The sequence below is a fragment of the Achromobacter sp. CSND-B12 genome, assembly GCF_052906545.1.
In genome coordinates, this window is the sequence record NZ_JBREGJ010000001.1 from 2709267 (window position 1) to 2763690 (window position 54424).

Genomic DNA, 54424 nt, shown 5'->3' on the forward strand with positions numbered 1-54424 from the left:
CCTGCGCTGGCTGAACCGGGTCTGCGGCTCGCTGATGATCGGGCTGGCCGGCACCCTGGCGCTGTACCGCCGCAGCGGCGCCTGACGCCCGGCGTCGCCCTGCTCCGATATTAGGGACGCACACCAGCCGGGAATCGCCCTCGGCGACCCGCTAAAATAACGGCCCCCCGCCCTGCCGCGCTAGAATTGCGCAGTATTTGATCACTGGCGCCGGCTCGCGCCCACCGAGGTATTCCATGTCTTCCCCCAAAGTCGGCTTCGTCAGCCTGGGCTGTCCCAAAGCCCTGGTCGACTCCGAACGCATCCTGACCCAACTGCGCACCGAAGGGTATCAAGTCACGCCCGAATACAACGACGCCGACGTCGTGGTGGTCAACACCTGTGGTTTCATCGACAGCGCCAAGGCCGAGTCGCTGGAAGCCATCGGCGAAGCGCTGGCCGAGAACGGCAAGGTCATCGTCACCGGCTGCATGGGCGTCGAGGAATCGGTGATCCGCAACGTGCACCCCAGCGTGCTGGCCGTGACCGGCCCGCAGCAGTACGAGGAAGTGGTGCGCGCCGTGCATGACGCCGCGCCGCCCAAGAAGGACCACAACCCCTACCTGGACCTGGTGCCGCCGCAGGGCGTCAAGCTGACCCCGCGCCACTACGCCTACCTGAAGATTTCGGAAGGCTGCAACCACCGCTGCAGCTTCTGCATCATCCCGTCGATGCGCGGCGACCTGGTCAGCCGCCCGGTGGGCGACGTGCTCAGCGAAGCCGAGCGCCTGGTCAAGGCCGGCGTCAAGGAACTGCTGGTGATCTCGCAGGACACCAGCGCCTATGGCGTCGACGTCAAGTACCGCAGCGGCTTCTGGAACGGCCGCCCGGTGCGCACCCGCATGACCGAGCTCTGTACGGCCTTGTCCGAAATGGGCGTCTGGACGCGCCTGCACTACGTCTACCCCTACCCGCACGTGGACGAAGTGATTCCGCTGATGGCCGAAGGCAAGATCCTGCCCTATCTGGACATCCCGTTCCAGCACGCCAGCCCGCGCATCCTCAAGGCCATGAAACGCCCGGCGTTCGAGGACAAGACGCTGGCGCGCATCAAGCAGTGGCGCGAGACCTGCCCCGACCTGACCATCCGTTCGACCTTCATCGTCGGCTTCCCCGGCGAGACCGAGGAAGACTTCCAATACCTGCTGGACTGGATGCAGGAAGCCCAGCTCGACCGCGTCGGCTGCTTCCAGTATTCGCCGGTCGAAGGTGCGCCCGCCAACCTGCTCGACAACCCGGTGCCTGACGAGGTCAAGCAGGAACGCTGGGAACGTTTCATGGAAATGCAGCAGTCGATTTCGACCGCCCGTCTGGCGCGCAAGGTCGGCCGCGAGATCGAGGTGCTGATCGACGAGGTGGACGAAGACGGCGCCGTGGGCCGCAGCGCCGGCGACGCGCCGGAAATCGACGGCTGCGTCTACGTCAGTTCCGACCGCAAGCTCAAAGCCGGCGACCTGGTGCGCGCCCGCGTCACCGACTCCGACGAATACGACCTCTGGGCCGACACGGTCTGAGCGCCATGTTGCCGGCGGCGCCCGCCGCCGGCAGGAAACCCCAGTCCGCTGCGGCTAGGCCTCCAGCAGCTTCAGGCCCGCCACGCCGCCCACGATCAGGGCGATGCACGCCAGGCGCGCGACGGACGGCGAATCGCCGAACAACACGATCCCCAGCACCGTGATGCCCACGGAACCGATGCCGGTCCACACCGCATAGGCGGTGCCGGCGGGCAGGTGCCGCATCGCCAGGGTCAACAGGAAGATGCTGCCCAAGGCCGCGGCGATGCCGATGGCGCTGGGCCAGAACCGCGTCCAGCCGTCTGCGTACTTCAACGCCAGCGCCATCACGATTTCCACCGCGCTCGCGGCCAACAGGATCCACCAGGCCATCGCGGCCTCCCTTCGATATTGGAATGCGGCAAGCTTAGGGCCTATAGTTACCCAGGCACAAGTACGCACCTTTTGGTAACCATGAAAGGCTCACCATGGCTGTCTCTTCCTCTTCATCGGCGGACGTCTTCGACGCCGCCTGTCCGTCGCGCCGCGCGCTCGAACTGATTTCCGGCAAGTGGGTGCCGCTGGTGCTTCCGGCCCTGGCGCGCGGCCCGCTGCGCAACAACGAACTGCTGCGCAAACTGGGCGGCATCTCGCAGAAGATGATGACGCAGACGCTGCGCGACCTGGAACGCCACGGGCTGGTGCGGCGCGAGGACATGCGCACCGTGCCGCCGCACGTGCGCTATCACCTGACCGAGCTGGGGAAATCGCTGAATGTGGCGCTGGTGGCGCTGGATCGCTGGGCCGAAAGGCACCATGCGCAACTGGACGCGGCGGCGCGCCGCCATGACGCTGCGGCCGCGCGCGCCGGCTGATCACAGCCAGCCGGCACGTCCCGGGCGGACGGCCCGCCCTCGGCCGGCGTCGGCCTTAATGCTTGGCCAGAAAATCAGACATGTCGTCGGCGTGCTCTTCCTCGACCGCCAGGATTTCCTCCAGCAGGCGACGCGTGGTCGAATCCTGCTCGCCGATGTACTCGATCATCTGGCGGTAGCTGTCAATGGCAATACGCTCGGCGATCAGGTTTTCCTTGATCATTTCTTCGAGCGTGCTGCCCTCGACGTACTCGGAATGGCTGCGTTCGAGCAGGCCCTTGGGCGACAGGTTGGGCTCGCCGCCCAGCTGCACGATGCGTTCGGCCAGCTTGTCGGCGTGCTCCTGTTCCTGGGTGGCGTGCTCGGCGAATTCCGCCGCCACCGGCTCGGCGTTCAGGCCGCGGGCCATGAAGAAGTGGCGCTTGTAGCGCAGCACACAGACGATTTCCGTGGCCAGCGCTTCGTTCAACAGCTTGAGCACGGTCTCGCGGTCGGCGCGGTAGGTGTCGGTGACGGCGCCGGACTCGATGTCCTGGCGCGCCTTGGCGCGGATCGCCTTCACATCCATGTCGAAGGGGCGGCTTGCCTGTTCGCGGTTACGGGTCGTGTTTTCCATATCGTTAGCTCCTTTTGGGTTAGCAATACGACGCTGGATTTCCAGTCGTTCCGAACAACCCAGTCTACCGGCCATGCAAAAAGATGCTGTGTCCAAACATTGCCCATGGCCCCGGATCGGCCTTTCACGCGCCGCGCAAAAACGCGTCCGGCGCTTCTCGTAAACTATCGGCTTCCCGGACGGCCCGTGACGCAATCTGTAACGGGCCCGGCAATAAGTAGCTTCATATGACCCTGAAGAACATCTGCGTGTATTGCGGCTCCAATCCCGGCGCGCGCCCCGACTATCTGGAACAGGCCCGCGTGCTGGCCCGAGAACTGGTCAAGCGCGACCTGGGCCTGGTCTACGGCGGCTCGATCGTCGGCATCATGGGCGTGATCGCCAACGAGGTGCTGGCGGGCGGAGGCCGGGTGATCGGCGTGATCCCTGAACTGCTGCAAAAGAAGGAACAGGCCCATCGCGGCCTGACCGAATTGCACCTGGTGCAAAGCATGCACGAGCGCAAGGCCATGATGATGGAGAAGGCCGATGGCTTCATCGCGCTGCCCGGCGGCGCCGGCACGCTGGAGGAATTCTTCGAGGTCTGGACCTGGGCCCAGCTCAGCATGCACCAGAAGCCCTGCGGCCTGCTCAACATCGCCGGCTACTACGACGCGCTGATGCAGTTCGTCGACCACGCCGTCGACGAAGCCTTCATGCGCCCCCAGCACCGCGACATGCTGGTGGTGGAAAGCGATCCCGCCACGCTGCTGGACCGCTACGCCATCTACGAGCCGCCCAACGTCTCCAAGTGGTTCGAGCCGGTCAAGCCCGAGCATCGCGCCCCCTAACCCGCCCCAAGGAAAGCCCGCAATGTCCAACGGTTCGTCGTTCCCCGCCAGCACCGAGTCCGTATTGCGCGATTACTTCCACGCCAAGGACGAAAACCGTCCGCACTACATGGCCCGCGCGTTCGCGCCGCAGGCCGTGCTGAAGATGGCGCTGCGCACGCAGGCCATCGCGTTTCCGCCCGAATCCCACGGCCTGGCCGCGATTACCGACACACTGGTGCGCAAGTTCGGCCAGACCTACGACAACGTCTACACCTTCTACCTGGCGCGGCCCGACGCCGATGCGCGTCTGTCCGACTATTCCTGTGACTGGATCGTCGGCATGACCGAAAAAGCCACGGGCAACGTGCGCGTGGGTTGCGGTCGCTACGACTGGACGTTCCAGCCCGAACCCTACCGCGCTTCGCGCCTGACCATCACTATCGAGACCATGGTGACCCTGCCACCCGGCGACGCCGACGCCGTCTTCGGCTGGCTGCTGGCGCTGGACTACCCCTGGACCAACGCGCAGCGCGTGGTCGCCGGCGCCCCGCCGCTTGAAGACCTGGCGCCAGTGGTGCAGTATCTGCTTCACCCCATGTAGCTCGGCATCGGATTGTTTACTTGAAATACGACATCGCAGCCTTCGACTTCGACGGAACCCTGGCCGATACCATGCCCTGGTTCAATTCCATCCTGAACACGGTCGCGGACAAGTACGGTTTTCGCAAGATCGACGCCGCCGAACGCGACCAGCTGCGTCACCGCGACGCCGCCGAGATCCTCAAATTCCTCGGCATCCCGCTGTGGAAGCTGCCCGCCATCATGGCGCACGTGCGCACACTGATGCAGGAGATCGATCCCAGCGTGCACATGTTCGACGGCATTCCCGACGCGCTGGCCCGCCTGAAGGCCGCCGGGGTGCGGCTGGCGGTGGTCAGCTCCAATTCGCTGGAAAACGTGCGGCGCGTGCTGGGGCCCGACACCGCGGCCCTGTTCGACGACTACGAATGTGGCACCGACCTGTTCGGCAAGGCGGCCAAGATCGACCGGCTGCTCAAGCGCCACGACACCGCGCCGGAACGTTTCTTGCTGGTCGGAGACGAAATGCGCGACATCGACGCCGCGCGCAAGGCGGGGGTCAGGGTCGGTTCCGTGGCCTGGGGCTACAACCACGTGGACGCGTTGCGCGAGCGCGGCCCCGACGAATTGATCATGCAGGTCGCCGATCTGCCCGCCGTGCTCGCTTGACGCGGCTTTCGCCCCGGAGGCACCCATGGCACGCAACATCGAGATCAAGGCGCGGGTGGCCAGCCTGGCCGCCGTCGAATCCCTGGCGGCGGCGCTGTCCGGCAAGGAGCCGGTCGCCATCGCGCAGGACGACACCTTCTTCGCCTGTCCCGATGGCCGTCTCAAGCTGCGCGCTTTCAGCGACGGCACGGGTGAACTGATCTTCTACCGCCGCGCCGACGACACCGGGCCCAAGGAAAGCTTCTACGTCATCTCGCCGACGTCGTCGCCGGACACGCTGCGCGATGCGCTGGGGCTGGCCTACGGCGTCATCGGCCGCGTGCGCAAGCAGCGCCTGCTGTTCATGGCTGGCCGCACCCGCATCCATCTGGACCGGGTCGAGGGACTGGGGGAATTCCTGGAACTCGAAGTGGTGCTGCGCGACGGGGAAAGCGCCGCGGCCGGCATGGCCGAAGCGCGGGAACTGCTGGCCAGCCTGCGGATCGCCCCGGAACAGCTGGTGTCCGGCGCCTATCTGGATCTGCTGGCCCAACGGGGCTGAACCCGGCGCCAAGGGCGGCGGCACGGCCGGGATAGCACCGGCCGGCGTCAGTCCGGCTGCCAGCCTCGCACGAACACGTCCACCGGCTGGCGCTTGCCACCCGCCTTCTGCAGTTCCAGCAAGCGCAGCACGCCATCGCCGGTGGCGATGTCGATGCCGTCGGCAGCGGTGCGCAACACGCTTGCCGGCGCGGCCGTCACGGCCTGCGCCACGGCCTCGGCGCGCCACACCTTCACGGGATCGGCCAGGCCGGGCAGGCGGATGCTGGCGCCGGGCACCGGATTGAATGCGCGCACGCGGCGCGCCAGCAGCGCCGCGGGCTGGCTGCAGTCGAGCGCCGCCTCGGCCTTGTCGAGCTTGGCGGCGTAGGTCACGCCTTCCTCGGGCTGCTTGCGCGGCGCCAGGCCGCCCTGCGCCAGCGCGGCCAGGGCCGCCACGATCGCCTCGCCGCCGGCCAGCGCCAACGCGTCGTGCAACTGCGCGGCATTGGTGTCGGCGCCGATCGGCACGATACGTTCGAGCAGCATGTCGCCGGTGTCCAGGCCCGCGTCCATCTGCATGATGGTGACGCCGGTGCGGTCATCGCCGGCCTCGATGGCGCGCTGGATCGGCGCCGCGCCGCGCCAGCGCGGCAGCAGGCTGGCGTGGATGTTCAGGCAGCCCAGGCGCGGCAAGTCCAGCACCCACTGCGGCAGGATCAGGCCGTAGGCCGCGACCACCATGACGTCGGGCGCCACGCGTTCGAGCAGGGCACGCGCCTCGGCGGCTTCATCGGGATAGCGGCCATCCAGCCGCAGGCTGCGCGGCTGGGCCACCTCGATACCGGCGTCGAGCGCGGCCTGCTTGACAGGACTGGGCGTCAGCTTGAGTCCGCGCCCGGCCGGACGGTCGGGCTGGGTCATGACCAGGGGAATGTCGTGCCCTGCCGCCCGCAGGGCGTCGAAGGCGATACGGGCGAATTCCGGCGTGCCGGCAAAAACGAGGCGCATGAGGGTCGGACCAGGAAGGATGGGACGGGCGTCAGGCGCGCAGCGCTTCGCGCTCGGCCTTTTTCAGCTTGGTCTTGATGCGGTTCTGCTTCAGGTTGGACAGGTATTCGACGAACACCTTGCCTTCCAGGTGGTCAAGCTCGTGCTGCACGCAAACGGCCAGCAGGCCGTCGGCGTCGAACTCGAACGGCTTGCCGTCGATGTCCAGCGCCTTGCAACGGATGCGCGAGGCGCGCTCGACTTCGTCGTAGATGCCCGGAACCGACAGGCAGCCTTCCTCGTAGATCTTGTAATCGTCGCTGCGCCAGGTGATCTCGGGGTTGATCAGCACCAGCAGCTGGTTGCTTTCTTCGGAGACGTCGATGACGACCACGCGCTCGTGCACGTCCACCTGGGTCGCGGCCAGGCCCACCCCCGGCGCGTCGTACATGGTCTCGGCCATGTCGCGCACCAGTTGGCGGATGCGGTCATCGACCTCGGCGACCGGCTTGGCCTTCTTGTGCAAGCGCGGATCCGGGTAGCGAAGAATGGGAAGTAAAGCCATTGAATAGGGATCGTTGGTAATTGGTGTCTGACCAACAGTTTAATTCATTAGAGTCTTGATTTCTAATAGTTTTCGGCTAAATCCAGGATTGTCGAAGCGCTGTCCGGCACCGTTTTGCCCGATGGCGGCCGGGACGATTCGGTCCGCCCCGCCCGCCCCCGGCCCCACCGTCATGAGACACTCTCGGACGTCCGGCGCGCCGCGCGCGCCCCGCCTCCGCGCCTTTCCCGCGCCGGCCCATCCCGCGCTCTTCGCCCATGCCGCTCACCCATACCGCCGCTGAATTGTCCGCCTGGCTGCGCCTGTCCCTGGAACCGGGCATAGGTTCCGCCACCGCCTGCACGCTGCTGGGCGCCCTGGGGCTGCCGGAACAGATCTACGCCCAGCGCGCCACCGCCCTGGCGCGCCAGCTGCCCGACGCGCTGGCCCGCCAGCTGGCCGCGCCCATGCCCGCCGACATGGCGGCCCAGGTCGACAGCGCCCTGCAGTGGGTCGACGCGCCCGGCCATCACATCCTGACGCTGTCAGATCCGGGTTATCCACAAAGCCTGCTCACCATCGCCGATCCCCCCATCCTGCTCTACGTGAATGGCGATCCGGCCTATCTGCAAGGCCCCGCGCTGGCGGTGGTGGGCGCGCGCAACGCCACGCCCGGCGGCCAGGAAAACGCCCGCGCCTTCGCCCGCCACCTGGCCGGCAGCGGCTGGCGCGTGGTCAGCGGCCTGGCGCTGGGCATCGACGCCGCGGCCCACGAAGGCGCGCTGGACGCCGGCCCGGGCGGCGCCGGCACGGTCGCCGTGATGGGCACCGGCATCGACCGCATCTACCCGGCGCGCCACCGCGACCTGGCGCACCGCATTGCCGCGCAGGGCGCGCTGGTATCCGAGTTGCCGCTGGGAACCGGCGCCTTGCCGCAGCATTTCCCCAAGCGCAACCGCATCGTGGCAGGCCTGGCGCGGGGCGTGCTGGTGGTGGAAGCGGCCCGGCAGAGCGGCTCGCTGATCACCGCGCGCCTGGCGGGTGAGAGCGGACGCGAAGTGTTCGCCATCCCCGGCTCGATCCATTCGCCACTGTCGCGCGGCTGCCATGCGCTGATCCGCCAGGGCGCCAAGCTGGTGGAGACCGCGGCCGACATTACCGACGAACTTGGCGGCGGCCCGCAACCGGGCACGCGCCGACCGCCCGAGCCGGCCGACGGTCCGGGCGACGCCGACAACCCGACCCATCCGGTGCTCGAAGCCCTGGGCTTCGACCCCTTGCACCTGGATGCGCTGCAGGCACGCTGCGGGCTGGACACCGCCACGCTGCAAGCGCAATTGCTCGAACTCGAACTGGCCGCGCGTGTCGCGCGCCTGGACGATGGCCGCTTCCAGCGCCTGAAATAGGCTGCGGCCCCCTGCCGTCCGACGCGCCGGCCAGGGCATGGACAGGGCTGGGACCGGCCACGGACGGGGCCGGATGCGATGGCGCTAATATTGTCCCTGGCACCGGGCCGCCATCGCGGCCGCCCCCGATACCGATACAGGAAGAGACATGGCATTGCCCACACGCGTCAAGATCGTCGAGGTTTCGCCCCGCGACGGCCTGCAGAATGAAAAGGAATTCGTGCCCACCGACATCAAGGTGGAACTGATCGACCGCCTTGCGGCCGCCGGCTTCCCCAACGTCGAGGCGGCCTCGTTCGTGTCGCCCAAGTGGGTGCCGCAAATGGCCGACGGCGCCGACGTGATGGCGCGGATCCAGCGCCGCCCCGGCACCATCTATTCCGTGCTTACGCCCAACATGAAGGGCTTCGAGGGCGCGCTGGCCGCCGGCGCGGACGAGATCGTCATCTTCGGCGCGGCCAGCGAGGCCTTTTCGCAAAAGAACATCAACTGCTCCATCGCCGAGTCCATCGCGCGCTTCGAGCCCGTGGTGCAGGCCGCCCGCGAAGCCGGCATCCGCGTGCGCGGCAGCATCAGCTGCGCGCTGGGCTGTCCCTACCAGGGCGAGGTGCCCATCGAATCCGTGGTCGACGTGGCGCAGCGCTACCTGGCCATGCAGCTCAACGAGATCGACGTGGCCGACACCATCGGCGTGGGCACGCCGCAGCGCGTGCGCGACGTGATGGCCGCGGTCACCCGCGTGGTGGACCCGGCGCGCGTCTCCGGCCACTTCCACGACACCTACGGCCAGGCGCTGGCCAACATCCTGGCGTCGCTGGAAACCGGCATCTCGATCTTCCACGCCTCGGTGGCCGGCCTGGGCGGCTGCCCCTACGCCAAGGGCGCGACCGGCAACGTCGCCACCGAAGACGTGCTGTACATGCTGCGCGGCCTGGACATCGACACCGGCGTGGACTTCGACGCGGTGGTCGACATCGGCCAATGGATGTCGGCCAACCTGAATCGCAAGGGTTCCAGCCGCGCCGGCAACGCCATTGCCGCCAAGCGGGCCGCCTGACGCGAAAAACTCGTAGAATGGCTGCGCGCGTTTCGCGTGAGCGCCGGGGCCACCCGGCGCACGTCTTCTCGCAACGCTACCGGAACTCCGCAGCCGCATGACGTCCCCCGCCCCCTCCCCCTCGCCCGAGGATCACGCCGCCCTGCTGCGCGCCATCGGCCCGCTGCCCCTGTCGGGGCAGGCCTGGCCCGATTGGGTGCGCATCCTGACCTGGGTCATCCTGGCCGTGCTGGGCGTCCAGGTCGTCACCACCGCCATCCGCGCCCCGGGCCAGTCGCTGGACGGCATGATGGCCGTCGTGGTGGGCCTGTGCTTCATCGGCCTGCTGTTCGTGTCATGGCACATGCAGACCTCCATCACCACCATCGACGAACACGGCCTGCGCCAGACCTGGTTCTCGCGGCGCGAAGTCGCCTGGGAGGACGTGCGCGAAGTCCGCTTCGTGCCGATGATCTTTTCCAAGCGGCTGGTGGTGTTCACGCATCGCGGGCGGCCCGTGATCTTCCAGGGCGGCACGCGCGAACTGCGCGCGGCGTTCACCCGGATTGCCGAGGTGTACCGGCGCCGCTGACGATCCGGACCAGGCGCCACCGCCGCCACCGCCGCCACCAACGGCCCCAAAAAAAACCGATGCCGCGGCATCGGTTTTTCATTGGCGGGCCCGAACGGCGCCGCCCGGGCCCAGGCCGCGCTCAGCGGATCGGCAGCGCGTACATCAGGCCGCCCTGCGTCCACTGCGCATTCAGGCCGCGCTTGATCTTCAGCGGACTGCCCTGGCCGACGTTGCGCTCGAAGCTCTCGCCGTAATTGCCGACCTGCTTGACGATGTTGTAGGCCCACTTCTCGTCCAGCCCCAGGTTGGCGCCGCCGCCGGGCGTCACGCCCAGGATGCGCTTGATGTTGGGATTGCTGCTCTTGGCCTGTTCGTCGACGTTCCTGGAGGTGACGCCATATTCCTCGGCCTCGATCATGGCCGACAGCGACCAGCGCACGATGTTCAGCCAGGCGTCGTCGCCCTGGCGCACGAACGGACCCAGCGGTTCCTTCGAGATGATCTCGGGCAGCACCACGTAGTCGTCGGGGTTCTGCAGCTTGGAGATGCGGATCGATGCCAGGCCCGAGGCGTCAGTGGAGAACACGTCGCAGCGGCCCGCGGCAAACGCATTGACCACTTCGTTGAAGGTCTCGATCACCACCGGCTTGTAGGTGACGTTGTTGGCGCGCGCCCAGTCGGCCAGCGTGTTCTCGTTGGAGGTGCCGGTCTGCAGGCAGATCGTGGCGCCGTTGATTTCCTTGGCGCTCTTGACGCCCAGCGACTTGGGCACCAGGAAACCCTGGCCGTCATAGAAATTGATGCCGGCGTGGATGATGCCCAGCGCCGTGTCGCGCTGCTGCGTCACGGTGGTGTTGCGGGTCAGCACGTCGACTTCGCCCGATTGCAGCGCGGTGAAGCGCTGCTGCGAATTGAGCGGCACCACCTTGATCTTGTTGGCATCGCCGAACACGGCCGCGGCGATCGCGCGGCACAGGTCCACGTCCAGCCCCTGCCACTTGCCCTGCGCGTCCGGCGCGGAAAAGCCCGCGAAACCCGTGGTGGTGCCACAAGCCACCGCCCCACGCTGGCGCACGACGTCCAACGTCGCCGCCTGCGCGCCTTGTGCCACGGCCAGCAACAACGCCGCGCCCACCAACCCTTTTGCAATGTTCATGACTGTTTTCCTGTTGTACCGGGACGCGCGAGCGCGCCACGGCGAGAAGCTTATAGACATGAAGCGCCCGCGCAAAATAACCAGCGCTTATTTGGGTATATCACGCCGCCAGCGAGATCGACACCGGCTGGTTGGCCTCGCACGCGTCCAGGGCGCGGCTGAGCCGCTGCATGCCCTGGGCGATCTGGGCTTCGTTCATGGTGGCGAACGACATGCGCATGGCATGCAGGTCGGCCTGCGCCGGGTCGGCGTAGAACGCCTTGCCCGGCACGTAGACCACTTCGTGCTCGATGGCGTAGGGCAGCAAGCGGGTGGCGTCGACCTCGCCCGTCAGGCGCGCCCAGAAGAACATGCCGCCCTCGGGCTTGCTGAACGCAATGCGTCCGTTCAGCTCGCGCGTCAACGATTCGGCCATGGCGTCGCAGCGCAGGCCATAGGCCGCGCGGATGCGCGGCACGTGCTCTTCGTAGCGGCCATTGGCCAGGTATTGCGCCACGACTTCCTGGATCCACGTGGACGAAGCCATGTCGTCGGCCGCCTTGGCGCCGACGCAGCGGCGGCGGATTTCGGCCGGCGCCACCAGCCAGCCGATGCGCAAGGCGGGCGCCATGGTCTTGGACATGCTTGCCAGGTACACGGCCCAGTTGCGGGCCTCGCCCTCGGCCAGCGCCATGATGGGTGGCACCGCCTCGCCGGCGAAGCGCAATTCGCTGTACGGATCGTCCTCGACGATGAGGAAGCGATGCTTGACCGCCAGCTCCAGCAGGCGCAGGCGGCGCTGGCGCGAAATGGTGGCGCCACAGGGATTGGAGAACGACGCCACCACGCACACGACCTTGGGCTTGACGCGCGCGGCAAGCTCATCGAGCGCGTCGATGTCGACGCCGTCCGGGCCGGACGGCACGGTATGCACCGTGGCGCCGGTGTAGCGCAACGCCTGCACGGAATTCGGAAAGGCCGGCGATTCGATGACGGCATGGTCACCGGGCTGGAGCATCACACGGGTCAGCAGCGCCATGGCTTGCTGCGACCCGCCGGTGACGGCCAGTTCCGTGTCCGCGTTGCAGTGCAGGCCGCGCGCCGCCGACAACCGCGCCAATTCGTTGCGCAGACTGGCCTGTCCGTCGATGTTCGAGTATTGCAGGCAGGCGCCAAGCCGCGACAGCACCTGGGTGGAGGCGATCGTCAGGCCGTCCACGTCGAACAGTTCCTGCGCCGGATAGCCGCCCGCCAGCGAAATGGTGCCCGGCCGCATCGCGTAGGGCATCAGCGAACGGATCGGGGAGGCTGGGGGATTCAGGAAAGGCGTGGCAAAAGCGTACTCGGGCGCGGCGCTGGACATGGCGGAGGGGACGGCGAGGAGAAAGGGAGGACCCGCGCCGTCGTGCGGACGGCGCCGGAGGCTTAGAACATTGAAATCTAAACAAATATCGCCAAATTCTAAGCCTGCCGCTCCGGCAGGGTCAACGAAGATGCGGCGCGGCGCGGACCGGTGTGGCGAAACGGTGCGCGCGCGTCCTACACTATGGGACATTCCGTACCGAAGAGACCCGCATGACCGAAGTAGACACCATGGCCATCCGCCTGGCCGCGATCCGGCAACGCATCGCCCAGGCTTGCGAACGCGCCGGCCGGGCACCGGACAGCGTGACGCTGCTGCCCGTCAGCAAAACGTTCGAGGTCGACGCCATCCGCGAGGCCATGGCGCTGGGCCTGGCCCGGTTCGGCGAGAACAAGACCCAGGAATTGCGGCAGAAAGCCGCGGCGCTGGCGGGACAGGGACTGCAATGGGTGTTGATCGGCCACCTGCAGACCAACAAGGCCAAGGACGCGGCGCGTGACGCCGCCGAGTTGCAATCGCTGGACCGGATCGACCTGGCCGAGGCCCTGCACCGCCGCCTCGTTCTCGAGGGCCGGACGCTAGACGTGCTGGTGCAGGTCAAGACCTCCAGTGAACCCAGCAAATACGGCATGGCGCCGGGTGAGGTGTCGGCCTTCCTGCGGCGCATCGTGGCCGAGTTCCCGACCTTGCGCGTGCGCGGCCTGATGACGATGGCGGTCAACTCGCCGGATCCGGGCGAAGTGCGCGCCTGCTTCCGCAGTTTGCGTGAACTGCGCGACCAGCTGCGCCAGGAAGCGATCGAAGGGGTGTCGCTGGAACGCCTGTCGATGGGCATGAGCGGAGATTTCGAACTGGCGATCGAGGAGGGCTCGACCGAAGTGCGCATCGGCACCGCCATCTTCGGCGCCCGCAGCTACCCGGATCCGCAATAAGCCGCTGAATCCGGGCCGGGAAACAGGCGCATATTGCCGCGTTGCCGGGGCATAATAGCGTCGCAAAAAAAATGAGGAGACTCCCCATGCACAAGCACGCCCGGCGCCTGTTGGCGCTTGCCGCCCTGTCGCTGGCCGCCACCGCGGCCGCCGCCCAATCCTGGCCCACCCAACCCATCCGCTGGATCGTGCCCTACCCGGCCGGTGGCGGCGCCGACGTGGTCGCGCGCACCGTCGCCAGCGGCATCGAGAAACCGCTGGGCCAGACCATCGTGGTCGAGAACCGCCCCGGCGCCGCCACCATCATCGGCGCCACCGCGATCTCGCAGGCCGAACCCACCGGCTACGTCGTCGGCACCGCCGACTCCGGCACCCTGGCCTACAACCCGACGCTGTACGCCAAGCTGGCCTACGATCCGTCCAAGTTCACCTACATCGGCGGCATCGCCAAGTTCCCGCTGCTGCTGGCGGTGAACGTCAATTCACCCTACAAGACGGTCGCCGACGTGATCCAGGCCGCCAAGAAGGAACCCGGCAAGCTGACCGCCGCCTCGGCCGGCGCCGGCTCGCCGCACCACCTGGCGCTGGAGCTGTTCAAGCAGCGCACGGGCGCCAACCTGCTGCACGTGCCCTACAAGGGCGCGGCGCCCGCCATCCAGGACCTGCTGGGTGGACAGGTGGACGTGATGTTCATCGACCTGGCCGCCGGCCTGCCCAACGTCAAGGCCGGCAAGCTGCGCGTGCTGGGCGCGGCCACGCCCGAGCGCGTTGCCGTGCTGCCGGACGCGCCCACCATGGCCGAACAAGGCGTGCCCGACTTCACCGCCTACGCCTGGCAAGGCCTGGTCGCCCCCGGCGGTCTGCCGGAAGCCGTGGTCAAGAAGCTGTCCGCCGAACTCGACGCCACGCTGAAGTCGCCTGCCGTGTCGCAGAAGATGCTGGACATGGGCGTCATCCCGATGCCCATGTCGGCGCAGGACTTCAAGGCCTATGCCGACAAGGAGCGCGCCACCTGGGCCGACGTGATCAAGAAGGCCAACATCAAGCTCGAATGAGCGCGTCTTGCCAATGAAAAACGCGGCCCCGGGGCCGCGTTTTTCATTGGTGACCGCGCCACTGGCGAAGGACAGGCGGCCGGTCACTTGCCCGGCAGCGTCACCGCCAGGCGCAGGGATTCCACGCACTGCCGGCCCTTGTCGATGGCCTGGCCGAAGCCATCCGACACGATGTCCGCATGGCTGAACCAGCTGACCTTGCGGACGCTGCGATAGCGGTACTGGTAACCCGAGGCGGCGGGCTTGCCGTCCAGGTCCACATCGATCCAGGGTGAGCGCACCTGGCAATGCAGCGCCGGCGCGTCGACCTGGCCGCCCGTCAGCGTCACGTCGTACGACGCGGTCTCCGGCGTGCCCAGATAGATATCCGCCAGCTGGCCGGTCTGGCGGTAGCGGGCGAAGGCCTCCCAGTCATCGCCCAGGTGCGATTGCGTGTGCACATACTGCCGGCCGACGCGTTCCAGCGCCCGCAGGTCCACCAGCGTGGCGTCGATGCGATAGGTGGCGGGCACCACGAAATCGCTGGCGGCGCGCTGCAGCCGGCAATCGCGATTCTTGGCGGCGAAACTGCGGCACAGCGCCTGGTCCATCGCCGTCACGCCGTTCTGCAGATCACCCACGCTGACTTCGGCCGCCACCATGCGCCCCACCTCGACCGATGCGCGCACCTGCGCCTGCCCGTCCTCGCCAAACCGCTCGTTGCGCGTCACCACGACGCCGACGCCCGGTGCCTCCAGCGCGATGTCCTCGCGCCGCATATTGCTCCGGCTGTCCATGACGAACGCCCAGCGCTGCTGGATATCGGGCATGGTGAAGCCCGGCACGAACACCGGGTTGGTGGGATCCAGCCACCAGGTCGCGCCCTGCACGCGGGCGCGCACGATGGCATGGTTGGGCGCGGCCAGGCCGGGCAGCAATACCTCGGGCGCCATGGTGCCGCGCGCCACCAGGGCGGGTTCGGCCGCGATGCCGGCCGCGCGCAGCATGGCCACCAGCAGCACCGCCAGGTCCTTGCAGTCGCCGTAGCCGCGGCGCTCGATCTCGTCGAGCGCAAACGGAATCTGGCCACGCTCGCTGCTGCGCCAGTCGCCCAGGTAGCGGTAGTGTTCGTGCAGATGGCGCATCAGGCCGGCCACGGCCTGGGGCGCGGGCTTGTCGCGCTGCGCCGCGACCACCGCGGCGGCGTTCGGCGGCAGCGGGGCCGCCAGGATCTCGTTGTAGCGCTTGGCGAACGGGCCGAAATAATCCTGCAGCGCGTCGGCACTGCCGATCTCCAGGCGCGGCGACTGCCGCAGATAACCCTGGTCCGACTCATTGACGTAGGCGTAGTAGTAAGGCGTGGCCTTCAGCTCCACGGTGATGTGCCTGGCATCGGCCGCCGCCTCGACGCGGTAGGCATCCATGGCCTGGCCGCGCCAGATCATCGGGCGATCGGCGCTGAACTCGGCGCGGAAGCGCTCCTGGCGCACGGCGCGTGGTTGCAGATCCAGCACGTAATGAAACTGCGTGGCCGAAGGGATGCCGGCAAAGTGTTCACGCAAGGTGTAGACGATGGTGCTGCCCACGCGCAGATTGGGAAAGGCCAGCGAAGTCTGCTTCTGGCGCAGGAAGCCCTGGTCCGGATTGGGCGCCATGCGGGTGTCGATCTGGGCGGCGGCCAGCGGCACCGGCTTTTCGCCCGGCTGGATCAGTTCGGCGCGCTCGACCTTGAGGCTGTCGTTCTCGGCGTAGCTGCGGTCGATGCGCGATACCAGGTCGCGCCCGGCCAGGGTCAGGATGGTGTAGCGATAGGTGCTGACGCACTCGGTGCTGTTGTCCTTGCCAAAGCGGCAGTGGAACTCGGTTTCGCCAGACAGTGGCGCTTCGGCGACCGGCTGGCGCGCGGCATGGGCCGGCAGGCTGGCCGCGGCCGCCAGGACGACGGCCAGCAGGGGGGAGCGGGAAGAAACAGGCATGGGGAAAGCGACGCCTCATATTACAACTGAGACGCAATGTTATTTGCAATAAAATTGCAACTCAAGCTTTCTGTTGGCCCAACCGGTGCGCCGGTCCGCCAAAAAGCGAAACGCCCAGCGTCACCGCCGGGCGTTCCTCGCGCCATACCAGCCGCGCCGGTCGCTACACCAGCACGCGCTCAATGCCGCCGGCATTGGCGCGGCGCACGTAGTCTTCCATCCAGCCTTCGCCGAGGATGTGGCGCGCCATCTCGACCACGATGTAGTCGGCGTCCATGCCGGTATCACCCTGGTAGCGCGACAGGCCCTGCAGGCACGACGGGCACGAAGTCAGCACCTTGACGTCGCCCGTGAAGCCATCGCTGCGCAAGGCCGCATCGCCCTTGAGCAACTCTTCCTGCTTGCGAAAGCGCACCTGGGTCGAGATGTCCGGCCGGCTGACCGCCAGCGTGCCCGACTCGCCGCAGCAGCGGTCGCTCTTGACGGCGCCGTCGCCCACCAGCGACCGCACCGTCTTCATCGGATCCTGCAGCTTCATCGGCGTGTGGCAGGGGTCGTGATACATGTAGCGCACGCCCTTGGCGCCTTCGAGCTTGATGCCCTTTTCCAGCAGGTACTCGTGGATGTCGATCAGGCGGCAGCCCGGGAAGATCTTCTCGAACTCGTAGCCGGCCAGTTGGTCGTAGCAGGTGCCGCAGCTGACCACCACGGTCTTGATGTCCAGGTAGTTGAGCGTGTTGGCAACGCGGTGGAACAGCACCCGGTTGTCGGTGATGATCTGCTCGGCCTTGTCGGTCATGCCGTTGCCGCGCTGCGGATAGCCGCAGCACAGGTAGCCCGGTGGCAGCACGGTCTGCACGCCTGCATGCCACAACATGGCCTGCGTGGCCAGGCCGACCTGCGAGAACAGGCGTTCCGAACCGCAGCCCGGGAAGTAGAACACCGCTTCCGTGTCGGCCGTGGTGGCCTTGGGGTCGCGGATGATCGGCACGTAGTTCGCGTCCTCGATGTCCAGCAGCTTGCGCGCGGCCTGCTTGGGCAGCCCGCCAGGCATCTTCTTGTTGACGAAGTGCACCACCTGCTCGCGCAGCGGCGGCTTGCCAACCGTGGCTGGCGGCGCCGAGGTCTGCTTCTTCACCAGGCCCGACAGCAGGTCATGCGCGGCGCGCTGCACCTTGTAGCCCACCCCCACCATCGCCTTGCGGGTGGCGTTGATGGTGGCCGGGTCCTTGGCATTCAGGAAGAACATGGCGCTGGCCGTGCCCGGATTGAACGACTTGCGGCCCATGCGGCGCAGCACGGCGCGCATGCTCATCGACACGTCGCCGAAGTCGATGTCGACCGGACAGGGGTTGTAGCACTTGTGGCAAACGGTGCAGTGGTCGGCCACGTCCTCGAATTCTTCCCAGTGCTTCAGGCTGACGCCGCGGCGGGTCTGCTCTTCGTACAGGAAGGCCTCGACCAGCAGCGAGGTCGCCAGGATCTTGTTGCGCGGCGAGTACAACAGGTTGGCGCGCGGCACATGGGTGGCGCAGACCGGCTTGCACTTGCCGCAGCGCAGGCAGTCCTTGATCGAATCGGAGATGGCGCCGATGTCGCTCTGCTGCATGATGAGCGATTCGTGGCCCATCAGGTTGAAGCTGGGCGTCCAGGCGTGGCGCAGGTCGGCGCCGGGCATCAGCTTGCCGGCGTTGAAGTGGCCGTTGGGATCGACGCGACGCTTGTAGTCCTGGAACGGCGCCAGTTCGGCCTCCGTCAGGAACTCGTACTTGGTCAGCCCGATGCCGTGCTCGCCCGAGATCACGCCATCCAGGTCGCGCGCGATCTGCATGATGCGTTCGACGGCCTGGTGGGCCTCCTGCAGCATGCCGTAGTCGTCCGAGTTGACCGGAATGTTGGTGTGCACGTTGCCGTCGCCGGCGTGCATGTGCAGCGCCACGAATACGCGGCTCTTGAGCACGCGGCCATGGATCGCCACCAGCTCGTCCAGGATCGGCTTGCGCGCCGCGCCCGAGAACGCGGCCTGCAGGCCGGCCAGCACCTCGGTCTTCCACGACACGCGGATGGTGCGGTCCTGCACCACATCGAACACGCGCGCCTGCGGCTGCGCCGCCAGGCGCTCGGCCAGCGTGGCGCGCAGATGGCCCATGCCCAGCGTTTCCAACTGCGGCATGGCGTCCGCCAACGGCAGGTCCAGATTGTCCAGCAACCACTGCCAGCGCTGGCGCGCGGCGGCCAGCAGCTCGATGGCCTGGCGCGTGCGTTCGGCCAGCACCTCGGCGCGGGTTTCATCGTCGTCGGCGGCGTCCTCGGCCTTGCCGACGGGCAGCGGCGTACAGAGGTAGTCGTCCAGCGCGCCCAGCAGGCGCAGCTTGTTGCGGGTCGACAGCTCGATGTTGATGCGCTCGATATGGTCGGTGTATTCGCCCATGCGCGGCAGCGGGATCACCACGTCTTCGTTGATCTTGAAGGCGTTGGTGTGGCGCGCGATCGCCGCGGTGCGCGAGCGGTCGAGCCAGAACTTCTTGCGGGCCTCTGCGCTCACCGCGACGAAGCCTTCGCCGTGGCGGGTGTTGGCCAGGCGCACCACTTCGCTGGCGGCCGCGGCCACGGCGTCCTCGTCGTCCCCGACGATATCGCCGATCAGCACCATCTTGGGCAGCGAGCCGCGCTTGCTCTTGGTGGCATAGCCAACCGCGCGCAGGTAGCGCTCGTCCAGGTGCTCCAGGCCGGCCAGGATGGCGCCGCGGGCGCGGCCCTCGCCGTCCAGGTAGCCCTTGACCTCGACGATCGAAGGAATCGCGTCGCGCGCCTGGCCGAAGAATTCCATGCAGACCGTGCGCGTATGCTTGGGCATGCGGTGCAGCACCCAGCGCGCCGACGTGATCAGGCCGTCGCAGCCTTCCTTCTGGATGCCCGGCAGGCCGGCCAGGAACTTGTCGGTGACGTCCTTGCCCAGGCCTTCCTTGCGGAACACGCGGCCGGCGATTTCCAGGGTCTCGGTCTTGAGCAGGCGCTCGCCCGGCTTGCCGCGGCCGTCGAACCACTTGAGTTCGAAACGGGCCACGTCGACGTCATGGATCTTGCCCATGTTGTGCGCCAGGCGCGTCACTTCGAGCCAGTTGCCGTCCGGGTCGACCATGCGCCACCAGGCCAGATTGTCGAGCGCGGTGCCCCACAACACGGCCTTCTTGCCGCCGGCGTTCATGGCGATGTTGCCGCCCACGCACGAGGCCTCGGCCGAGGTCGGGTCCACGGCGAACACGAAACCGGCCGCCTCGGCCGCCTCCGACACCCGCTTGGTCACCACGCCGGCGCCGGCATGGATAACGGCCACGGGCTCGGTGAGCCCGGGCAGGATACAGGACTCGACCTTGCCCAGCTTGTCGAATTTCTCGGTGTTGATGACGGCCGACTTCCAGGTCAGCGGAATCGCGCCGCCGGTGTAGCCGGTGCCGCCGCCGCGCGGCACGATGGTCAGGCCCAGCTCGATACAGGCGGTGACCAGCGCGGCGATCTCGTCTTCCGTGTCCGGCGTCAGCACCACGAAGGGGTACTCCACGCGCCAGTCGGTGGCGTCGGTCACGTGCGATACGCGCGACAGGCCGTCGAACTTGATGTTGTCGCGCGCGGTGATGCGGCCCAGCACCTTCTGCGCCTGCTTGCGCAGCATGGCGGTCTGGTCGAACTCGCCCTCGAAGGCGGCAATGGCCGAACGCGCCCGACCCAGCAGGCCCAGCACTTTCTCATCGCGATGCGGATCGTGGCCGGCCTCGGCCGGCGCGCCGGGTTCGCGGCGGCGGTCGATCTCGCCCAGCCGATGGTGCAGCGCATCGATCAGCTGCTTGCGGCGCTTGGGATTGTCCAGCAGGTCGTCCTGCAGGTACGGGTTGCGGCGCACCACCCAGATGTCGCCCAGCACCTCGTACAACATGCGGGCGGACCGCCCCGTGCGGCGTTCGCCGCGCAGGTCGGTGAGCAGGCTCCAGGCATCATCGCCCAGCAGACGGCCGACGATCTCGCGATCGGAAAACGACGTGTAGTTGTAGGGGATTTCGCGCAGTCGCGCGGGTGCTGCGGGCGGCGTCGCCCCGTTCAAGATGTGGCTGGCGAGTGGGGCGTTCATGGCGGCAAGAGGGGGCCCTTAAAAAATTATTTTATGCCATTGGCCGGAACTGCCCCCGAATACCCCCTGGGAAGCGTCCAAAACCGGGGCAATTGCATGTTTATATGTCCCCAATTAAACGGGACGTCAGCGCTAGACCTGCCCGGGAAACAGCCACAGCAGGCTGGCCGTCATGGCCAGATAGCGCAGGAATTTGCCGATGGCCATATAGGCCACGCAAGGCCAGAACGGCAGCCGCAGCCATCCGGCCACGGCGCACAGCGGATCGCCCACCGCCGGCAGCCAGGACAGCAGCAGCGCCGGCGGTCCCATGCGGTGGATCCAGTCGTGGGCGCGCTCGTGCCAACGGCCGCGCATGCGTCGTTCGGCCGGCGCGTGCGGGTGGCGCTCTTTCCAGCGCTCGACCGCCTTCTCCGCGCCCAGGCCCATGGCATAGCTGATGGCCCCGCCAATGGTGTTGCCGGCGGTCGCCACCAGAATGGCGGGCCAGAACATGTCCGGCGACAGTTTCAGATAACCGAACACCGCCGGCTCGGACCCCAGCGGCAGCAGCGTGGCGGAAATCAACGACACCGCGAAGATCGCGGGCAGGCCGACCGAGGGCAAGGCCAGCAGGCCAAGCAACCAGTGGACGGCGGAGAGGAGGCTTTCTTCCATGATGCCAGCGAGTGTAGCCGCGCGCGGCCGCGGCCGTCCGGTGCGTGGCGAAAGCGCCTGAAAACCCTCAGAGACGCGGCTTTCCCTGCAATAATCGCGCTCACACCACGGCGCGCGGGCCTGCCCGCGCCCCGCCCTCTTTCCGCCCCAACCCTCGCGCAGTCCATGTCCACCGATTATCTGAAACGCATCCTGACCTCCAAGGTCTACGACGTCGCGGTCGAATCGCCGCTCGAAGCCGCGCCGCTGTTGTCGCAGCGCATGGCGAACACGATCCTGCTCAAACGCGAGGACACCCAGGCCGTCTTCAGCTTCAAGCTGCGCGGGGCGTACAACAAGATGGCCAACCTGGCGCCGGCGGCGCGCAACCGCGGCGTGATCGCGGCCTCGGCCGGCAACCACGCCCAGGGCGTGGCGCTGGCCGCGTCCCGGCTCGGCTGCCGCGCGGTCATCGTCATGCCCACCACCAGCCCGCAGGTCAAGATCGACGCGGTGCGCCGGCTGGGCGGCGAAGTGGTGCTGGCCGGCGAAAGCTTCTCCGATGCCTACGCCCACGCGCAGACGCTGGAGAAAAAGGAAAAACTGACCTTCGTGCACCCCTTCGACGATCCCGACGTGATCGCGGGCCAGGGCACGGTCGGCATGGAGATCCTGCGCCAGCATCCCGGCCCGATCGATGCCATCTTCGTGGCCATCGGCGGAGGCGGCCTGATCGCCGGCGTGGCCGCCTACATCAAACAGCTGCGCCCCGAGATCAAGATCATCGGCGTGCAGACCGAAGACTCCGACGCCATGCTGCGCAGCGTGCGCGCCGGCCGCCGCGTGCAGTTGAACGACGTGGGGCTGTTCTCCGACGGCACCGCGGTCAAGCTGGTCGGCGCCGAGACCTTCAAGCTCACCCGCAAGTACGTCGATGATTTCGTCGTGGTGGACACCGATTCCATCTGCGCCGCCATCAAGGACGTGTTCCAGGACACCCGCAGCGTACTGGAGCCGGCCGGCGCCATGGCCGTGGCCGGCGCCAAGCAGTACGCCGCCGAACACAAGCTCAAGGACAAGACGCTGGTCGCCATTGCCTGCGGCGCCAACATGAACTTCGACCGCCTGCGTTTCGTGGCCGAACGCGCCGAGGTCGGCGAGATGCGCGAGGCCGTCTTCGCCGTCACCATGCCGGAACAGCGCGGCAGCTTCCGCCGCTTCTGCGAACTGGTCGGCGAGCGCAGCGTGACCGAATTCAATTACCGCATCTCCGATTCCGACCGCGCCCATGTCTTCGTCGGCCTGCAGGTTTCAGCGCCGACCGAACCCGACAGGATTGCCGGCCACTTCCGCCGCCATGGCTTCGATACGCTGGACCTGACGCACGATGAAATGGCCAAGACCCACTTGCGCCACATGGTCGGCGGCCGCTCGGCGCAGGCGCGCGACGAGTTGCTGTACCGCTTCGAATTTCCCGAGCGGCCGGGCGCGCTGATGCGCTTTCTGAACGCGATGAATCCGGAATGGAACATCAGCCTGTTCCACTACCGCAACCAGGGCGCCGACTACGGCCGCATCCTGATCGGCATCCAGGTGCCGCCGGCCGACAAGAAGCAATTCCGCAACTTCGTGGCCGAGCTCGGCTATCCGCACTGGAACGAGACCGACAATCCGGCCTACAAGCTGTTCCTGTAATTCCCGGTCCGGAAAGCGAGAGGGCCTCCAAACGGAGGCCCTGCCCTTCTTTGCTCAAGACCCGCCCGGCTGCAACCTGGAGGGGGGGTTCGCTGTCACTCGGCGGCTCACGGAGATGTGCCGCGCATTCAGCAAGGTGCAGCCAGGCCGGCGCCTGCGCTTAGAACCGGTGACGCAGACCCACCGCGAAGGCGGTGTCGCTGGCATCGCGCTGGAACGCGTAGTTGTCGGCGTAGGACGCATACGCATACAGGTTGGTGCGCTTGGTGAAGTCGTACGTGTAGCCCAGGCTGTAGACGTTGAAGGTCGCGTCGTCGCCGGTCAGCTTGTCGTTGCTCGGCGTGGCGCGCTGCCACGAGCCGAAGACAGCGTGGCGGCCCAGCGGCACGGTGGCGCCGATCATGTAGGAGTTGGCGCGGAAGCCGTCGGCCAGCTTGAACGTGCCGAACTTCTGCATGCCGTCCGGCGTGGTGCCCATGTTCTGGCCTACGAACCAGCCGTCGCGAGTCTGGCCGAAAGCCGCCGCCACCTTGACCACCTCGAAGTCGTAGGTGCCGCCAATCAGGTACGACTGGATACGCGCGCTGGACTTGCCGCCGATGTTGTCATTGGACGGATTGAAGCGGTCATAGGCTGCCGCCAGGTTCAGCGGGCCGTTCAGGTATTGCACACCCGCGGTCAGCACACGGTTGTTGTTGCCCGTGGCAAAGCCGGTCTGGTGCTTTTCCTTGACGCCGTCTTCGACGCTGTCATCGGCGCTGAACGAATAGCCCACGCCGATCTTGAAGCCGTCCATGCTGGGGGTCTGGTACAGCACCATGTTGTCCAGGCGCATCGTGTTGGCGCTGCTGAACGTGGTGCCCAGGTTGGCGTTGTTGTAGCTGATCGAGAACGGGTCGATCGAGCCGAAGTACTTCGAGGCCAGGTTGGTCTGGCGGCCGAATTCCAGGCGGCCCCACGAGTCGCTGTCCAGGCCCACGGTGGCCTGGCGGCCCCAGAGACGGCCGCTTTGCAGCGACTGGCCGTTCATCGGGCCGAAGCCGCCTTCCAGGTTGAACACGGCGCGCAAACCGTCGCCCAGGTCTTCCGAGCCGCGCAGGCCGAAGCGCGAACCGCTGCTCACGCCCTGCACGCCGGCGACGCGGCTTTGCGAATTGCCGTTGAATTTGACTTTTTCGTAGCCGATACCGGCGTCGATCAAGCCGTACAGCGTCACGGAGTCGGCAGCCTGCGCGGCACCGGCAAAGCCGGTCAGCAACGCGACAGCCAATAGCGTCTTTTTCATGAGAGTCCTCGAAATGGCAAGATAAAGGCAGTCCGCATCCGTACGGCGGGTTCCGCTTCGGGCTGCGTGCCGCTACGAAAAAGCGAGCGGCGTCTGCACTGAATCTAGTGTCGGACCTGGAACAATTTGAAGTAATCCGAATTTCGAAGAACTACTTTCCATGGGTGGGATAATGCGCGGCGGCAGCCGCTTCCACACGTCGAGGAACGCGCTTTAACGTCTTGATATCAAATGTGAATTGTTGCTCGCAATCGCGCCGCGACGGCCTCCGCGACGTGGCCCGGCGGGCCGGGCGATCGACATCACCTGTTGCGCGAGCCGCACAATTTTTGCGGCATAAACACCACATGCGAGGCCACACGCAGCCTCCCGCATCAAAGGCAAAACCCCCTTGCAGGGGCTTATGCCTCCGTGCGGCGCGGCCGTGACGGCTCAGCGCCCCTTGGGCGGGTAGTCGAGTTCACCGAAGGTGTATTCGCCGCGGGCCTTGGCCTGGGCCAGTTCTTCGCGCACCTGCTCGCGCGTCTTGCCCATGGCCTGCGGGGCGGCGGCACGCGGCGGGTAATCCAGCTCGCCGCTGGTGACCTGGCCGGCGGCCTTGGCGCTTTGCAGCTCCTGCTGGACCTGTTCGCGCGTCAGGTTGGTCTGCTGGGGAATGGCGGGGGGGTAATCCTGTTCGCCGAACGTGACCTGGCCGGCGGCCTTGGCGGCCTGCAGTTCCTGCTGGACCTGTTCGCGGGTCTTGCCTTCGGCGTGGGCGGCGGACATGCCCGCGAGCGTTGCGGTAACCATGATTGCGGTAGCTAGGGCTTTCATTGCGTTGACTCCATCCTAAACCTGGCACACCGTCCGCCGCCAGGGCGACGGCGGCAATGTGTCAATTCGATTGCTGGGGTGAAGTATCTGGCGATCAGGCCTTAGTAAAAACCCTTATTTTGGTGAACATATTTGCATATGCGGGACAATTGCCGAGCACATACGCGGAACCTGCGCATCAATTGCGCAATGCCGACCTTGCTCCGATGTGATCCGTCGTCGTCCATTCAGCTACGCGCCAGCTGTGTAACGAAAAATGGGCGCAGCCGCGCCCCGAAGTTTCTTTGTCCTAACTAAATAGACATTTCCACTGTCGGGACAATAATTCCATTTATCATATGACCCTGCCAGAAATGGAATTGAAATCGAGGGCTCCATGGACATCCAGCTTAACGACATCGCGCTTTTCGTCGAGGTCGCCAAGCGCAAGAACTTCAGCCATGCCGCGGAAGCCTTGAATATTCCGACGTCCACGCTGTCACGCCGTGTCAGCGAACTCGAGCGCAGCGTAGGCATGCGGCTGCTCAACCGCAGCACCCGCAAGATCGACCTGACCGAAGCCGGCGCCATCTATTTCGAGCGGTGCCGGCACATCGTCGAAGAAGCCCGCATCGCCCACGATCAGTTGCTCGATATGGCGGTGCAGCCCAAGGGCCGCCTGCGCATCTCGCTGCCGACCAGCCTGGCGCAGTTGTTCCTGCCCGCCGTGATCCGCGAATTCCGCGAACAGCATCCGGATATCGAGTGCGATTTCGATCTGAGCATGCGGCCGATCGATCCCATCAGCAATCCATTCGACCTGATCCTTCGATTCGGGCAGCAACCCGATTCCAGCCTGATTTCACGCAAGATCGTGCTGATGGCCCACCAGCTGTATGCCTCGCCGGATTACCTGGCACGCCACGGCGAACCGCGGGTGCCGGCCGACCTGACGCATCACGAATGCCTGCGGCCGACGATGCGCGACGAGTCATCCTTCTGGATGCTTCATTCAGGCGACAAGGTCGAGCGCGTGCAGGTCTCCGGGCGGCTGTCCGCCAACAACGTCGGCATGCTGGGACGCCTGGCCGGCCAGGGGCTGGGTATCACGCCACTGCTGGTGTTCGATGCAATGGAGCGCGCGATCAAGCAGGCCGGACTGGTGCGGGTATTGCCCGACTGGAGCCTGACGCCGCTGCCCCTGTTCGCCCTGCTGCCGTCCCGCATGCTGCCCGCCAAGACCAAGGCTTTCCTGGACTTCATCCAGCCACGGCTGTCGGACGCCTGAGCCCTTTTCCTTCGGGCTCGCCGCCGCGTTTCAGACGGACGCGCTGTCGTACTGACAGACGGTGTACAAGGGCGTGCCGGTGGCCGCGATCTTGGCCGAACCGCCCAGCTCGGGCAGGTCGATGATGGCGGCGGCCTCGACCACGTTCGCACCCAGGCGCTGCAACAGCTTGATCGCCGCCAACATGGTGCCGCCGGTGGCGATCAGGTCATCCACCAGCAGGACGCGCTGCCCCGTGCGCACGGAGTCCGTGTGCATTTCGACGGCGGCATTGCCGTACTCCAGCGAGTATTCCTCGGCCACCGTGCGATAAGGCAGCTTGCCCTTCTTGCGCACCGGCACGAAACCCAGGTTGAGTTCATAGGCCAGCACGCTGCCGATGATGAAACCGCGCGCGTCCACGCCGGCCACCAGGTCCAGGCGCTGGCGCATGTAGCGGTAGACGAAGAGATCGATCAGCACCCGGAACGCACGAGGATCCTGCAGCACCGGCGTGATGTCCCGGAAAATGATGCCGGGTTGGGGCCAGTCTGGAACGCTGCGGATGGTGCGCCGGATGTACTCGGCGTTGTCGGTCTGCATGGAAGACGGCCCTGAAGAATTGAAGCAACGCGAACTATAACCGCGCAACCGCGCTTAAGCCAGGATTGCCATCGCCGATGACACGTCATGCAACTGTCCGCCGCGCAATATGCAACAGCGGTCCACGGCGCCAGCGGGCAATGCGGCGTGCGTCGCCAGCACGACCGTGCGCCCCTGCACCGCCTGCCCCAGGTCGGCGAAGAACGCGGCTTCGGCCGCGCCGTCCAGACCGGCCGTCGGCTCGTCCAGCACGATGACCTCTGCCGGCGACAGCAAGGCGCGCGCCAGACACAGACGCCGCGCCTGGCCGGCGGACAATTGCGAGCCGGTCTCGCCGGTCCAGGTATCCAGGCCGTCGGGCAGGCCCCGCACGAACTCCCCCAGCCGGGCCGCGTCAAGGGCGCGCCACAGCGTGGCATCGTCGGCCTGCGGATCGCCAATCAGCAGGTTGGTGCGCAGCGTTCCCAGGAACACCGGCGCATCCTGCGACAGCAAGGCGATGCGTCGATGCCAGTCGGCCTGGGCGCAGGCGCGGGCGTCCACATCGGCGTAGCGCACCTGGCCCGCCAACGGATCCTCCAGGCGCAACAGCAGGTGCAGCAAGGTGGACTTGCCCACGCCGCTTTCGCCCAGGATCGCCACCCGTTCGCCGGGCTCCACCCGCAGGCGCAGATCGCGCAGCAATGGCGCGGGCGGCTCCGCCGACCTGGCCGGATAGGCGAACGTCAGGTCCACCACTTCCAATGCGCCGCGTCGCGGCAGCGGACTGGGCGCGGCCGGATCGCGCATGTCGGGTTCGCGCTGCGCCACATCGCGGATGCGCTGCGCGGCCGACAGGGCCGACCCCATGCGCGAGGCCCCGCGCATGATGGGACCCGCCACTTCGAAAATGCCGATCACGGCCAGCAGCAGGCCCGCCAGCAGCGGCCCCTCCAGCGCGCCGGCTTCATGCTGTGCCAGGCCGAACCACAGCAAGGCCACCAGCGACAGCCCCGCCGCCGCCTGCAGGAACCACTGCCCCCTGGCGGCCACCCGCGCCTGGCTGGCGCGCGCCCTGGCGCTGGTCTGGCACAGCCGTTCGAAATGCGCATGGGTCTGCGCCTGCGCGTGCAGCGCCACCATGTCGGCATGGCCATCGACCGCGTCCAACGTCGCGGCGCGCAATCCGGCGGCGCTTTCCTGCGCCGCCGCGCCAGGCGCGCGCGCCGCCCGCAGCAGCCACAGCGGCACCAGCACGCAAACCGTCAGCAGGGCCAGCGCGAACACCAGCGCGGCCGCGGGCACCCAATAGCCCAGCACCGCCGTCAGCGCCGCGCCGGCCAGGATGGCGGTAGCCAGCGGCGCCAGCACGAACAGGAAGACGGTGTCCAGCGCATCGACATCGCCGGTCATGCGGGCCACCAGGTCGCCGCTGCGATAGCGCGCCAGCTGTCGTGGCGTCAACCGGATCAGCGCGGCGAACACCGCCGCGCGCAAATCCGCCAACAGGCGCAGCGTGGCCGCATGCCCGACCACGCGGTCGGCGTAGCGCGAAACGATCCGCAGGAACGACAGGCCGCGCACCAGCGCGGACGGCGCGAACAGGTTGAAGGCGCCCCCGGCGCCGGCCAGCGCCGCGCCGGTAAGGAACCAGCCCGACACGCCAAGCAGCCCCACGCCCGCGGCGACAGTCGCCAGGGCGCAGAACAACGCCAGCAGCAGCCCGCCCTTGCGGCGTGCGTAGAGCGGCAGGAGCAGCAATAGATTCTTCATGCGTCTTTCACTTGGGCATCGGCGATGCGCAGCACCCGCGGAAAACGCGCGGCGACCGCGGGCGAATGCGTGGCCAGCAACAGCGTCCGGCCGGCGGCGAATGCCAGGATCTCGTCCAGTACGCGCGCCTGTGTCGCCTCGTCCAGATGCGCGGTGGGTTCGTCCAGCAGGATCAGGCCCGGATCGCGCAGGAACAGCCGTGCCAGCGCGACGCGCTGCGCCTGGCCGCCCGACAGGCCATGTCCGCGACTGCCCAACAGCGTGTCCAGCCCCTGCGGCAGTCCGGCGGCAAACTCCAGCACACAGGCACGGCGGGCGGCTTCCCGCAGCGCCGCGTCGTCGGCCTGCGGACGGCCCAGGCGGATGTTGTCGGCAATCGAGCCGGCCAGCAGTTGCGGCTTCTGCCCGATCAAGGCTACGCGCGCGCGCAAATCGGCCTCGCCCCACTGATCCAGGGGCACCCCGTCCAGACGGATGTCGCCCTGGGCGGGGCGCAGTCGCGCGATCGCTTCGATCAGGGTCGACTTGCCGATGCCGCTGGGGCCCATCAGCGCCACATGTTCACCCGGCGCCAGCGTCAGGGCCACATCGGCCAACACCGGCGAGGGCCGGCCAGGTGCCGTCACCGTCAGGCCGGCCACCGTTGCCGCAGCGCCGCCCGGCGGGCGCGCCAGCGGCGTATCGGACGCGGGCGCGACGCCCTCCTCCCGCGGCAGGCCATCGAACAACGTGGCGATCTGCGACACCGCCGCCAACGCCGTGGCGCGGTCATGATAGTGCGCCGCGAACTGGCGCAGCGGCGCATAGACTTCGGGCGCCATCAGCAGGCAGAACAACCCGGCCTGCAGCGTGAAAGGCGACCAGCGCAGGTCCAGGAAACCCAGGTAGCTCAGACCGATGTAGACGGCCACGCCCGCCACGCCGAGCGCGGCAAAGAACTCCAGCACCGCCGAGGAAAGAAAGGCGATGCGCAGCACGGACATGGTGCGCTGGCGCAGCGCATCGCTGGCCGCGGCCACGGACGCCGCCTCGGCCTCGGCGCGACCGTACAGCTTCAGTGTCGACAGGCCGCGCATGCGGTCGGCGAAAAACCCCGACAGGCGGGCGAAAGCGCGCAAGTGGCGGCGGCTGGCGCCTTGCGCGCCCCAGCCCACCAACGCCATGAACAAGGGAATCAGCGGCGCCGTGATCAACAACACCAACCCGGCGATCACGTCGACCGGCAGCAGCAATACCGAAAACGCCACCGGCAGCAGCGCCGCCGCGGCCATGGCCGGCAGGTACTTGGCGAAAAAGCCGTCGAGCGCCTCGACCTGATCCACCAGCGCGCTGGCGATTTCACCCGAGGCCTGTCTGCGGCTCCAGTCAGGTCCTTTTTGCAGCAGGCGCGCAAACAGGGCCTGGCGCACATGGCGCTTGATGCGTTCGGCGGCGTCCGCCCCGGCGCGCTCACCCGCCCAGGTAATGCATGCACGCACCAGGATCAGGGCCACGATGGCCAGGATCTGCCCCAGCAACTCCTGGCGCGCGACGTGCCGGACGATGGCGGCATCCAGCACGCTGGCCAGCAGCCAGGCCTGCGCCACCAGCAGCGCGCCCGACGCCAGGGGCGCGGCGCCGGCCAACATCAGCGGGAGCCGCGCCACCCCGGCCAGCGCCATCAACCAGCGCGATTGCTCGCGCGGCGGCTTGCGCAGGCTGGCCGAGGGATCGTGCTCCAGGCTGCTCGCGCGGCCGTTCACTCGTCGTCGCGGTTGGCGCGCGGGTCATGCGAGTGACCTTCGCGCAGCTCGAACCACATTGCATTGAGGATGGCGAACGCACACGCCAATCCCAGGCCGAGTACCCATGAGAAATACCACATGGTGCAAACTCCTTGTCAGTATGAGTTGGGCGTGTCGCCCACGGATGCGTGGGTCACCTTGCCCCGCATCACGCGGTACACCCAGGCGGTGTAGAGCGTCACGATGGGCAGGAAGATGACGACGGCGATCACCATGATCCACAACGTCATGTGGCTGGAGGAGGCGTCCCAGACCGTCAGGCCCGCCTTCGGGTTGCTGGACGAGGGCATCAGGAACGGGAACAGCGAAAAGCCGACCGTCAGGATGATGCCGGCGATCGATACCGCCGAGGCCAGGAACGACAGCACATTGGCGCGCAGCGTCAACAGCAGCAGCACCAGCACGGCGCCGGCCACGCCCAACGCCGGCGCGATCCACATCAGCGGCCACTTGGCGTAGTTGGCCATCCAGGCGCCCGGCGCCACGGCGACCGTCTTGAGCATGGGGTCCGACGGCCCTTGCAGGTCGACAGTGCTGGTGATCGCATGGCCGCCCAGCTTGGCCACCCAGAAGCCGCCCGCGACGAACAGCGCCAGCGTCAGCAGCGCGCACAGGCGGCCCCAGTTACGGGCCCGCGACGACACCGGGTCCTCGGTGCGCCACGCCAGCAGCACGGCGCCGTGCATGGCCAGCATCAACACGCTCAACACGCCGCACAGCAGCGCGAAGGGCGTGAACAACTGGTAGAAATGGCCCTGGTACACCATGCGCAGCGCGTTGTCGTCGAACGTGAACGGCACGCCGAGGATGATGTTGCCCACGGCCACGCCAAACACCAGCGAGGCCACCACGCCCGAGAAGCACAGCACGCCGTCCCAACTGTTGCGCCAGCGCGTGCCTTCCATCTTGCTGCGGTACTTGAACCCGACCGGACGCAGGATCAGCGCGATCAGCGCCAGCATCATCGCCAGGTAGAAGCCCGAGAACGAAGCGGCATACAACAGCGGCCAGGCGGCGAAGATGGCGCCGCCCGCGGTGATCAGCCACACCTGGTTGCCTTCCCACACGGGGCCGACCACGTTGATCACCACGCGGCGTTCGGCATCGGTCTTGGCGACCACCGGCAACAGCGCGGCCACGCCCAGGTCGAAGCCGTCCATGACGGCAAAGCCGATCAGCAGCGCGCCCAGCAGCACCCACCAGACCACCCGCAAGGTGGCGTAGTCGAAAGGAATAAGGGTATCCATTGTTTCTCTCCCCTTAAGCGCGCACGGCGGCGTGGACGGGATCGGCGGCGGCGCTGGCCGGGGCCGGCGCGTCGGACTTCGGGCCCTTGCGCACGGCGTGCAGCATGACCTTCACGCCAATGATCAGCAGCGCGGTGTACAGCACCAGGAAGATCGTCAGGCTGATGGCCAAGTCGGCGATGGTCAGGCCCGATGCCGCGTAGTACGTCGGCAGCACGCCTTCGATCACCCACGGCTGGCGGCCATACTCGGCCACGAACCAGCCGCTCTCGATGGCGACCCAGGGCAGGGGCAGGCTCCACAGCGCCACCTTCAGCAGGCCGCGACGGCTGTCCAGGCGGCCGCGCGAGGCCAGCCAGAACGCCACGCCGAAGAACAGGATCAGGTACATGCCCACGGCCACCATGATGCGGAACGCCCAGAACAGCGGCGCCACGTTCGGCACGGTATCCACCGCGGCCTTCTTGATGTCTTCCTCGGTGACCTTGCTCATGTCTGGCTGGTAGCGCTTGACCAGCAGCGCGTAGCCGAGATCGGGCCAGGTGCGGTCGAACACCATGCGCGCGTCGACGTCCTTGGGATTGGCGCGTATCTTCTGCAGCGCATCGTACGCCACCATGCCGTCGCGAATGCGGTTCTCGGCCCGCAGGATCAGGTCGTTGATGCCCAGCAGCGGCGTCGTCAGCGAACGCGTGCCGATGATGCCCATGACGTAGGGGATCTCGATGGCGAAGTCGTTCTTGCGTTCGGCCTGGTTGGGCAGCGCGATCAGGTTGAAGGACGCGGGCGCCGGCTCGGTGTGCCACATGGATTCCATGGCCGCGATCTTCATCTTCTGGTGCTCGGTGGTGAGATAACCGCTTTCGTCACCCAGCACCACCACCGACAGCGCAGAAGCCAGGCCGAAGCTGGCGGCCACCGCCATCGAGCGCTTGGCCAGGTCGGTGTGGCGGCCCTTGAGCAGGTACCAGGCGCTGATCGCCATGACGAACATGGCGCCCGCGACGTAGCCCGCGCTGACCGTGTGCACGAACTTGGCCTGCGCCACCGGGTTGAAGATCACCGCGGCGAAGTCGGTCATTTCCATGCGCATGGTGTCGGGGTTGAACACCGCGCCCACCGGGTTCTGCATCCAGCCGTTGGCGATCAGGATCCATAGCGCCGAGAAGTTGGTGCCGAACGCCACCAGCCAGGTCACCACCAGGTGGCTGACCTTGGACATGCGGTTCCAGCCGAAGAAGAACAGGCCGACGAAGGTGGCTTCCAGGAAGAAGGCCATCAGCCCTTCGAGCGCCAGCGGCGCGCCGAAGATGTCGCCCACGTAATGGCTGTAGTACGACCAGTTCATGCCGAACTGGAACTCCATGACCACGCCCGTGGCCACGCCCAGCGCGAAGTTGATGCCGAACAGGGTGCCCCAGAACATTGTCATCCGCTTCCAGATGGGGCGGCCAGTCATGACGTACACGCTCTCCATGATGGCCAGGATGAACGACAGGCCGAGCGTGAGGGGGACGAAGAGGAAGTGGTACAGCGCGGTCGCGGCAAACTGGAATCGCGACAGGTTGACGACGTCGAGATCAATCATTGAGGCGCTCCCTTGCAGGTGAGTAGCCACAGCAACCGGCATGGTTCCCAGGCCGACTCTGGCGCCATGATAAGGGCGTTGTATACAGCTTCATAGAGGTTTCCTGAAAAAAACGGGGCAGATCAAAAATCAACCCTTGCCCCGCAACTTGCCGGCGAAGCCCAGCACTTTCTGCACCTTCGAACCCAGTTTCATCAGGTTCTGCAGTGTCTCCGGCGGCAGACGTTGAACCTCATCGAACCATCCGGTGGACAGTTCGATGAGCTCCAGCATTTCGGTCATGCGCTGCTGGGCGTAGGCGCCATCGGGCCCGCTCGGGGGCTCGAGCAGCGTGTCGCGCAGCAGGGTCAGGGTGGGATCGATCTCGCGCTTGCGCTTTTCTTCCATGAGGATGCGGAAGATCTCCCACACATCCTTGGGGGTCTCGAAGTAGTCGTGGCGGTCGCCGACCTGGTGCACCAGCTTCACCAGGCGCCAGGACTGCAGTTCCTTCAGGCCCAGGCTGACGTTCGAGCGGGAAAAGCCGAGCGTTTCGGCGATGTCGTCGGCATGCAGGGGCTGGGGCGCCAGGAACAGCAAGGCGTAGATCTGGCCGACGGTGCGGTTCACGCCCCAACGGCTGCCCATTTCGCCGAAGTGCAGGACGAAACGTTCGTTTTGGGGGGTAAGCACCATGAGGAATCCAGGCCGACAAATGCAACGGCGCAAACATAAATAGTTACGCCGTTTTCAGAAATTCCTGAAATTATCGAACAAACTGTGCGAAAACACAAACCACACTCCCGGTGGGGGCAAGACCGCAAGCGCAGCGTATTCAACCGCTTTCGCCGTGGATTCAATCGGCGTTTGTTGCGGCCGAACGACGAAAAAAAGCCACCGGCCGGTGGGGCGGTGGCGGGAAACAACGGGAAGCCGGGCGCCAAGCGCCCGGGAAAAGCGGGAAGCTCAGCCGGCCTTGACGGTCACGGCGGCGGAAACGCGCTTGGCCTTGGCACGGGCCGCCGCGACGTCGTCGGCCACGGCCAGGCCCACGCCCATGCGGCGCTTGACGAAGGATTCGGGCTTGCCGAACAGGCGGATATCGGTGCCGGGCTCGGCCAGAGCCTGCGCCACGTTGTGGAACGACACGGCCTGGGCGTCGACGCCGCCATAGATGACGCTGCTGGCGCCGGGCTGGCGCAGCGAGGTGTCCACCGGCAGCCCCAGCAGGGCGCGGGCGTGCAGCTCGAATTCGTTCTGGGCCTGGGTGATCATGGTGACCATGCCCGTATCGTGCGGCCGCGGGCTCACTTCCGAAAACCAGACCTGGTCACCGGCCACGAACAGTTCGACACCGAAGATGCCCAGTCCGCCCAATTCCGCCGTGACCGCCGACGCGATCTCGCGGGCCCGCGCCAGCGCGGCCGGCGACATGGGATGCGGCTGCCAGCTTTCGACATAGTCGCCGTCGACCTGCTTGTGGCCGATCGGCTCGCAATAGCGGGTCTCGACCTGGCCGTCGGCGCCACGGGCGCGGACGGTCAACAGTGTGATTTCGTAGTCGAAGCGAATGAAGCCCTCGACGATGGCGCGGCCGCCGCCGACCCGGCCGCCTTCCTGGGCGTAGCGCCAGGCGGACGCGACCTCTTCGGGCGCCTTGATGAGGGACTGGCCCTTGCCGGACGACGACATGACCGGCTTGATGACGCAGGGATAGCCGATGCCGCCATCGATGGCCTGGCGCAACTCGTCTTCCGTGTCGACGAAGGCATAGGGCGACGTGGGCAGGCCCAGGGTCTCGGCCGCCAGACGGCGGATGCCCTCGCGGTTCATGGTCAGTTGCGCCGCCCGGGCGGTCGGCGTGACCCGCGCCACGCCGGCCGATTCGAGCTGCACCAGCAAATTGGTGGCAATGGCCTCGATTTCGGGGACAATAACGTGCGGCTGCTCCTGCCGGATGACCTTTTCCAGGGCTTCGGGATCCGTCATCGACACCACGTGCGCGCGATGCGCCACCTGGTGTCCGGGCGCGTCCGCATACCGGTCCACCGCAATGACTTCCACGCCCAGCCGCTGCAGGGCGATGATGACCTCTTTGCCCAGTTCGCCCGACCCGAGCAGCATGACGCGGGTGGCCAGGGGGGACAGGGGCGTGCCGAGGACGGGACTGGGAATGCTGGACATGGAGCGGGCCTGGAAAGTAAAGAGTGATAGCCGGATGAAAGAGCCGCCAGGATGCCATACCCCCCAGCCCGGGGCAAACCCGCAACCTGATATTAAAATCCCCTGATGACCGACCATCCCACCACATCGTCCGAGACCGCGCTGGCATCTGCGCGCAGGACGTTGCAAATCGAAAGCCAGGGCATCCTGGACCTGTCCGCCCGGCTCGACGACAGCTTCGCGCAGGTCGTCGCCATGCTGCTGGCCTGCCGCGGCCGCGTCGTGGTCAGCGGCATCGGCAAGACCGGCCATGTGGCCCGCAAGATCGCGGCGACGCTGGCCTCCACCGGCACGCCCGCCTTCTTCGTGCACGCCGCCGAGGCGGTGCACGGCGACCTGGGCATGATCACCCGCGACGACGTCCTGATCGCCATTTCGTACTCCGGCTCCGGCCAGGAATTGCTGACCATCCTGCCTGTCGCCCGCCGCATGGGCGCGGGCCTGGTCGCCATCACGGGCAATCCGCAGTCCGAACTGGCCCTGCTGGCCGATGTCCACCTGGACGCCAGCGTGGCCCAGGAAGCGTGCCCCCTGAACCTGGCGCCCACTGCCAGCACCACGGCCGCCCTGGCGCTGGGCGACGCCCTGGCGGTGGCCTGCCTCGAAGCGCGCGGCTTCGGCCCCCAGGATTTCGCCCGCTCGCATCCTGGCGGCGCCCTCGGCCGCCGCCTGCTGACCCACGTGCGCAACGTCATGCGCCAGGGCGACGCCCTGCCCGTGGTGGCCCTGGGCACGCCGGTGGCGCAGGCACTCGAGGTCATGTCCGCCAAAGGCATGGGCATGACCGTCGTATGCGACCCGCAGCGCCGCCCCGTGGGCATCTTCACCGACGGCGACCTGCGTCGCCTGATCGCGCGCTACGGCGACATCCGCAGCCTGAACGTCGAGGCCGGCATGACACGCTCGCCGCGCAGCATCAACCCGGACGCGCTGGCCGTCGAGGCCGCGCGCCAGATGGACGAACTGCGGCTCAATCACATGCTGGTGCTGGATGCCGATGGCAGCCTGCTCGGCGCCCTGCACATGCATGACCTGATGGCCGCCAAAGTGGTATGACTATGACTCTTCCTCCCTCGATCACCCACCCCGCCGAAGCGCTGGTCCTGGCCCGCATCCCGCCGGGCGTGCGCGAACGCGCCGCCGCCGTGCGCCTGATGGTCTTCGACGTGGACGGCGTGCTCACCGACGGCAGCCTGTATTACGGGGAAAGCGGCGAAGTGCAGAAACGCTTCCATGCGCTGGACGGCCACGGGCTGCGCCTGCTGATGGAAGGCGGCCTGAAGGTCGCTCTGATGACCGGCCGCTCCGGCCCGATCGTGGCGCGCCGCGCCGCCGAACTGGGCATTTCCGAGATCATGCAGGGCGTGCGCGACAAGGGTGCCGCATTGGCCGAACTTGCGCAGCGCAGCGCGGTCCAACTGAACCAGACCGGCTACATGGGCGACGACATCATCGACCTGCCGGCAATGCAACGCGCGGGCTTCGCCGCCAGCGTGCCGAATGCGCCGGGCTATGTCAGCCAGGCGGCCCACTGGATCGCCACGCAACCTGGCGGCGGTGGCGCGGTCCGCGAGTGCTGCGACCTGCTGCTGGCTTCCCAGGGCCGGCTGGGCGGATTCCTGGCCGCGCCGGGGCTGCTCGGCCCGGGCGCCATCCAGTAAGCGCGCCCCCAAACCTCGCTTCGCACACCTGATGAAAGATCGTTTCCCTTCCCTGATCGCGCTGTTCCTGCTGCTGGTGCTGGTCGCCAGCACGTATTGGGCCGCCGACTACGCGCAACGGGCCATCCAGACGGATCCGCCGCGCCGCGTCACGCACGAAATGGACGCCTGGTCGCGCAATTTCGTGATGCTGCGCACCGACCCGACCGGTCGCCCCATCAACCGGCTGGAAGGCGATTACGCCGAGCATTTCCCCGACGACGATTCGTACCACATCACCCAACCGCGGGCCGTCGGCCAGCGCGAAGCCAGTCCCATCACCGTGGGCGTGTCCAAGACCGCCGTCATGGAGCAGGGCGGCAAGCGCATCGTCATGAATGGCGACGCCCACGTGCACCGCCAGCCCGACGCCAACAACGACGTGCTGGACGTGCGCAGCCAACAGCTGATCCTGCTGCCCGACGAAGACGTGGTGTACACCGACCTGCCGGCCGAGGTCATCAAGGGACGCTCGCGCATGAACGGCAAGGGTATGCACTACAACAACAAGACACGCCAACTGCAGGTATCGGCCTCCACGGACGTGGAGATCGCCGGCTCGGAGAACAAGCCGCGCCGCCAGGCCGACAGCCCTGCCAACACCTCTGACCAGAAGAAACCATGACCGACTTCCGGATTCGCATTGCCCCCACCACGCGCCTGCTGGGCGCGGTGCTGTTGATGGCATCGGCGGTTGCGCCGGCGCTCGCCGCCGACCCCAAGCCGGCCGCCGGCGCAAGCAAGACCGCGCCCGCCGAGGAACCCACCACCACGATCCTGTCGGATACGCTGCACTACGACGACGTGAAAAAGCAGAGCGTCTTCACGGGCAACGTCAACATGACGCGCGGCCTGATGACGCTCACCTCCGACAATCTGGAAATGCGCGAAGACGCCGCGGGCAACCAGTACGGCACGGCGACCGCCAACAAGGGCAAGGTCGTGACCATCCGCCAGGAACGTCCCGAGAACTTCGAACTGATCGAAGGCAAGGGCCTGCGCGCCGAATACGACGGCACCAAGAGCACCTTCGACCTGATCGGCCAGGCCGTGGTGGTGCGCTATGTCTGTGGTAAGCCGTTTGACACGATTCGCGGCGACAGAGTGCGCTACAACGAGAAAAGCGGCACCTACGAGGCCCAGGGAGGCCCGAACTCGTCCGCCGCCGGCGGTCGGGTGCGCTCGGTGGCCGAGCCGCGCGCCAAGTCCGATGCCGCGATCGCCGAGTGCCGCAAGCAGCAAGAATCGAAGAAGGGGCGCTGAAGCGCCTCCCACGTTATCCACACGCAGCCACGATGAACCAACCCTCTGTGCAGACTCCCGTGACCTCCGCCCCTTCGGGCGTCAAGCAGGGCAGCCTGCGCGCAACCGGCTTGCGCAAGACCTACAACGGCCGCACCGTGGTGCAGGACGTGTCCCTGTCCGTCTCCAGCGGCGAAGTGGTCGGCCTGCTCGGCCCCAACGGCGCGGGCAAGACCACCAGCTTCTACATGATCGTCGGGCTGGTGCCGGCCGACGCCGGCCGCATCGAGATCGACGGCTCGGTGATCACCGCGATGCCGATCCACAAGCGCGCCCGCATGGGACTGTCGTACCTGCCCCAGGACGCCTCGGTGTTCCGGCGCCTGACGGTCGAGCAGAACATCCGCGCCGTGCTCGAATTGCAATTGGGGCCGGACGGCCGCACGCTGTCCACGCCCAAGATCAATGAACAGATGGAACTGCTGCTCGAAGAGCTGCAGATCGGCCATATCCGCAGCAACGCCGCCATCTCGCTGTCGGGCGGCGAGCGCCGCCGGGTCGAAATCGCGCGCGCGCTGGCCACCAGCCCGCGCTTCATCCTTCTGGACGAGCCCTTCGCGGGCGTGGACCCGATCGCCGTGATCGAGATCCAGCGCATCGTGCGTTTCCTGAAGGGCCGCGGCATCGGCGTGCTGATCACCGACCATAACGTGCGCGAAACGCTGGGCATCTGCGACCGCGCCTACATCATCAGCGAAGGCAAGGTGCTGACCGACGGTCACCCCGACGAAATCGTCGGCGATCCGGCCGTTCGGCGCGTCTACCTGGGCGAACACTTCCGCATGTAACACCCCGATTGGGGAAAGTCCCAGGGTCCGCGACGGCCCCTGGGGCACGCCCCTGGGCGGCCGCCATGAAAATGCCATGAACTTGCGCTAGGTCAGCTTGTTTTATCGGCCCGAGTCTATACACTAGTATCAAACGAACCCCTCGAACAAGGAGAACGCCTAACGACCCCACCGCGCCTTCCGCGCACCATTTTTTCCTCTTTTAGAAGGAGAGCACACTATGAACCTGAGCATCTGCGGTCGTCACCTCGACGTCACCCCGGCCATCCGGGAATATGTCATGAACAAACTGGCGCGAGTGCTGCGGCATTTCGATCACGTCATCGATACCCAGGTCATGCTCTCAGTAGAGCCCCTGCGGCACAGAGCCGAAATCACCATGCGTCTTAGTGGCAAGGACATTCATTGTGAAGCAACCGATGAAAACCTCTACGCCGCGATCGACCTTCTTGCTGACAAAGTCGACCGTCAGGTCATCAAGCACAAGGACAAGGTACGAAGCCACTCGGCAGAGTCCGTGAAGCGGCAAGCGGCGAGCCTCTCGCCAACCCAGTAACAACGCGCTTCATGATCCGCTCGCCGTGCGAGCCAGGAAACAGCAATCGTTGAATCCTGCCTAAGTCCCGGTGTCCCGCTAGACGCATCGTCCAGCCGGGGCATCGGCAAACTCCCTCCCTCAGTCCCTTCTCTTTGTCCCCCGATTCCCCGGCACATGGCCGCGGAGCGCCGTGTACTCCCCGAATATCCGCTCGCAGCGAGCACGCCATACCCTGCTGGTATACCTACCTGCGCACGAAGAATGCCCACAACGCGGCGCTATCGGTCTATGCTGTCGCTCTCGTGCCGGGAGCGGCGGCCTGATCCAGGAGGGTGCGGACCGCCAGGAAAGTGCCTCCCACCGGAGTTTTTTTGCAGTGCGTCATATAACCCTATAATGACCCGATGAATCATTTGTCGCGCATCCTTCCCGCCGGCAACGTCGTCCTCGATATGCTCGCTACGAGCAAGAAACGCGCGTTCGAACAGGCTGGCCTCCTCTTTGAAAACAACCACGGCTTGGCACGCGCGCTCGTGTTCGACAGCCTGTTTGCACGGGAACGCCTGGGCTCGACGGCACTGGGCCAGGGCGTTGCCGTGCCGCACGGCCGGGTCAAGGGCCTGGAGCAGGCGCTGGCCGCCTTCATCCGCCTGGCGCAGCCCATCACGTTCGACGCACCGGACGGCCAGCCCGTCTCGATGCTGCTCTGTCTGCTGGTGCCGGAAACCGCCACGCAACAACACCTGGACATCCTGGCCGAACTGGCGCAACTGATGTCCAACAAGGCCCTGCGCGAGGCCCTGGCCACCGAGCCGGATCCGGCCGTCGTGCACAAGATGCTCACCACCGGCCAACTCTGACCCTCGCGGAAACGCTGCCATGCTCACGGTGCAGGAACTCGTCGACGACAACGCCGACAAAATCCCCTTCAACTGGATTTCCGGCCAGGGGGCCGCGGACCGCGCGATTCCCGATGACGGCATGGCGGCCGCCGACCTGGTGGGCCACCTGAACCTGATCCACCCGTCGCGTATCCAGGTGTTCGGCCAGGAGGAACTGGCGTACTACACGCGCTTCGACCTGCGCCGCCGCATGCACCATATGGACGAGCTGCTGATCGGCGGCGTGCCGGCCATCCTGCTGGCCGACGGCCTGACGCCGCCGCAGGACCTGGTGGACCAATGCGACCAGCACCAGGTGCCGCTGCTGTCCACTCCCGTGGCGGCCGCGCAGCTGATCGACCTGCTGCGCATCTACCTGGGCAAGAAGCTCGCGCCCACCACCACCGTGCATGGCGTGTTCCTGGACGTGCTGGGCCTGGGCGTGCTCATCACCGGCGAATCCGGCCTGGGCAAGAGCGAACTGGCGCTGGAGCTGATTTCGCGCGGCCACGGCCTGGTGGCCGACGACGCGGTCGAATTCTCGCGCACCGCGCCCAACATGATCGAAGGCCACTGCCCGCAGCTGCTGCAGAACCTGCTGGAAGTGCGCGGCCTGGGCCTGCTGGATATCCGCACCATCTTCGGCGAGACCTCGGTGCGACGCAAGATGCGCCTGAAGCTGATCGTGCACCTGGTGCGCGCCACCGCGCAGGACAAGTTCGAACGCCTGCCGCTGCAGGACATCACCCAGGACATGCTGGGCCTGCCCGTGCGCAAGGTCATGCTGCAGGTTGCCGCCGGCCGCAACCTGGCGGTGCTGGTCGAAGCCGCCGTGCGCAACACCATCCTGAAGCTGCGCGGCATCGACACCCTGGGCGAATTCATGGAACGCCAGGCCATGGCGATCCTGCAAAGCAGCAAATAACGCGCGTCGCCCCGCGGCACCGTGAGCCTGTACGAGAAACTCGCCAACGAGATCGCCAAGTCGATCCGCGACGGCGTGCTGCGCGTGGGCGACAAGCTGCCCTCGGTGCGCGATGCCTGTTCCAGCCGCGGCGTCAGTCCGTCGACGGTATTCCAGGCCTATTACCTGCTGGAAGCGCGCGGCCTGGTCCGCGCCCGCCCCCGCTCCGGCTACTACGTCAATGCGCGCGACGACAGTCTGCCGCCCGAACCTGACACGTCCTGTCCCGACGGCGAATCGACCGAGCTGGCGATCAGCGAGCGCATCTTCGACATCCTCGATTCCGTGCGCAACCGCGACGTCACGCCGCTGGGCTCCGCCTTTCCGTCGCCGCTGCTGTTCCCGCTGCCGCGGCTGGCCCAGGCCATGTCGGCCCATCTCAAGCGCCAGGACCCGCTGGACACGATAGAAGACCTGTCGCCCGGCAACCCCGGCCTGCGCCGGCAGATCGCGCTGCGCTACCTGATCGCCGGCATCAACGTGCCGGCCAACGACATCGTGGTCACCAATGGCGCGCTGGAAGCGCTCAACCTGTGCCTGCAGGCCGTGGCCGAACCGGGCGACACGGTCATCGTCGAAGCGCCGACCTTCTACGGCGCCCTGCAGGCGCTGGAGCGCCACGGCCTGAAAGCGCTGGAAGTGCCCACGCATCCGCGCACCGGCGTGGACCTGGAGGCCATGGAAACGGCGATCAAGCGCCACCGGCCCAAGGCCTGCTGGCTGATGACGCAGTTCCAGAATCCGCTGGGCAGCCTGATGCCCGAGGAAAAGAAGCGGCAGCTGGTCGAGCTGCTGGCGCGCCACGAAATCGCGTTGATCGAGGACGACGTCTACGGCGAGCTGTACTTCGGCGCGGCCCGGCCGGTGCCTGCCAAGGCCTTCGACAAGCACGGGCTGGTGCTGCACTGTTCGTCGTTCTCCAAGTGCCTGGCGCCGGGCTACCGCATCGGCTGGGCCAGCGCCGGCCGTTATACGCAGCGCGTGCAGCGCCTGAAACTGTCGTCCACCCTGTCGGCGTCCGGTCCCGCCCAGGGCGCGCTCGCCGAATACCTGGAGCAAGGCGGCTACGACCGCCACCTGCGCCGGCTGCGCGAAACGCTGCAGGCCCAGCAGGACCTGATGGCCAATGCGATCGCGCGCGAGTTTCCCGCCGGGACCCGCGTGACGCGTCCGCAGGGCGGTTTCTTCCTGTGGCTGGAAATGCCCGCGGCGGTGGACGCGCTGGCGCTGCACCGGCAGGCGCTGGCGCGCGGCATCAGCGTGGCGCCGGGACCGATCTTCTCGGCCAGCGGGCAATTCGGCAACGCCCTGCGGCTGAACTACGGCCATCCATGGGACGACGGCAAGGCTGACGCCGTCCGCGTCCTGGGCGAGATGGCGCGCGCGGCCTGCAGCCAGGCGACGCGGCCCTCCTGATCAGTTGCGGGTTGAGGCGGCGCGGGCGCGCTTGACCTCCAGCGGCGTCACGCCCCCCGCCTGGTTGCCCCAGCTGTTGCGGATGTAAGACACCAGCATGGCGACATCATTGTCATTGAGCAGTTGGCCGAACGGCGGCATGCCGTGGGGCCGCGGATTGGCCGCGGTAGCCGGCGCGAAGCCGCCATCCAGCACCATGCGTATGGCATTGAGCGGAGACGGCGCCGTCACGGTCGGGTTGCCGGCCAGCGCGGGCCAGGCGCCCGCGCTGCCCTCGCCCGCCGGCTGGTGGCACTGCGCGCATTGCTGGCGGTAGATCTTGCCGCCAAGCTCCATCGCCGCGGGCGCGACCGCGGCGCTCGCGACCGCTGCCGGCGCCGGAGTCGACGGCAACGATTTGAGATACACGCCCATCGCCAGCGCGTCGGCATCGCTCAGGTGCTGCGTGCTGCCCAGCACCACCTCGGCCATGGGGCCGCTGGCGCTGGAGTGGGCCGCGATGCCGGTGCGCAGCAGCGCCGCGATGTCTTCGGCCGACCAGCGCCCCAGGCCCGTCTGCGGATCGTTGGTCAAGGGCGGCGCATACCAGTCCAGCATGGGAATGATGCCGCCAGCCAGGCCGTCGGCCGCGCGCGTCGCGCCCAGGCTGTTGCGCGGCGCATGGCAGGCGGCGCAGTGGCCCAGGCCCTCGACCAGGTAGCGTCCGCGGTTCCACTGGGTCGACTGGCCCGGATCGGCCTCCTGCACGCCAGGGCGGAAATACAGGGCGCGCCACGCCGCCAGCAGGATGCGCTGGTCGTACGGGAAATCGAGTTCCGGCGCGCGGCTCGGCCGTTCGACCGGCGTGACCGTACGCAGATAGGCGAACAGGGCGTCCGAGTCGGCACGCGTGACGCGGGTGTATTCGGTGTACGGGAAGGCCGGATACAACAGCGTGCCGTCGCGCGACTTGCCGTTGTGCAGCGCCTGCCAGAAATCATCCGCGCTCCAGGCGCCGATGCCGGTCTTCTCGTCGGGCGTGATGTTGGGGCCGTAGATCGTGCCGAATGGCGTCGGAATGGCGGTGCCTCCGGCATACGCCTGGCCCCCGCGCGCGGTATGGCAGGCCATGCAATTGCCGGCCAGGGCGAGGTAGCGGCCGCGCTCGATGCGCTGCTGCGGATCGGCCGGCGCCTCGGTCGGGCCGGTGCTGGCATCGTCGCGCGTGCCTTGCCAATAGAGAATGCCGACCGCCAACACGGCCAGCGCCAACAGGATGCCGAGGAGTCGCTTCATCAGTTTCATGGCGTGCCCCCTCAACGCTGCGCCTGGCTGCCGCACTCGGCTGGCAGGCGCAGGGAACCGGCCGGTTCGGGCGCATAGTCGTCAGCCACCGGCTGCGACGACAGCCAGGCCGCCAGGGCGCCGATGTCCGCGGGCGTGAGTTTGTGGGCAACGTCGGCCATGCAATCGGGCGCGGCGGCGCGGCGCAGGCCGTTCTTCCAGCTGCCGATCTGCGAGCTGATGTAGTCGCGCGGCAAGCCCAGCAATCCGGGAACGGCGGGCAACAGGCCGCCCAACGAGGCGCCGTGACAGGACGCACAGGCCGGCAGGCCGCGGGCGGCATCGCCGCCGAGCGCCAGCCTGCGGCCGGCTTCCAGCGTGGCGGCGGACACCTCGGCGCGCACCGGCGGCGGATACGGCACGTGCTGCGCCGCGAAGTAGCCGGCCATTTCGTGCAGATAGGCATCCGGCAGGCCCGCCAGCAGGTGCGCCATGGGCCGGTACTGGCGCCGGTCGTCGCGGAAATTGAGCAGTTGGTGGTAGAGGTATTCCTGCGGCTTGCCGGCCAGGCGCGGGTAATAACCGTCGGCGCCGGCGCGGCCCTGCTCGCCATGACAGGCCGTACAGGCCGCCACCCGGGCCGCCATGGTGCCGGGCTGCAATACCTGGGGCGTGTCCTGGGCCAGCACGGGGGCTGCGGAAAAGGCCACAACGGCGGCGGCCAGAAGCCGGGATTTTGCCCAAAACCGTGGCAGTGAAACACTACGAAAGGAAATGAAGGCTAACATCTAGGGCCAGTTAACACTAAGTCGAACCAACCCCGGAAGCGCATGGCGGCGGGGCGCGTAGATGAATCTCGGTCGTGTGCCGGTGCCCAAGCTTACGCCAGGGGCGGTAAAACGGTACAGGCGCAGATCCGCAGTTTACGGCCATATCAGATGCCGACCCGCCGGCATCCTCCCGGAAAAGCGTGCCACAATCATGTCCATGTTGAAAGTCGTCCTCGTCACCGGCATCTCAGGCTCAGGCAAGTCCGTCGCCCTGCGCATGCTCGAGGACGCCAGCTACACCTGCGTCGACAACCTGCCGGTGCGGTTCCTGACAGAATTCATCGCCAATGCCCGTGACGACGGCCTGGAACGCGTGGCGGTCGCCATCGACGTGCGTTCGCCGGGCGAGCTGGCCGAACTGCCGGACGTGGTCACCGCGCTGCGCGCCATGGGAACCAGCCTGCGCGTGGTGTTCCTGGACGCCAGCACCGACACCCTGGTGCAACGCTACTCCGAATCGCGCCGCCGCCATCCGCTGACCGACCGGCTGCAACGCGGCGGCACCGCGCCGTCGCTGACCGACTGCATCGCGCTCGAACGTGAACTGCTGGCGCCGCTGCGCGAGCAGGAACACGTCATCGACACCTCGGAACTCACCCCGGGCCAGCTGCGCGCCTGGATCCGCGACCTGATCCAGGCCGATCGCGCGCCGCTGGTGCTGACCTTCGAATCGTTCGCCTACAAGCGCGGCGTGCCGCGCGATGCCGACCTGGTGTTCGACGTGCGCTGCCTGCCGAACCCCTATTACGACCGCAACCTGCGTCCGCTGACCGGCCGCGACGAGCCCGTCGCCACCTGGCTGGCCGGTTATGAACAGGTGGGCCAGATGATCGACGACATCACCGGCTTCCTGAACCGCTGGCTGCCGCAATACACGCAAGACACCCGCAACTACCTGACGGTCGCCATCGGTTGCACCGGCGGCCAGCATCGTTCGGTCTACGTGGTCGAAGAGCTGGCCAAGCGCTTTGCCGACCACGACCCACTGCTGGTGCGCCATCGCACCCAACTGCCCGACGAATCCGCATGATCCTGTCCCGCCCGCTCCATATCCTGATGATGCTGTTGCTGGCCATTGCCGTGGCCGGCTGCTCTTCCACCGGGGGACGCAAGAAAGGCGGCGGGTACTACAAGGACGATGGCCCGGACGCCAATCCGCCGTCCAACCTGGACCAGGTTCCGGACGCGGTGCCGCGCATCGAGCCCTACGCCAGCGGCGCCAACCGGCCGTACGTGGTGTTCGGCCAGCGCTACGTGCCGGATACCAGCGGCCAACCCTACAAGCGCCAGGGCATCGCCTCGTGGTACGGCAAGAAGTTCCACGGCAACTCCACTTCCATCGGCGAACCGTACGACATGTACGCCATGACGGCGGCCCACACCACGCTGCCGATCCCGAGCTACGCGCGCGTCACCAGTCTGGTCAACGGCAAGACCATCGTCGTGCGGGTCAATGACCGCGGGCCATTCCACAGCGACCGCATCATGGACCTGTCGTACGTGGCGGCCTACAAGCTGGGCATCATCGGGCCGGGCAGCGGCCAGGTGGTGGTCGAGAGCATCGGACAGGACGAGATCCGCCGCCTGGCCTCGCAAGGCACGCCGGCGCCGATGCCCGCCTCGGCGACCGGCTCCACGCCGGTGGCCACACCCGTTGCCGCCGCGCCGGTGGCGCTGGAACCCCAGCCGCTGGCGCAGCAGCCCGCGCCCGCGCCGGGCAGCGCGCCGGTGCGCCCGATGGGCGCGGCCGGCAGCGTCTACCTGCAGGTGGGCGCGTTCAGCCAGCCGGCCAACGCGCAATCACTGGTCAGCCGCATCAATACGCAACTGGGCGCCGAGGGCGCGCCCGCGGCCGCGGTGGAGCAGGCCAACAATCTGTACCGCGTCAAGATCGGGCCCTATCCGGATCGCCAGAGCGCCTTGAACGCGGTACAGCTGGTGTCCGACCGCCTCGGCATCACCCCCAGCATCGCCGCGCAATAACGCCTACCTTGCCGGCGGCCAGTCGAACGTCGGCAACTCGAACGGCAGTTGCGCCTGCCCGTCGCAAACCCGGCGCGCGCGCGGATTGCGGCTCAGGTACTGGCTGCCTTCGTGCTTGAGCAGCGCCTGCTTGCGCGGCAGGCCGCCGCCAAACCCGGTCAGTGAGGTGTCCGCGCCGATCACGCGATGGCAGGGGATGATGATGCTGACCGGATTGCGCCCGACCGCGCCGCCGATCGCCTGGGCCCCCTTGGGACGCCCCACGACGCGCGCCAGTTCGCCATAACTGGCAAGCTGGCCGAAATCCAGCGTGCACAGGGCGCGCCAGACCTCGTGCTGGAACGGCGTGCCGACCGGATCGAGCGCCACGTCGAAATCGCGGCGCTCGCCGGCATACCACTGGTCCAGTTCGCGCCGCGCCTGTTCCAGGATGGGATCCGATTCGTCGAGCACCCAGCCGTCGGCCGGGGGCAGCGACATCTGGTCGGTGAACCAGGCGCCGCGCAGGCCCCTGGCGCTGGCCACCAGCCGCATTTCACCCAAAGGCGTGGGCATGTCCCGATAGACCACGCGTTCGGCCGCTTCGCCGGGACGCTTGCGTGCCTGTGCGATGTAGATCATGGCTTACGAATTCTTGCGGGCCAGGGCCCGGTTGTACAGGACGTCGCGCGACAGGCCGGTGACCTTGGCCGCAACCTTCGAGGCATCGCGCAGGGACAGGGTTTCCAGCAGCGCGTCCAGCAACGCGTCGGCGCGCGGGTCGGCGTCTTCGTCGACCTCGCCGCCCGCCTGGGCATGCGCGATCAGCACGAATTCCCCCTGCTCGCGATGCGTGTCGGCTGCCAGCCAGGCGGCGGCCTCGGACAGCGGGAACGTGGCGATCTCCTCGAAACGCTTGGTCAGTTCACGGGCCACCGTCACCAGGCGGGCGGGGCCACAGACCTCCAGCAGGTCCGCCAGGGTCGCCGCGAGCCGATGCGGCGATTCGAACATCACCACCGGCGCGGGCAACGCGCACCAGGTGCGCAGCCAGCGCTGGCGGGCCGCGGCCTTGGATGGCGCAAAGCCGGCGAACGCGTATGCGGGATTTTCGTCGGTGGTGACGCCGCTGCCCATCAAGGCGGCGATCACCGCGCTGGGGCCGGGCACCGGCACCACGGCGAAACCGGCTTCACGCACCGCGCGCACCACGCGCGCCCCGGGGTCGCTGACCGCCGGCGCACCGGCGTCCGACACCAGCGCCACGCGCTGGCCCTGGGCCAGGCGTTCGCAGATGGCCTGCGCCGCCGCCGCTTCATTGTGTCGGTGAGCCGCCATCAGGGGCGTGCCGACGCCCCAGGCATCCAGCAGGGTGCGGCTGGCGCGGGTGTCTTCGGCCGCGATCACGTCGGCGCGCTGCAGCGCGTGCCAGGCCCGCAACCCCAGGTCGCCCAGATTGCCGATCGGCGTGGCCACCACATACAGCGTCGAGGCCGGCCAATGCTGCCCGGCCACGCGTTCAGCCACGCGGGCCCAGGCATCGCCGGCCACCGGGGGTGAGACATTTTGGTTCATTGCAGCCTACTTACACGGAAAACCATGCCAGTGTAGCCGCCATCGTCCCCCCGTTTCGGAACTGGCATGACGGTTGACACATTCGCTTTCGAGCTCGCCCTGGCGGCACGCCGCCGCGCCGAAAAACGCCGCCGCCGCGCGGCGCGACGCGCCGGCCCCGCGGACCGCCCGCCTCCCCGGCGCTCGCCCCGCCAACGCACCGGCGACGCCCATGAAGACGCCGCGCTGCGCCTGCTGCAGGCCGCCGGTCTGGTGCTGCTGGCGCGCAACCTGCACTGCCGCGCCGGCGAGATCGACCTGGCCATGCGTGAAGGCGACATCCTGGTGCTGGTCGAAGTGCGTTCACGCCAGGCAGACGCGTTTGGCGGCGCGGCCGCCAGCATCGGCCGCGACAAACAGGCGCGGCTGGCGCGCGCGGCGGCCCACTGGCTGCCCGAGCTGGCCCGACGCCATTGGCGCGGCAGGCCGCCCGCGGTCCGCTTCGACGCCGTGCTCTTCGACGGCGGCCAGGTCCGGTGGCTACGCGCGGCGTTCGAGCTGCCTTGATCGGGCGCCGCCCGTGAGATAATCGCGGCCATGGATATGACCTCTCGAATGACGTCGCACTTTCGCGACGCCATGGCCACGTACGAACAAAGCATGAACGTGCTGGCCGAGCCGCTGGCGATCGCGGTGGACGTGCTGTTTGGCGCCCTGGCCAACAACGGCAAGATTCTGGCCTGCGGCAACGGCGGCTCGGCCGCCGACGCGCAACATTTCATCGCCGAACTGGTGGGCCGCTTCGAACGCGAACGCCTGCCCCTGGCCGGCATCGCCCTGAACACCGACACCTCGATCCTGACCGCCGTCGGCAATGACTACGGTTTCGACGAAGTGTTCGAACGCCAGGTCAACGCCTTTGGCCAGGCCGGCGACGTGCTGGTGGCCATTTCCACCAGCGGCAATTCGCCCAATGTGGTGCGCGCCATGGAGGCGGCCGCCAGCCGTGAAATGCATGTGCTGGCCCTGACCGGCAAGGGCGGCGGCGTCATGGGGGAACTCATCACGCCAATGGACGTCCATCTATGTGTTCCCAGCGATCGCACCATGCGCATCCAGGAAGTCCATATACTGCTGTTGCATGCGCTTTGCGACGGCATTGACGCTCTTCTGCTTGGAGACACCGAATGATTTCAGACGCCAGAACCGCCGCCCGCCCCCTGCTGCTCGCCGCGGCCCTGTCCGGCGCCGCGCTGTCGCTGTCGGCCTGCGCGCCCCTGATCGTGGGCGGCGCGGCCGCCACCACCGCCGTCGTCGTCACCGACCGGCGCACCTCGGGGATCCAGCTCGAAGACCAGAACATGGCCTTCAAGGCCCAGAAGCAGATCTCCGACAAGCTCGGCGACGCGGCGCGCGTCAACGCCATGGCGTACGGCGGCCACCTGCTGCTGACCGGAGACGTGCCCACCGAGGAAGCCAAGTCACAGGCCACCGCCATCGCCCAGGGCGTCGAGAACGTCAAGCAGGTGGTCAACCAGCTCACCGTCGGCCCGATCGCGTCGTTCGGCGTGCGCTCGAACGACACCTGGCTGACGTCCAAGGCCAAGACCGCGCTGATCAACACCAAGTACGTGCCCTCCGGCACCATCGCCGTCACCACCGACCACAGCGTTGTCTACCTCATGGGCAAGGTGACGCAGGCCGAGGGCGACTACGCCGCCAACGCGGTGGCCGACCTCGGCGGCGTGGCAAAAGTGGTAAAACTGTTCGAGACCATCAGCCGCGAGGAAGCGATCCGCCTGTCCAGCAGCGGCAGCAAGTCGACCACCACGGAAACCAAGGCCCCCATCGAAAGCGGCGCGGGCGCTGCCGACAGCGGCAGCAGCGCGCCCAGCAGCGGTGGCAGTGCCGTAGAGGCGATGCCCATCAAATGAAAAAAGCCATCGTAGCCCTGGCCGTCCTGGTGGCGGTCGGCGTCGGCGCCTGGTTCACCCTGCGCCCCACGCAAACCGCGCCCGACGTCACCTTCACCACGCTGGAGGGCAAGACCTTCTCCATGCAGGACCTGCGCGGCAAGGTGGTCCTGGTGAAGTTCTGGGCCACCAGCTGTGTCACCTGTGTCAAGCAAATGCCGGAAACCATCTCGGCCTACAACGAGTACGCGGGCAAGGGCTACGAGGCTATCGCGGTCGCCATGGACTACGACCCGCCCAACTACGTGCTGAACTTCAGCGAAAGCCGCAAGCTGCCGTTCCCGGTGGCGCTGGACACCAAGGGCGACATCGCCCGCGCCTTTGGCGACATCCGCCTGACGCCCACGGCCTTCCTGATCGACAAACAGGGACGCATTATCAAGCGCTACCTGGGCGAGTACGACGTGGCCGAATTCCATGCCACCGTCGAGAAGGCACTGGCCGCGGGCTGAACCCCGGTCCGCTTGGCCGCCGCCATGAACCGCCCGCCTGCCGGGCGGTTTTCATTTGGCCGCGGCCGGCCCGCCTGCCTCGGCCACACCCCGGGCCGATCCCCGCCGCCCCCCCCGGCCCCATGTCCGAAGCCAGCGCCTGGCCCCAAAAAAAAAACCGCCCGCATGATGCGGGCGGTTTCGGCAGGGGGAAGCGTCGCGATCAGAACGCCGGCACCACGGCGCCCTTGTATTTCTCGACGATGAACTTCTTCACCTCGGGCGAATGCAGCGCATTGACCAGCTTCTTGATTCCCGGCGCGTCCTTGTTGTCCGAGCGGGTCACCAGGATGTTGGCGTACGGCGAATCCGAACCCTCGATGAACAGCGCGTCCTTGGTCGGCACCAGGCCGGCTTCGAGCGCGTAGTTGGTGTTGATCAGGGCCAGGTCGACGTCGTCCAGCGAGCGCGGCAGCATGGCGGCCTCGAGTTCGCGGAACTTCAGCTTCTTGGGGTTATCGGTCACGTCCGCGGCGGTCGCCAGGATGTTGGAGGGATCCTTCAGCTTGATGACGCCCTGCTTCTGCAGCAGCACCAGCGCGCGCCCGCCATTGGACGGATCGTTCGGGATGGCGACGGTGGCGCCGTCCTTCAGTTCGGCCAGGGTCTTGATTTTCTTGGAGTAGCCGCCGAAAGGTTCGACGTGGACCAGGGCGACCGGCACCAGCGTGGCCTTGCGGTCCTTGTTGAAGGTGTCCAGATACGGCTTGTGCTGGAAGAAATTGGCGTCGAGCTGCTTGTCGGCCAGTTGCAGGTTGGGCTGGACGTAGTCGTTGAACACCTTGATGTCGAGTTCCACGCCTTCCTTGGCCAGCTGCGGCTTGACCACTTCCAGGATCTCGGCGTGCGGCACCTGGGTGGCGCCCACCACGATCTTTTCGGCATGGGCGGCGGTGGCTGCCACCAGCAGGGCCGACGCCACCAGGGCGGAACGGACGAAATTCAAACGCATGAGTTGCCTCTTTTATAGGTAGAAATTTGGGGGCATATGCCCGGCCGGTGTGGAGATTCCCCCTTGTGAGGGGTGCTCCGTTGCGAAAACGCCCCCAATTTACCCGAATGCCGGTTATTTGTCGGGCATAACAACATGGGTTTAAAGCATAAGCAACCTGCGGGTACTACAATCCGTCGTATGCTTGCGCTAGCGCGTTGCCAACGCGTTCCTGTGCAGGCATTTTTTTACTGCCGGACCTCACGCCCCCACGGGGGGCAATGCCTGTCCGCCATCGCTGGCGCAGGCTTTCAACCTCTAACTTTCATACCCTACTTATTGCCGACTTAGCTGCCATGACCGACACCCCCGACCCTGCTGCCGTCTCGTCTCCCGCTGTCAAAGCCGCGGTGCTCTCCGAAGCGCTGCCTTATATCCGACGATTCCACGGCAAAACCATCGTGGTCAAGTACGGCGGCAACGCCATGACGGAAGAGCGCCTGCAGCGCAGCTTCGCGCATGACGTGGTGTTGCTCAAGCTGGTGGGTCTGAATCCGGTGGTGGTGCATGGCGGCGGCCCGCAGATCGACGACGCGCTGCGCCGCATCGGCAAGCAGGGCACCTTCATCCAGGGCATGCGCGTCACCGATGCCGAGACCATGGAAGTGGTCGAATGGGTGCTGGGCGGCCAGGTCCAGCAGGACATCGTCATGATGATCAACGAGGTCGGCGGCAAGGCCGTGGGCCTGACCGGCAAGGACGGCGGACTGATCCAGGCCCAGAAGAAGCTGATGGCCAACAAGGAAAACCCGGCCGAACCGATCGACATCGGTTTCGTCGGCGACATCACCCTGGTCGAGCCGGCGGTGGTCAAGGCCCTGCAGGACGACCAGTTCATTCCGGTCATCTCGCCCATCGGCTACGGTGAAGACGGCACCGCCTACAACATCAACGCCGACGTCGTCGCCGGCAAGATGGCCGAAGTGCTGGGCGCCGAAAAGCTGCTGATGCTGACCAACACCCCGGGCGTGCTGGACAAGGGCGGCAAGCTGCTGCGCAGCCTGTCGGCCCAGACCATCGACGAGCTGTTCGCCGACGGCACCATCTCGGGCGGCATGCTGCCCAAGATCTCGTCGGCGCTGGATGCCGCCAAGAATGGCGTCAATTCGGTGCACATCGTCGACGGCCGCGTGCCGCACTGCCTGTTGCTGGAAATCCTGACCGACCAAGGCGTTGGCACGATGATCAGCTCGCACTGATGCGAGCGCTGCGCACCCTGCTGCGGCCGGCGGTGCGCCAGCGCCGCTCGCGCCGCACGACCACGGGCGCCCCCGGGCGCCTGTGGTTGTTCGACCTGGACAACACGCTGCACGATACGTCGCATGCGATCTTCCCTCGGATCGACCATGGCATGACCATGGCGGTGGCCGAGGCGCTGGAGGTCGACGTCGACACCGCCAATGCCGTGCGCAAGCAGTACTGGCAGCGCTATGGCGCCACGATGATCGGCATGGTCCGGCACCATGGCGTGGACCCGCATGTCTTCCTGCACCGCAGCCATGATTTCGACGTCAATCCGCTCGTGCGCGCCGAAAAGGCGCTGGCGTACAAGCTGAAGCAACTGCCCGGGCGCAAGGTACTGCTGACCAACGCGCCGCTGCATTACGCGCGCGCGGTGCTGCGGCGGCTGGGCATCCTGCGCCAGTTCGACAGCCTGTGGGCCATCGAGCACATGCGCCTGCATGGCGAATTCCGCCCCAAGCCATCGCCGGCGCTGCTGCGCTACGTGCTGGCGCGCGAAGGCGTGCCGGCGCGCCAGGCGGTGCTGGTGGAAGACACCCTTGCCAATCTGCGCGGCGCGCGGCGCGCCGGGCTGCGCACGGTGCATGTGTTCCATCCCGGCACCCCGTTCGCGCGCGGCCGCGCGCAACGGCCGGCCTACGTCGACTTGCGGGTAAACTCCGTCAGTGATTTGCTGCTGCGCCGGCGCCCCTTGCGGGGTTGACCGCCGACGCGCCTTCCCTCCTCCACCGTCAGCCTGCGTAACACCAGACCCGTCCATGGCGAGCAAACCCGGCGAGCGCAAGACCCAGATTCTGCAGACCCTGGCCGAGATGCTGGAGCAGCCGCACGCCTCGCGCATCACCACGGCGGCGCTGGCCGCGCGCCTGGCGGTATCGGAAGCCGCGCTTTATCGGCATTTCGCCAGCAAGGCGCAGATGTTCGAAGGGCTGATCGAATTCATCGAAACCAGCATTT

At 67.1% G+C, this 54424-nt stretch carries 56 protein-coding genes (2 of these 56 only partly in view); 32 read left to right on the forward strand and 24 right to left on the reverse strand.

The window, feature by feature from the left end; translation table 11 throughout:
• Both ACUTAG_RS12685 and rimO read left to right on the forward strand, forming a co-directional pair.
• Positions 1–85 carry the final stretch of a LysE family translocator gene (locus ACUTAG_RS12685; RefSeq protein WP_006389927.1) on the forward strand. 548 nt of this gene lie to the left of the window's left edge, so 85 of the gene's 633 nt are visible here — the last part of the coding sequence; the start codon falls outside the window, past its left edge; it ends in the stop codon at positions 83–85.
• 151 nt (positions 86–236) lie between these two features.
• A complete protein-coding gene (rimO, locus tag ACUTAG_RS12690) occupies positions 237–1553 on the forward strand; it encodes a 30S ribosomal protein S12 methylthiotransferase RimO (RefSeq protein ID WP_020925999.1) in 1317 nt (438 codons plus the stop codon).
• A gap of 54 nt (positions 1554–1607) precedes the next feature.
• Here rimO and ACUTAG_RS12695 read toward each other — a convergent pair whose 3' ends face one another.
• Complete coding sequence (locus ACUTAG_RS12695; RefSeq protein ID WP_006389925.1) at positions 1608–1925, reverse strand: DMT family transporter; 318 nt, start codon at positions 1923–1925, stop codon at positions 1608–1610.
• Positions 1926–2020: 95 nt separating this feature from the next.
• On the opposite strand from ACUTAG_RS12695, the gene ACUTAG_RS12700 reads away from it, so the two are divergent.
• A complete protein-coding gene (locus tag ACUTAG_RS12700) occupies positions 2021–2407 on the forward strand; it encodes a winged helix-turn-helix transcriptional regulator (RefSeq protein ID WP_006389924.1) in 387 nt (128 codons plus the stop codon).
• 55 nt (positions 2408–2462) lie between these two features.
• On the opposite strand, the gene ACUTAG_RS12705 is transcribed toward ACUTAG_RS12700, so the two are convergent.
• Positions 2463–3023 (reverse strand): ferritin-like domain-containing protein, encoded by a 561-nt coding sequence (locus ACUTAG_RS12705; RefSeq protein WP_020925998.1) that lies wholly within the window; start codon positions 3021–3023, stop codon positions 2463–2465.
• A gap of 227 nt (positions 3024–3250) precedes the next feature.
• Here ACUTAG_RS12705 and ACUTAG_RS12710 point away from each other — a divergent pair, with 227 nt between their 5' ends.
• From ACUTAG_RS12710 to ACUTAG_RS12725, 4 genes are read left to right on the forward strand one after another with little or no spacing between them, the layout of a single operon-like run.
• On the forward strand, positions 3251–3853 hold the full coding sequence (locus tag ACUTAG_RS12710) for an LOG family protein (RefSeq protein WP_006389919.1): 603 nt from the start codon (positions 3251–3253) through the stop codon (positions 3851–3853).
• A 22-nt stretch (positions 3854–3875) separates the two neighbouring features.
• Complete coding sequence (locus ACUTAG_RS12715) at positions 3876–4436, forward strand: hypothetical protein (RefSeq protein WP_006389918.1); 561 nt, start codon at positions 3876–3878, stop codon at positions 4434–4436.
• A gap of 20 nt (positions 4437–4456) precedes the next feature.
• Positions 4457–5083 carry an HAD hydrolase-like protein gene (locus ACUTAG_RS12720; RefSeq protein WP_020925997.1) on the forward strand — a complete coding sequence of 209 codons (627 nt, stop codon included), beginning with the start codon at positions 4457–4459 and terminating at the stop codon, positions 5081–5083.
• 25 nt (positions 5084–5108) lie between these two features.
• Complete coding sequence (locus ACUTAG_RS12725; RefSeq protein WP_053498314.1) at positions 5109–5624, forward strand: class IV adenylate cyclase; 516 nt, start codon at positions 5109–5111, stop codon at positions 5622–5624.
• A gap of 47 nt (positions 5625–5671) precedes the next feature.
• On the opposite strand, the gene fmt is transcribed toward ACUTAG_RS12725, so the two are convergent.
• Both fmt and def read right to left on the reverse strand, forming a co-directional pair.
• On the reverse strand, positions 5672–6613 hold the full coding sequence (gene fmt / locus ACUTAG_RS12730) for a methionyl-tRNA formyltransferase (RefSeq protein WP_020925995.1): 942 nt from the start codon (positions 6611–6613) through the stop codon (positions 5672–5674).
• A 31-nt stretch (positions 6614–6644) separates the two neighbouring features.
• Positions 6645–7157 (reverse strand): peptide deformylase, encoded by a 513-nt coding sequence (gene def, locus ACUTAG_RS12735; RefSeq protein ID WP_006389914.1) that lies wholly within the window; start codon positions 7155–7157, stop codon positions 6645–6647.
• A 257-nt stretch (positions 7158–7414) separates the two neighbouring features.
• On the opposite strand from def, the gene dprA reads away from it, so the two are divergent.
• The 3 genes from dprA to ACUTAG_RS12750 all read left to right on the forward strand — a co-directional run bounded on the left by dprA (position 7415) and on the right by ACUTAG_RS12750 (position 10170).
• The gene (dprA, locus tag ACUTAG_RS12740; RefSeq protein WP_148317391.1) at positions 7415–8542 is read left to right on the forward strand and encodes a DNA-processing protein DprA; all 1128 of its coding nucleotides are present in this window, start codon (positions 7415–7417) and stop codon (positions 8540–8542) included.
• Positions 8543–8690: 148 nt separating this feature from the next.
• The gene (locus tag ACUTAG_RS12745; protein WP_446650208.1) at positions 8691–9599 is read left to right on the forward strand and encodes a hydroxymethylglutaryl-CoA lyase; all 909 of its coding nucleotides are present in this window, start codon (positions 8691–8693) and stop codon (positions 9597–9599) included.
• A gap of 97 nt (positions 9600–9696) precedes the next feature.
• The gene (locus ACUTAG_RS12750; protein WP_006389908.1) at positions 9697–10170 is read left to right on the forward strand and encodes a hypothetical protein; all 474 of its coding nucleotides are present in this window, start codon (positions 9697–9699) and stop codon (positions 10168–10170) included.
• Positions 10171–10291: 121 nt separating this feature from the next.
• Here the strand turns inward: ACUTAG_RS12750 and ACUTAG_RS12755 are convergent, their stop codons facing one another.
• Complete coding sequence (locus ACUTAG_RS12755) at positions 10292–11308, reverse strand: amino acid ABC transporter substrate-binding protein (protein ID WP_006389907.1); 1017 nt, start codon at positions 11306–11308, stop codon at positions 10292–10294.
• Positions 11309–11408: 100 nt separating this feature from the next.
• Positions 11409–12650, reverse strand: coding sequence for an aminotransferase-like domain-containing protein (locus tag ACUTAG_RS12760; RefSeq protein WP_047992075.1), 1242 nt, complete (start codon positions 12648–12650; stop codon positions 11409–11411).
• A 212-nt stretch (positions 12651–12862) separates the two neighbouring features.
• On the opposite strand from ACUTAG_RS12760, the gene ACUTAG_RS12765 reads away from it, so the two are divergent.
• The gene (locus ACUTAG_RS12765; protein WP_054482040.1) at positions 12863–13582 is read left to right on the forward strand and encodes a YggS family pyridoxal phosphate-dependent enzyme; all 720 of its coding nucleotides are present in this window, start codon (positions 12863–12865) and stop codon (positions 13580–13582) included.
• An 86-nt stretch (positions 13583–13668) separates the two neighbouring features.
• The gene (locus tag ACUTAG_RS12770) at positions 13669–14637 is read left to right on the forward strand and encodes a Bug family tripartite tricarboxylate transporter substrate binding protein (RefSeq protein WP_020925991.1); all 969 of its coding nucleotides are present in this window, start codon (positions 13669–13671) and stop codon (positions 14635–14637) included.
• Positions 14638–14720: 83 nt separating this feature from the next.
• On the opposite strand, the gene ACUTAG_RS12775 is transcribed toward ACUTAG_RS12770, so the two are convergent.
• The 3 genes from ACUTAG_RS12775 to ACUTAG_RS12785 all read right to left on the reverse strand — a co-directional run bounded on the left by ACUTAG_RS12775 (position 14721) and on the right by ACUTAG_RS12785 (position 21375).
• Positions 14721–16592 carry a DUF3857 domain-containing transglutaminase family protein gene (locus ACUTAG_RS12775; RefSeq protein WP_148317395.1) on the reverse strand — a complete coding sequence of 624 codons (1872 nt, stop codon included), beginning with the start codon at positions 16590–16592 and terminating at the stop codon, positions 14721–14723.
• Positions 16593–16755: 163 nt separating this feature from the next.
• Positions 16756–20718 (reverse strand): DUF3683 domain-containing protein, encoded by a 3963-nt coding sequence (locus tag ACUTAG_RS12780; RefSeq protein ID WP_107316815.1) that lies wholly within the window; start codon positions 20716–20718, stop codon positions 16756–16758.
• A gap of 132 nt (positions 20719–20850) precedes the next feature.
• A complete protein-coding gene (locus tag ACUTAG_RS12785; protein WP_020925988.1) occupies positions 20851–21375 on the reverse strand; it encodes a YqaA family protein in 525 nt (174 codons plus the stop codon).
• A gap of 165 nt (positions 21376–21540) precedes the next feature.
• Here ACUTAG_RS12785 and ilvA point away from each other — a divergent pair, with 165 nt between their 5' ends.
• Positions 21541–23049: a threonine ammonia-lyase, biosynthetic gene (ilvA, locus tag ACUTAG_RS12790; protein WP_006389900.1), complete on the forward strand. Its 1509-nt coding sequence runs from the start codon at positions 21541–21543 to the stop codon at positions 23047–23049.
• Between the two features lie 160 nt (positions 23050–23209).
• Here ilvA and ACUTAG_RS12795 read toward each other — a convergent pair whose 3' ends face one another.
• Positions 23210–24334: a porin gene (locus ACUTAG_RS12795; protein ID WP_026382136.1), complete on the reverse strand. Its 1125-nt coding sequence runs from the start codon at positions 24332–24334 to the stop codon at positions 23210–23212.
• Between the two features lie 432 nt (positions 24335–24766).
• Complete coding sequence (locus ACUTAG_RS12800) at positions 24767–25150, reverse strand: DUF4148 domain-containing protein (RefSeq protein WP_045952948.1); 384 nt, start codon at positions 25148–25150, stop codon at positions 24767–24769.
• Between the two features lie 376 nt (positions 25151–25526).
• Here ACUTAG_RS12800 and ACUTAG_RS12805 point away from each other — a divergent pair, with 376 nt between their 5' ends.
• Positions 25527–26417, forward strand: a complete 891-nt coding sequence (locus ACUTAG_RS12805; protein WP_006389897.1) for a LysR family transcriptional regulator — start codon at positions 25527–25529, stop codon at positions 26415–26417.
• A 30-nt stretch (positions 26418–26447) separates the two neighbouring features.
• Here the strand turns inward: ACUTAG_RS12805 and ACUTAG_RS12810 are convergent, their stop codons facing one another.
• From ACUTAG_RS12810 to purT, 8 genes are all read right to left on the reverse strand, one after another.
• Positions 26448–26999, reverse strand: a complete 552-nt coding sequence (locus tag ACUTAG_RS12810) for an adenine phosphoribosyltransferase (RefSeq protein WP_006389896.1) — start codon at positions 26997–26999, stop codon at positions 26448–26450.
• A gap of 54 nt (positions 27000–27053) precedes the next feature.
• On the reverse strand, positions 27054–28751 hold the full coding sequence (gene cydC / locus ACUTAG_RS12815) for a thiol reductant ABC exporter subunit CydC (protein ID WP_006389895.1): 1698 nt from the start codon (positions 28749–28751) through the stop codon (positions 27054–27056).
• Complete coding sequence (gene cydD / locus ACUTAG_RS12820; protein ID WP_076469714.1) at positions 28748–30493, reverse strand: thiol reductant ABC exporter subunit CydD; 1746 nt, start codon at positions 30491–30493, stop codon at positions 28748–28750. Before cydD ends, cydC begins: the two co-directional genes overlap by 4 nt.
• Positions 30490–30615, reverse strand: a complete 126-nt coding sequence (cydX, locus tag ACUTAG_RS12825; protein ID WP_020925984.1) for a cytochrome bd-I oxidase subunit CydX — start codon at positions 30613–30615, stop codon at positions 30490–30492. The genes cydD and cydX overlap by 4 nt, the downstream gene beginning before the upstream one ends.
• Before the next feature lie 15 nt (positions 30616–30630).
• Positions 30631–31782: a cytochrome d ubiquinol oxidase subunit II gene (gene cydB, locus ACUTAG_RS12830; RefSeq protein ID WP_006389892.1), complete on the reverse strand. Its 1152-nt coding sequence runs from the start codon at positions 31780–31782 to the stop codon at positions 30631–30633.
• Positions 31783–31795: 13 nt separating this feature from the next.
• Positions 31796–33370, reverse strand: a complete 1575-nt coding sequence (locus ACUTAG_RS12835) for a cytochrome ubiquinol oxidase subunit I (protein WP_006389891.1) — start codon at positions 33368–33370, stop codon at positions 31796–31798.
• 129 nt (positions 33371–33499) lie between these two features.
• Positions 33500–34045 (reverse strand): GbsR/MarR family transcriptional regulator, encoded by a 546-nt coding sequence (locus tag ACUTAG_RS12840; protein WP_148317397.1) that lies wholly within the window; start codon positions 34043–34045, stop codon positions 33500–33502.
• Between the two features lie 270 nt (positions 34046–34315).
• The gene (gene purT / locus ACUTAG_RS12845) at positions 34316–35533 is read right to left on the reverse strand and encodes a formate-dependent phosphoribosylglycinamide formyltransferase (protein WP_026382131.1); all 1218 of its coding nucleotides are present in this window, start codon (positions 35531–35533) and stop codon (positions 34316–34318) included.
• Between the two features lie 105 nt (positions 35534–35638).
• Here purT and ACUTAG_RS12850 point away from each other — a divergent pair, with 105 nt between their 5' ends.
• The 9 genes from ACUTAG_RS12850 (at position 35639) to ACUTAG_RS12890 (ending at position 43161) form a co-directional block, all read left to right on the forward strand.
• Positions 35639–36628, forward strand: a complete 990-nt coding sequence (locus tag ACUTAG_RS12850) for a KpsF/GutQ family sugar-phosphate isomerase (RefSeq protein WP_006389888.1) — start codon at positions 35639–35641, stop codon at positions 36626–36628.
• Positions 36625–37233 (forward strand): KdsC family phosphatase, encoded by a 609-nt coding sequence (locus ACUTAG_RS12855; protein ID WP_006389886.1) that lies wholly within the window; start codon positions 36625–36627, stop codon positions 37231–37233. Before ACUTAG_RS12850 ends, ACUTAG_RS12855 begins: the two co-directional genes overlap by 4 nt.
• A gap of 31 nt (positions 37234–37264) precedes the next feature.
• Positions 37265–37897: an LPS export ABC transporter periplasmic protein LptC gene (gene lptC, locus ACUTAG_RS12860; RefSeq protein WP_006389885.1), complete on the forward strand. Its 633-nt coding sequence runs from the start codon at positions 37265–37267 to the stop codon at positions 37895–37897.
• Positions 37894–38535 (forward strand): lipopolysaccharide transport periplasmic protein LptA, encoded by a 642-nt coding sequence (lptA, locus tag ACUTAG_RS12865; protein WP_006389884.1) that lies wholly within the window; start codon positions 37894–37896, stop codon positions 38533–38535. Before lptC ends, lptA begins: the two co-directional genes overlap by 4 nt.
• A gap of 32 nt (positions 38536–38567) precedes the next feature.
• Entirely contained in the window at positions 38568–39362 is a 795-nt protein-coding gene (gene lptB, locus ACUTAG_RS12870) for an LPS export ABC transporter ATP-binding protein (protein WP_035184247.1), read from the forward strand.
• 220 nt (positions 39363–39582) lie between these two features.
• The gene (gene hpf, locus ACUTAG_RS12875; RefSeq protein ID WP_006389882.1) at positions 39583–39918 is read left to right on the forward strand and encodes a ribosome hibernation-promoting factor, HPF/YfiA family; all 336 of its coding nucleotides are present in this window, start codon (positions 39583–39585) and stop codon (positions 39916–39918) included.
• A 386-nt stretch (positions 39919–40304) separates the two neighbouring features.
• Positions 40305–40760: a PTS sugar transporter subunit IIA gene (locus ACUTAG_RS12880; protein ID WP_006389881.1), complete on the forward strand. Its 456-nt coding sequence runs from the start codon at positions 40305–40307 to the stop codon at positions 40758–40760.
• A gap of 19 nt (positions 40761–40779) precedes the next feature.
• Complete coding sequence (hprK, locus tag ACUTAG_RS12885) at positions 40780–41706, forward strand: HPr(Ser) kinase/phosphatase (protein ID WP_006216298.1); 927 nt, start codon at positions 40780–40782, stop codon at positions 41704–41706.
• A 21-nt stretch (positions 41707–41727) separates the two neighbouring features.
• Positions 41728–43161: an aminotransferase-like domain-containing protein gene (locus tag ACUTAG_RS12890; RefSeq protein ID WP_026382130.1), complete on the forward strand. Its 1434-nt coding sequence runs from the start codon at positions 41728–41730 to the stop codon at positions 43159–43161.
• On the opposite strand, the gene ACUTAG_RS12895 is transcribed toward ACUTAG_RS12890, so the two are convergent.
• Together ACUTAG_RS12895 and ACUTAG_RS12900 are read right to left on the reverse strand one after the other, a co-directional pair.
• Complete coding sequence (locus ACUTAG_RS12895) at positions 43162–44445, reverse strand: c-type cytochrome (protein ID WP_054471245.1); 1284 nt, start codon at positions 44443–44445, stop codon at positions 43162–43164. It abuts the gene before it with no gap.
• Positions 44446–44456: 11 nt separating this feature from the next.
• Positions 44457–45212 (reverse strand): c-type cytochrome, encoded by a 756-nt coding sequence (locus ACUTAG_RS12900; protein ID WP_006389878.1) that lies wholly within the window; start codon positions 45210–45212, stop codon positions 44457–44459.
• Positions 45213–45411: 199 nt separating this feature from the next.
• On the opposite strand from ACUTAG_RS12900, the gene rapZ reads away from it, so the two are divergent.
• Together rapZ and ACUTAG_RS12910 are read left to right on the forward strand one after the other, a co-directional pair.
• Entirely contained in the window at positions 45412–46284 is an 873-nt protein-coding gene (gene rapZ / locus ACUTAG_RS12905; protein WP_006389877.1) for an RNase adapter RapZ, read from the forward strand.
• Positions 46281–47237, forward strand: a complete 957-nt coding sequence (locus ACUTAG_RS12910; RefSeq protein WP_024070668.1) for a septal ring lytic transglycosylase RlpA family protein — start codon at positions 46281–46283, stop codon at positions 47235–47237. Before rapZ ends, ACUTAG_RS12910 begins: the two co-directional genes overlap by 4 nt.
• A gap of 3 nt (positions 47238–47240) precedes the next feature.
• Here ACUTAG_RS12910 and ACUTAG_RS12915 read toward each other — a convergent pair whose 3' ends face one another.
• Both ACUTAG_RS12915 and rsmI read right to left on the reverse strand, forming a co-directional pair.
• Positions 47241–47858, reverse strand: a complete 618-nt coding sequence (locus ACUTAG_RS12915; protein WP_006389871.1) for a methylated-DNA--[protein]-cysteine S-methyltransferase — start codon at positions 47856–47858, stop codon at positions 47241–47243.
• A gap of 3 nt (positions 47859–47861) precedes the next feature.
• A complete protein-coding gene (gene rsmI / locus ACUTAG_RS12920; protein ID WP_026382128.1) occupies positions 47862–48791 on the reverse strand; it encodes a 16S rRNA (cytidine(1402)-2'-O)-methyltransferase in 930 nt (309 codons plus the stop codon).
• Between the two features lie 66 nt (positions 48792–48857).
• Here rsmI and ACUTAG_RS12925 point away from each other — a divergent pair, with 66 nt between their 5' ends.
• From ACUTAG_RS12925 to ACUTAG_RS12940, 4 genes are read left to right on the forward strand one after another with little or no spacing between them, the layout of a single operon-like run.
• Positions 48858–49337, forward strand: coding sequence for a YraN family protein (locus ACUTAG_RS12925; RefSeq protein ID WP_026382127.1), 480 nt, complete (start codon positions 48858–48860; stop codon positions 49335–49337).
• A 30-nt stretch (positions 49338–49367) separates the two neighbouring features.
• Entirely contained in the window at positions 49368–49961 is a 594-nt protein-coding gene (locus ACUTAG_RS12930) for a phosphoheptose isomerase (protein WP_006389868.1), read from the forward strand.
• The gene (locus ACUTAG_RS12935) at positions 49958–50704 is read left to right on the forward strand and encodes a BON domain-containing protein (protein ID WP_006389867.1); all 747 of its coding nucleotides are present in this window, start codon (positions 49958–49960) and stop codon (positions 50702–50704) included. Before ACUTAG_RS12930 ends, ACUTAG_RS12935 begins: the two co-directional genes overlap by 4 nt.
• Positions 50701–51195, forward strand: a complete 495-nt coding sequence (locus tag ACUTAG_RS12940; RefSeq protein ID WP_026382126.1) for a peroxiredoxin family protein — start codon at positions 50701–50703, stop codon at positions 51193–51195. Before ACUTAG_RS12935 ends, ACUTAG_RS12940 begins: the two co-directional genes overlap by 4 nt.
• A gap of 202 nt (positions 51196–51397) precedes the next feature.
• Here the strand turns inward: ACUTAG_RS12940 and ACUTAG_RS12945 are convergent, their stop codons facing one another.
• Positions 51398–52186, reverse strand: coding sequence for a MetQ/NlpA family ABC transporter substrate-binding protein (locus tag ACUTAG_RS12945; protein ID WP_058665579.1), 789 nt, complete (start codon positions 52184–52186; stop codon positions 51398–51400).
• A 335-nt stretch (positions 52187–52521) separates the two neighbouring features.
• Between ACUTAG_RS12945 and argB the strand changes: the two genes are divergently transcribed.
• The 3 genes in view from argB to slmA are tightly spaced (at most 55 nt apart) and all read left to right on the forward strand, a layout consistent with a single transcriptional unit that may run on beyond the window.
• A complete protein-coding gene (gene argB, locus ACUTAG_RS12950) occupies positions 52522–53424 on the forward strand; it encodes an acetylglutamate kinase (RefSeq protein WP_026382124.1) in 903 nt (300 codons plus the stop codon).
• Positions 53424–54170, forward strand: coding sequence for a pyrimidine 5'-nucleotidase (locus ACUTAG_RS12955; RefSeq protein ID WP_026382123.1), 747 nt, complete (start codon positions 53424–53426; stop codon positions 54168–54170). Before argB ends, ACUTAG_RS12955 begins: the two co-directional genes overlap by 1 nt.
• Before the next feature lie 55 nt (positions 54171–54225).
• A protein-coding gene (gene slmA, locus ACUTAG_RS12960; protein WP_006389862.1) for a nucleoid occlusion factor SlmA crosses the window boundary here: on the forward strand, positions 54226–54424 show its beginning. Its footprint extends 377 nt past the window's final position; 199 of the gene's 576 nt are visible here — the first part of the coding sequence; it begins with the start codon at positions 54226–54228; the stop codon falls past the right edge of the window.

Excerpts from the sequence above, each read along its gene's own strand:
- rimO (WP_020925999.1), top strand. The coding sequence starts at position 237 with ATGTCTTCCCCCAAAGTCGGCTTCGTCAGCCTGGGCTGTCCCAAAGCC.
- ACUTAG_RS12695 (WP_006389925.1), bottom strand. The coding sequence starts at position 1,925 with ATGGCCTGGTGGATCCTGTTGGCCGCGAGCGCGGTGGAAATCGTGATG.
- ACUTAG_RS12700 (WP_006389924.1), top strand. The coding sequence starts at position 2,021 with ATGGCTGTCTCTTCCTCTTCATCGGCGGACGTCTTCGACGCCGCCTGT.
- ACUTAG_RS12705 (WP_020925998.1), bottom strand. The coding sequence starts at position 3,023 with ATGGAAAACACGACCCGTAACCGCGAACAGGCAAGCCGCCCCTTCGAC.
- ACUTAG_RS12710 (WP_006389919.1), top strand. The coding sequence starts at position 3,251 with ATGACCCTGAAGAACATCTGCGTGTATTGCGGCTCCAATCCCGGCGCG.
- ACUTAG_RS12715 (WP_006389918.1), top strand. The coding sequence starts at position 3,876 with ATGTCCAACGGTTCGTCGTTCCCCGCCAGCACCGAGTCCGTATTGCGC.
- ACUTAG_RS12725 (WP_053498314.1), top strand. The coding sequence starts at position 5,109 with ATGGCACGCAACATCGAGATCAAGGCGCGGGTGGCCAGCCTGGCCGCC.
- fmt (WP_020925995.1), bottom strand. The coding sequence starts at position 6,613 with ATGCGCCTCGTTTTTGCCGGCACGCCGGAATTCGCCCGTATCGCCTTC.
- def (WP_006389914.1), bottom strand. The coding sequence starts at position 7,157 with ATGGCTTTACTTCCCATTCTTCGCTACCCGGATCCGCGCTTGCACAAG.
- dprA (WP_148317391.1), top strand. The coding sequence starts at position 7,415 with ATGCCGCTCACCCATACCGCCGCTGAATTGTCCGCCTGGCTGCGCCTG.
- ACUTAG_RS12745 (WP_446650208.1), top strand. The coding sequence starts at position 8,691 with ATGGCATTGCCCACACGCGTCAAGATCGTCGAGGTTTCGCCCCGCGAC.
- ACUTAG_RS12750 (WP_006389908.1), top strand. The coding sequence starts at position 9,697 with ATGACGTCCCCCGCCCCCTCCCCCTCGCCCGAGGATCACGCCGCCCTG.
- ACUTAG_RS12755 (WP_006389907.1), bottom strand. The coding sequence starts at position 11,308 with ATGAACATTGCAAAAGGGTTGGTGGGCGCGGCGTTGTTGCTGGCCGTG.
- ACUTAG_RS12760 (WP_047992075.1), bottom strand. The coding sequence starts at position 12,650 with ATGTCCAGCGCCGCGCCCGAGTACGCTTTTGCCACGCCTTTCCTGAAT.
- ACUTAG_RS12765 (WP_054482040.1), top strand. The coding sequence starts at position 12,863 with ATGACCGAAGTAGACACCATGGCCATCCGCCTGGCCGCGATCCGGCAA.
- ACUTAG_RS12770 (WP_020925991.1), top strand. The coding sequence starts at position 13,669 with ATGCACAAGCACGCCCGGCGCCTGTTGGCGCTTGCCGCCCTGTCGCTG.
- ACUTAG_RS12775 (WP_148317395.1), bottom strand. The coding sequence starts at position 16,592 with ATGCCTGTTTCTTCCCGCTCCCCCCTGCTGGCCGTCGTCCTGGCGGCC.
- ACUTAG_RS12780 (WP_107316815.1), bottom strand. The coding sequence starts at position 20,718 with ATGAACGCCCCACTCGCCAGCCACATCTTGAACGGGGCGACGCCGCCC.
- ACUTAG_RS12785 (WP_020925988.1), bottom strand. The coding sequence starts at position 21,375 with ATGGAAGAAAGCCTCCTCTCCGCCGTCCACTGGTTGCTTGGCCTGCTG.
- ilvA (WP_006389900.1), top strand. The coding sequence starts at position 21,541 with ATGTCCACCGATTATCTGAAACGCATCCTGACCTCCAAGGTCTACGAC.
- ACUTAG_RS12795 (WP_026382136.1), bottom strand. The coding sequence starts at position 24,334 with ATGAAAAAGACGCTATTGGCTGTCGCGTTGCTGACCGGCTTTGCCGGT.
- ACUTAG_RS12800 (WP_045952948.1), bottom strand. The coding sequence starts at position 25,150 with ATGAAAGCCCTAGCTACCGCAATCATGGTTACCGCAACGCTCGCGGGC.
- ACUTAG_RS12805 (WP_006389897.1), top strand. The coding sequence starts at position 25,527 with ATGGACATCCAGCTTAACGACATCGCGCTTTTCGTCGAGGTCGCCAAG.
- ACUTAG_RS12810 (WP_006389896.1), bottom strand. The coding sequence starts at position 26,999 with ATGCAGACCGACAACGCCGAGTACATCCGGCGCACCATCCGCAGCGTT.
- cydC (WP_006389895.1), bottom strand. The coding sequence starts at position 28,751 with ATGAAGAATCTATTGCTGCTCCTGCCGCTCTACGCACGCCGCAAGGGC.
- cydX (WP_020925984.1), bottom strand. The coding sequence starts at position 30,615 with ATGTGGTATTTCTCATGGGTACTCGGCCTGGGATTGGCGTGTGCGTTC.
- cydB (WP_006389892.1), bottom strand. The coding sequence starts at position 31,782 with ATGGATACCCTTATTCCTTTCGACTACGCCACCTTGCGGGTGGTCTGG.
- ACUTAG_RS12835 (WP_006389891.1), bottom strand. The coding sequence starts at position 33,370 with ATGATTGATCTCGACGTCGTCAACCTGTCGCGATTCCAGTTTGCCGCG.
- ACUTAG_RS12840 (WP_148317397.1), bottom strand. The coding sequence starts at position 34,045 with ATGGTGCTTACCCCCCAAAACGAACGTTTCGTCCTGCACTTCGGCGAA.
- purT (WP_026382131.1), bottom strand. The coding sequence starts at position 35,533 with ATGTCCAGCATTCCCAGTCCCGTCCTCGGCACGCCCCTGTCCCCCCTG.
- ACUTAG_RS12850 (WP_006389888.1), top strand. The coding sequence starts at position 35,639 with ATGACCGACCATCCCACCACATCGTCCGAGACCGCGCTGGCATCTGCG.
- ACUTAG_RS12855 (WP_006389886.1), top strand. The coding sequence starts at position 36,625 with ATGACTATGACTCTTCCTCCCTCGATCACCCACCCCGCCGAAGCGCTG.
- lptC (WP_006389885.1), top strand. The coding sequence starts at position 37,265 with ATGAAAGATCGTTTCCCTTCCCTGATCGCGCTGTTCCTGCTGCTGGTG.
- lptA (WP_006389884.1), top strand. The coding sequence starts at position 37,894 with ATGACCGACTTCCGGATTCGCATTGCCCCCACCACGCGCCTGCTGGGC.
- lptB (WP_035184247.1), top strand. The coding sequence starts at position 38,568 with ATGAACCAACCCTCTGTGCAGACTCCCGTGACCTCCGCCCCTTCGGGC.
- hpf (WP_006389882.1), top strand. The coding sequence starts at position 39,583 with ATGAACCTGAGCATCTGCGGTCGTCACCTCGACGTCACCCCGGCCATC.
- ACUTAG_RS12880 (WP_006389881.1), top strand. The coding sequence starts at position 40,305 with ATGAATCATTTGTCGCGCATCCTTCCCGCCGGCAACGTCGTCCTCGAT.
- hprK (WP_006216298.1), top strand. The coding sequence starts at position 40,780 with ATGCTCACGGTGCAGGAACTCGTCGACGACAACGCCGACAAAATCCCC.
- ACUTAG_RS12895 (WP_054471245.1), bottom strand. The coding sequence starts at position 44,445 with ATGAAACTGATGAAGCGACTCCTCGGCATCCTGTTGGCGCTGGCCGTG.
- ACUTAG_RS12900 (WP_006389878.1), bottom strand. The coding sequence starts at position 45,212 with ATGTTAGCCTTCATTTCCTTTCGTAGTGTTTCACTGCCACGGTTTTGG.
- rapZ (WP_006389877.1), top strand. The coding sequence starts at position 45,412 with ATGTTGAAAGTCGTCCTCGTCACCGGCATCTCAGGCTCAGGCAAGTCC.
- ACUTAG_RS12910 (WP_024070668.1), top strand. The coding sequence starts at position 46,281 with ATGATCCTGTCCCGCCCGCTCCATATCCTGATGATGCTGTTGCTGGCC.
- ACUTAG_RS12915 (WP_006389871.1), bottom strand. The coding sequence starts at position 47,858 with ATGATCTACATCGCACAGGCACGCAAGCGTCCCGGCGAAGCGGCCGAA.
- rsmI (WP_026382128.1), bottom strand. The coding sequence starts at position 48,791 with ATGAACCAAAATGTCTCACCCCCGGTGGCCGGCGATGCCTGGGCCCGC.
- ACUTAG_RS12925 (WP_026382127.1), top strand. The coding sequence starts at position 48,858 with ATGACGGTTGACACATTCGCTTTCGAGCTCGCCCTGGCGGCACGCCGC.
- ACUTAG_RS12930 (WP_006389868.1), top strand. The coding sequence starts at position 49,368 with ATGGATATGACCTCTCGAATGACGTCGCACTTTCGCGACGCCATGGCC.
- ACUTAG_RS12935 (WP_006389867.1), top strand. The coding sequence starts at position 49,958 with ATGATTTCAGACGCCAGAACCGCCGCCCGCCCCCTGCTGCTCGCCGCG.
- ACUTAG_RS12940 (WP_026382126.1), top strand. The coding sequence starts at position 50,701 with ATGAAAAAAGCCATCGTAGCCCTGGCCGTCCTGGTGGCGGTCGGCGTC.
- ACUTAG_RS12945 (WP_058665579.1), bottom strand. The coding sequence starts at position 52,186 with ATGCGTTTGAATTTCGTCCGTTCCGCCCTGGTGGCGTCGGCCCTGCTG.
- argB (WP_026382124.1), top strand. The coding sequence starts at position 52,522 with ATGACCGACACCCCCGACCCTGCTGCCGTCTCGTCTCCCGCTGTCAAA.
- ACUTAG_RS12955 (WP_026382123.1), top strand. The coding sequence starts at position 53,424 with ATGCGAGCGCTGCGCACCCTGCTGCGGCCGGCGGTGCGCCAGCGCCGC.